Source organism: Sandaracinomonas limnophila, from assembly GCF_004005965.1.
Lineage (GTDB): Bacteria > Bacteroidota > Bacteroidia > Cytophagales > Spirosomataceae > Sandaracinomonas > Sandaracinomonas limnophila.
This window is the reverse complement of sequence record NZ_SACY01000006.1, coordinates 1-57,156: the sequence shown is the minus strand read 5'-3', so window position 1 is coordinate 57,156 and position 57,156 is coordinate 1. Positions and strand designations below refer to the sequence as shown.

The 57,156-nt window shown below is 36.6% G+C and carries 58 protein-coding genes and 1 tRNA gene (1 of these 59 only partly in view); 32 read left to right on the top strand and 27 right to left on the bottom strand.

Features of this window, described 5'->3' with window-relative positions; translation table 11 throughout:
• On the top strand, window positions 1–737 hold the 3' portion of the coding sequence (locus EOJ36_RS11500; protein WP_238944485.1) for a TerC/Alx family metal homeostasis membrane protein. It extends 310 nt beyond the left edge of the window; only the last 737 of its 1,047 coding nucleotides appear in the window; its start codon lies beyond the left edge, outside the window; the stop codon is at window positions 735–737.
• 3 nt (window positions 738–740) lie between these two features.
• On the opposite strand, the gene EOJ36_RS11495 is transcribed toward EOJ36_RS11500, so the two are convergent.
• The 3 genes from EOJ36_RS11495 to EOJ36_RS11485 all read right to left on the bottom strand — a co-directional run bounded on the left by EOJ36_RS11495 (window position 741) and on the right by EOJ36_RS11485 (window position 3,018).
• Complete coding sequence (locus EOJ36_RS11495; protein WP_127805523.1) at window positions 741–1,688, bottom strand: carboxypeptidase-like regulatory domain-containing protein; 948 nt, start codon at window positions 1,686–1,688, stop codon at window positions 741–743.
• 10 nt (window positions 1,689–1,698) lie between these two features.
• Window positions 1,699–2,001: a hypothetical protein gene (locus EOJ36_RS11490; protein ID WP_127805521.1), complete on the bottom strand. Its 303-nt coding sequence runs from the start codon at window positions 1,999–2,001 to the stop codon at window positions 1,699–1,701.
• Window positions 2,002–2,136: 135 nt separating this feature from the next.
• Entirely contained in the window at window positions 2,137–3,018 is an 882-nt protein-coding gene (locus EOJ36_RS11485) for an AraC family transcriptional regulator (RefSeq protein ID WP_127805519.1), read from the bottom strand.
• Window positions 3,019–3,138: 120 nt separating this feature from the next.
• Between EOJ36_RS11485 and EOJ36_RS11480 the strand changes: the two genes are divergently transcribed.
• Window positions 3,139–3,921, top strand: coding sequence for a phytanoyl-CoA dioxygenase family protein (locus EOJ36_RS11480; protein ID WP_127805517.1), 783 nt, complete (start codon window positions 3,139–3,141; stop codon window positions 3,919–3,921).
• A gap of 44 nt (window positions 3,922–3,965) precedes the next feature.
• Here the strand turns inward: EOJ36_RS11480 and EOJ36_RS11475 are convergent, their stop codons facing one another.
• The gene (locus EOJ36_RS11475; RefSeq protein ID WP_127805515.1) at window positions 3,966–4,799 is read right to left on the bottom strand and encodes a dienelactone hydrolase family protein; all 834 of its coding nucleotides are present in this window, start codon (window positions 4,797–4,799) and stop codon (window positions 3,966–3,968) included.
• Window positions 4,800–4,879: 80 nt separating this feature from the next.
• On the opposite strand from EOJ36_RS11475, the gene EOJ36_RS11470 reads away from it, so the two are divergent.
• Both EOJ36_RS11470 and mscL read left to right on the top strand, forming a co-directional pair.
• Window positions 4,880–8,254 (top strand): ThuA domain-containing protein, encoded by a 3,375-nt coding sequence (locus tag EOJ36_RS11470; RefSeq protein ID WP_238944484.1) that lies wholly within the window; start codon window positions 4,880–4,882, stop codon window positions 8,252–8,254.
• 38 nt (window positions 8,255–8,292) lie between these two features.
• Window positions 8,293–8,595, top strand: a complete 303-nt coding sequence (gene mscL / locus EOJ36_RS11465) for a large conductance mechanosensitive channel protein MscL (protein ID WP_127805513.1) — start codon at window positions 8,293–8,295, stop codon at window positions 8,593–8,595.
• Here mscL and EOJ36_RS11460 read toward each other — a convergent pair.
• The 4 genes from EOJ36_RS11460 to EOJ36_RS11445 form a co-directional block, all read right to left on the bottom strand.
• Window positions 8,582–8,779 carry a VF530 family protein gene (locus EOJ36_RS11460; RefSeq protein ID WP_127805511.1) on the bottom strand — a complete coding sequence of 66 codons (198 nt, stop codon included), beginning with the start codon at window positions 8,777–8,779 and terminating at the stop codon, window positions 8,582–8,584. The genes mscL and EOJ36_RS11460 overlap by 14 nt on opposite strands.
• A gap of 112 nt (window positions 8,780–8,891) precedes the next feature.
• The gene (locus tag EOJ36_RS11455; protein ID WP_127805509.1) at window positions 8,892–10,766 is read right to left on the bottom strand and encodes an ABC-F family ATP-binding cassette domain-containing protein; all 1,875 of its coding nucleotides are present in this window, start codon (window positions 10,764–10,766) and stop codon (window positions 8,892–8,894) included.
• Window positions 10,767–10,784: 18 nt separating this feature from the next.
• On the bottom strand, window positions 10,785–11,639 hold the full coding sequence (gene tatC, locus EOJ36_RS11450) for a twin-arginine translocase subunit TatC (protein ID WP_127805507.1): 855 nt from the start codon (window positions 11,637–11,639) through the stop codon (window positions 10,785–10,787).
• Window positions 11,640–11,643: 4 nt separating this feature from the next.
• Window positions 11,644–12,936 (bottom strand): serine hydroxymethyltransferase, encoded by a 1,293-nt coding sequence (locus tag EOJ36_RS11445; protein ID WP_127805505.1) that lies wholly within the window; start codon window positions 12,934–12,936, stop codon window positions 11,644–11,646.
• A 127-nt stretch (window positions 12,937–13,063) separates the two neighbouring features.
• Here EOJ36_RS11445 and EOJ36_RS11440 point away from each other — a divergent pair, with 127 nt between their 5' ends.
• From EOJ36_RS11440 to EOJ36_RS11425, 4 genes are all read left to right on the top strand, one after another.
• On the top strand, window positions 13,064–15,148 hold the full coding sequence (locus EOJ36_RS11440; protein ID WP_238944483.1) for a protein-disulfide reductase DsbD family protein: 2,085 nt from the start codon (window positions 13,064–13,066) through the stop codon (window positions 15,146–15,148).
• The gene (locus EOJ36_RS11435; RefSeq protein ID WP_127805503.1) at window positions 15,148–15,591 is read left to right on the top strand and encodes a hypothetical protein; all 444 of its coding nucleotides are present in this window, start codon (window positions 15,148–15,150) and stop codon (window positions 15,589–15,591) included. The genes EOJ36_RS11440 and EOJ36_RS11435 overlap by 1 nt, the downstream gene beginning before the upstream one ends.
• A 66-nt stretch (window positions 15,592–15,657) precedes the next feature.
• A complete protein-coding gene (locus EOJ36_RS11430; protein ID WP_127805501.1) occupies window positions 15,658–16,029 on the top strand; it encodes a type II toxin-antitoxin system RelE/ParE family toxin in 372 nt (123 codons plus the stop codon).
• Window positions 16,013–16,300, top strand: coding sequence for a helix-turn-helix domain-containing protein (locus EOJ36_RS11425; RefSeq protein WP_238944482.1), 288 nt, complete (start codon window positions 16,013–16,015; stop codon window positions 16,298–16,300). Before EOJ36_RS11430 ends, EOJ36_RS11425 begins: the two co-directional genes overlap by 17 nt.
• A gap of 59 nt (window positions 16,301–16,359) precedes the next feature.
• Here the strand turns inward: EOJ36_RS11425 and EOJ36_RS11420 are convergent, their stop codons facing one another.
• From EOJ36_RS11420 to EOJ36_RS11385, 8 genes are all read right to left on the bottom strand, one after another.
• A complete protein-coding gene (locus tag EOJ36_RS11420) occupies window positions 16,360–16,587 on the bottom strand; it encodes a hypothetical protein (protein WP_127805497.1) in 228 nt (75 codons plus the stop codon).
• A 54-nt stretch (window positions 16,588–16,641) separates the two neighbouring features.
• On the bottom strand, window positions 16,642–18,357 hold the full coding sequence (locus EOJ36_RS11415) for a M3 family oligoendopeptidase (RefSeq protein ID WP_127805495.1): 1,716 nt from the start codon (window positions 18,355–18,357) through the stop codon (window positions 16,642–16,644).
• 9 nt (window positions 18,358–18,366) lie between these two features.
• Window positions 18,367–18,858, bottom strand: a complete 492-nt coding sequence (locus EOJ36_RS11410; RefSeq protein WP_127805493.1) for a GNAT family N-acetyltransferase — start codon at window positions 18,856–18,858, stop codon at window positions 18,367–18,369.
• A 62-nt stretch (window positions 18,859–18,920) separates the two neighbouring features.
• A tRNA-His gene (locus tag EOJ36_RS11405) sits at window positions 18,921–18,994 on the bottom strand.
• Window positions 18,995–19,075: 81 nt separating this feature from the next.
• Window positions 19,076–19,687: a superoxide dismutase gene (locus tag EOJ36_RS11400; RefSeq protein ID WP_127805491.1), complete on the bottom strand. Its 612-nt coding sequence runs from the start codon at window positions 19,685–19,687 to the stop codon at window positions 19,076–19,078.
• A gap of 194 nt (window positions 19,688–19,881) precedes the next feature.
• Window positions 19,882–20,322: a nucleoside deaminase gene (locus tag EOJ36_RS11395; protein WP_127805489.1), complete on the bottom strand. Its 441-nt coding sequence runs from the start codon at window positions 20,320–20,322 to the stop codon at window positions 19,882–19,884.
• Window positions 20,319–21,407 (bottom strand): chorismate synthase, encoded by a 1,089-nt coding sequence (gene aroC / locus EOJ36_RS11390; protein ID WP_127805487.1) that lies wholly within the window; start codon window positions 21,405–21,407, stop codon window positions 20,319–20,321. The genes EOJ36_RS11395 and aroC overlap by 4 nt, the downstream gene beginning before the upstream one ends.
• Window position 21,408: 1 nt before the next feature.
• Window positions 21,409–22,833: a BatD family protein gene (locus EOJ36_RS11385; RefSeq protein WP_127805485.1), complete on the bottom strand. Its 1,425-nt coding sequence runs from the start codon at window positions 22,831–22,833 to the stop codon at window positions 21,409–21,411.
• Between the two features lie 148 nt (window positions 22,834–22,981).
• Here EOJ36_RS11385 and EOJ36_RS11380 point away from each other — a divergent pair, with 148 nt between their 5' ends.
• A complete protein-coding gene (locus tag EOJ36_RS11380) occupies window positions 22,982–23,749 on the top strand; it encodes a transporter (protein ID WP_164847903.1) in 768 nt (255 codons plus the stop codon).
• A gap of 51 nt (window positions 23,750–23,800) precedes the next feature.
• On the opposite strand, the gene EOJ36_RS11375 is transcribed toward EOJ36_RS11380, so the two are convergent.
• On the bottom strand, window positions 23,801–24,643 hold the full coding sequence (locus EOJ36_RS11375; RefSeq protein WP_127805480.1) for a hypothetical protein: 843 nt from the start codon (window positions 24,641–24,643) through the stop codon (window positions 23,801–23,803).
• Between the two features lie 202 nt (window positions 24,644–24,845).
• Here EOJ36_RS11375 and EOJ36_RS11370 point away from each other — a divergent pair, with 202 nt between their 5' ends.
• Window positions 24,846–25,673, top strand: a complete 828-nt coding sequence (locus tag EOJ36_RS11370; RefSeq protein ID WP_127805478.1) for a phytanoyl-CoA dioxygenase family protein — start codon at window positions 24,846–24,848, stop codon at window positions 25,671–25,673.
• A 63-nt stretch (window positions 25,674–25,736) separates the two neighbouring features.
• Here EOJ36_RS11370 and ruvX read toward each other — a convergent pair whose 3' ends face one another.
• Both ruvX and EOJ36_RS11360 read right to left on the bottom strand, forming a co-directional pair.
• A complete protein-coding gene (ruvX, locus tag EOJ36_RS11365; protein WP_127805476.1) occupies window positions 25,737–26,153 on the bottom strand; it encodes a Holliday junction resolvase RuvX in 417 nt (138 codons plus the stop codon).
• On the bottom strand, window positions 26,154–26,705 hold the full coding sequence (locus EOJ36_RS11360) for a YcxB family protein (RefSeq protein WP_238944481.1): 552 nt from the start codon (window positions 26,703–26,705) through the stop codon (window positions 26,154–26,156).
• 85 nt (window positions 26,706–26,790) lie between these two features.
• Here EOJ36_RS11360 and EOJ36_RS11355 point away from each other — a divergent pair, with 85 nt between their 5' ends.
• Window positions 26,791–27,294, top strand: coding sequence for a phosphoribosyltransferase family protein (locus tag EOJ36_RS11355; RefSeq protein ID WP_127805474.1), 504 nt, complete (start codon window positions 26,791–26,793; stop codon window positions 27,292–27,294).
• Between the two features lie 133 nt (window positions 27,295–27,427).
• Here the strand turns inward: EOJ36_RS11355 and EOJ36_RS11350 are convergent, their stop codons facing one another.
• Window positions 27,428–28,507 carry an AI-2E family transporter gene (locus tag EOJ36_RS11350; protein ID WP_127805472.1) on the bottom strand — a complete coding sequence of 360 codons (1,080 nt, stop codon included), beginning with the start codon at window positions 28,505–28,507 and terminating at the stop codon, window positions 27,428–27,430.
• 89 nt (window positions 28,508–28,596) lie between these two features.
• Here EOJ36_RS11350 and EOJ36_RS11345 point away from each other — a divergent pair, with 89 nt between their 5' ends.
• The 3 genes from EOJ36_RS11345 (at window position 28,597) to EOJ36_RS11335 (ending at window position 32,007) form a co-directional block, all read left to right on the top strand.
• Window positions 28,597–29,289, top strand: coding sequence for a response regulator transcription factor (locus EOJ36_RS11345; RefSeq protein WP_127805470.1), 693 nt, complete (start codon window positions 28,597–28,599; stop codon window positions 29,287–29,289).
• A 139-nt stretch (window positions 29,290–29,428) separates the two neighbouring features.
• Window positions 29,429–30,949 carry a glycoside hydrolase family 10 protein gene (locus tag EOJ36_RS11340; RefSeq protein WP_127805468.1) on the top strand — a complete coding sequence of 507 codons (1,521 nt, stop codon included), beginning with the start codon at window positions 29,429–29,431 and terminating at the stop codon, window positions 30,947–30,949.
• On the top strand, window positions 30,946–32,007 hold the full coding sequence (locus EOJ36_RS11335; protein WP_127805466.1) for a ferredoxin--NADP reductase: 1,062 nt from the start codon (window positions 30,946–30,948) through the stop codon (window positions 32,005–32,007). The genes EOJ36_RS11340 and EOJ36_RS11335 overlap by 4 nt, the downstream gene beginning before the upstream one ends.
• A gap of 224 nt (window positions 32,008–32,231) precedes the next feature.
• On the opposite strand, the gene EOJ36_RS11330 is transcribed toward EOJ36_RS11335, so the two are convergent.
• Complete coding sequence (locus EOJ36_RS11330) at window positions 32,232–33,464, bottom strand: S8 family peptidase (RefSeq protein WP_127805464.1); 1,233 nt, start codon at window positions 33,462–33,464, stop codon at window positions 32,232–32,234.
• A gap of 280 nt (window positions 33,465–33,744) precedes the next feature.
• On the opposite strand from EOJ36_RS11330, the gene EOJ36_RS11325 reads away from it, so the two are divergent.
• Window positions 33,745–34,719: a hypothetical protein gene (locus EOJ36_RS11325; RefSeq protein WP_127805462.1), complete on the top strand. Its 975-nt coding sequence runs from the start codon at window positions 33,745–33,747 to the stop codon at window positions 34,717–34,719.
• A gap of 82 nt (window positions 34,720–34,801) precedes the next feature.
• A complete protein-coding gene (locus EOJ36_RS11320) occupies window positions 34,802–36,085 on the top strand; it encodes a DUF2130 domain-containing protein (RefSeq protein ID WP_127805460.1) in 1,284 nt (427 codons plus the stop codon).
• Window positions 36,086–36,112: 27 nt separating this feature from the next.
• On the opposite strand, the gene ftsY is transcribed toward EOJ36_RS11320, so the two are convergent.
• From ftsY to EOJ36_RS11300, 4 genes are all read right to left on the bottom strand, one after another.
• Entirely contained in the window at window positions 36,113–37,087 is a 975-nt protein-coding gene (ftsY, locus tag EOJ36_RS11315) for a signal recognition particle-docking protein FtsY (RefSeq protein ID WP_127805458.1), read from the bottom strand.
• Between the two features lie 87 nt (window positions 37,088–37,174).
• A complete protein-coding gene (locus tag EOJ36_RS11310; RefSeq protein ID WP_127805456.1) occupies window positions 37,175–37,327 on the bottom strand; it encodes a DUF4295 domain-containing protein in 153 nt (50 codons plus the stop codon).
• A 21-nt stretch (window positions 37,328–37,348) separates the two neighbouring features.
• Window positions 37,349–37,531 (bottom strand): 50S ribosomal protein L33, encoded by a 183-nt coding sequence (gene rpmG / locus EOJ36_RS11305; RefSeq protein ID WP_127805454.1) that lies wholly within the window; start codon window positions 37,529–37,531, stop codon window positions 37,349–37,351.
• Window positions 37,532–37,645: 114 nt separating this feature from the next.
• Entirely contained in the window at window positions 37,646–37,993 is a 348-nt protein-coding gene (locus tag EOJ36_RS11300; protein ID WP_127805452.1) for a four helix bundle protein, read from the bottom strand.
• A gap of 145 nt (window positions 37,994–38,138) precedes the next feature.
• On the opposite strand from EOJ36_RS11300, the gene EOJ36_RS11295 reads away from it, so the two are divergent.
• The 7 genes from EOJ36_RS11295 to lon all read left to right on the top strand — a co-directional run bounded on the left by EOJ36_RS11295 (window position 38,139) and on the right by lon (window position 46,736).
• On the top strand, window positions 38,139–39,347 hold the full coding sequence (locus tag EOJ36_RS11295; protein ID WP_127805450.1) for an NADH-quinone oxidoreductase subunit D: 1,209 nt from the start codon (window positions 38,139–38,141) through the stop codon (window positions 39,345–39,347).
• A gap of 3 nt (window positions 39,348–39,350) precedes the next feature.
• On the top strand, window positions 39,351–40,328 hold the full coding sequence (locus EOJ36_RS11290) for a polyprenyl synthetase family protein (RefSeq protein WP_127805448.1): 978 nt from the start codon (window positions 39,351–39,353) through the stop codon (window positions 40,326–40,328).
• A 16-nt stretch (window positions 40,329–40,344) separates the two neighbouring features.
• Window positions 40,345–40,968 (top strand): rhomboid family intramembrane serine protease, encoded by a 624-nt coding sequence (locus EOJ36_RS11285; RefSeq protein WP_127805446.1) that lies wholly within the window; start codon window positions 40,345–40,347, stop codon window positions 40,966–40,968.
• A complete protein-coding gene (locus EOJ36_RS11280; protein WP_127805444.1) occupies window positions 40,962–42,116 on the top strand; it encodes a 1-deoxy-D-xylulose-5-phosphate reductoisomerase in 1,155 nt (384 codons plus the stop codon). Before EOJ36_RS11285 ends, EOJ36_RS11280 begins: the two co-directional genes overlap by 7 nt.
• A gap of 139 nt (window positions 42,117–42,255) precedes the next feature.
• On the top strand, window positions 42,256–43,623 hold the full coding sequence (gene rseP, locus EOJ36_RS11275) for an RIP metalloprotease RseP (RefSeq protein ID WP_127805442.1): 1,368 nt from the start codon (window positions 42,256–42,258) through the stop codon (window positions 43,621–43,623).
• An 88-nt stretch (window positions 43,624–43,711) separates the two neighbouring features.
• The gene (locus EOJ36_RS11270) at window positions 43,712–44,179 is read left to right on the top strand and encodes a DUF6702 family protein (RefSeq protein ID WP_127805440.1); all 468 of its coding nucleotides are present in this window, start codon (window positions 43,712–43,714) and stop codon (window positions 44,177–44,179) included.
• A 91-nt stretch (window positions 44,180–44,270) separates the two neighbouring features.
• Window positions 44,271–46,736 (top strand): endopeptidase La, encoded by a 2,466-nt coding sequence (gene lon / locus EOJ36_RS11265; RefSeq protein WP_127805438.1) that lies wholly within the window; start codon window positions 44,271–44,273, stop codon window positions 46,734–46,736.
• Window positions 46,737–46,784: 48 nt separating this feature from the next.
• On the opposite strand, the gene EOJ36_RS11260 is transcribed toward lon, so the two are convergent.
• Window positions 46,785–48,713: a RecQ family ATP-dependent DNA helicase gene (locus EOJ36_RS11260; RefSeq protein ID WP_127805436.1), complete on the bottom strand. Its 1,929-nt coding sequence runs from the start codon at window positions 48,711–48,713 to the stop codon at window positions 46,785–46,787.
• Window positions 48,714–48,803: 90 nt separating this feature from the next.
• On the opposite strand from EOJ36_RS11260, the gene EOJ36_RS12085 reads away from it, so the two are divergent.
• The 9 genes from EOJ36_RS12085 to EOJ36_RS11215 all read left to right on the top strand — a co-directional run bounded on the left by EOJ36_RS12085 (window position 48,804) and on the right by EOJ36_RS11215 (window position 55,806).
• Window positions 48,804–49,028, top strand: coding sequence for a response regulator transcription factor (locus EOJ36_RS12085; RefSeq protein WP_127805645.1), 225 nt, complete (start codon window positions 48,804–48,806; stop codon window positions 49,026–49,028).
• Between the two features lie 150 nt (window positions 49,029–49,178).
• The gene (locus tag EOJ36_RS11250; RefSeq protein WP_127805434.1) at window positions 49,179–49,475 is read left to right on the top strand and encodes a hypothetical protein; all 297 of its coding nucleotides are present in this window, start codon (window positions 49,179–49,181) and stop codon (window positions 49,473–49,475) included.
• A 46-nt stretch (window positions 49,476–49,521) separates the two neighbouring features.
• Window positions 49,522–50,184 carry a hypothetical protein gene (locus tag EOJ36_RS11245; protein WP_127805432.1) on the top strand — a complete coding sequence of 221 codons (663 nt, stop codon included), beginning with the start codon at window positions 49,522–49,524 and terminating at the stop codon, window positions 50,182–50,184.
• Window positions 50,185–50,529: 345 nt separating this feature from the next.
• Window positions 50,530–52,008: a DUF4301 family protein gene (locus EOJ36_RS11240; protein ID WP_127805430.1), complete on the top strand. Its 1,479-nt coding sequence runs from the start codon at window positions 50,530–50,532 to the stop codon at window positions 52,006–52,008.
• Window positions 52,009–52,231: 223 nt separating this feature from the next.
• The gene (locus EOJ36_RS11235) at window positions 52,232–52,441 is read left to right on the top strand and encodes a hypothetical protein (RefSeq protein ID WP_127805428.1); all 210 of its coding nucleotides are present in this window, start codon (window positions 52,232–52,234) and stop codon (window positions 52,439–52,441) included.
• Window positions 52,442–52,812: 371 nt separating this feature from the next.
• Entirely contained in the window at window positions 52,813–54,006 is a 1,194-nt protein-coding gene (gene uxuA, locus EOJ36_RS11230; RefSeq protein WP_127805426.1) for a mannonate dehydratase, read from the top strand.
• Window positions 54,007–54,317: 311 nt separating this feature from the next.
• On the top strand, window positions 54,318–54,722 hold the full coding sequence (gene rpsL, locus EOJ36_RS11225; RefSeq protein WP_127805424.1) for a 30S ribosomal protein S12: 405 nt from the start codon (window positions 54,318–54,320) through the stop codon (window positions 54,720–54,722).
• A 70-nt stretch (window positions 54,723–54,792) separates the two neighbouring features.
• Complete coding sequence (rpsG, locus tag EOJ36_RS11220; RefSeq protein ID WP_127805422.1) at window positions 54,793–55,260, top strand: 30S ribosomal protein S7; 468 nt, start codon at window positions 54,793–54,795, stop codon at window positions 55,258–55,260.
• A 138-nt stretch (window positions 55,261–55,398) separates the two neighbouring features.
• Window positions 55,399–55,806, top strand: coding sequence for an RrF2 family transcriptional regulator (locus tag EOJ36_RS11215; RefSeq protein WP_127805420.1), 408 nt, complete (start codon window positions 55,399–55,401; stop codon window positions 55,804–55,806).
• 1 nt (window position 55,807) lies between these two features.
• Here EOJ36_RS11215 and EOJ36_RS11210 read toward each other — a convergent pair whose 3' ends face one another.
• Window positions 55,808–56,533 carry an RluA family pseudouridine synthase gene (locus EOJ36_RS11210; protein ID WP_127805418.1) on the bottom strand — a complete coding sequence of 242 codons (726 nt, stop codon included), beginning with the start codon at window positions 56,531–56,533 and terminating at the stop codon, window positions 55,808–55,810.
• Window positions 56,534–57,156 lie beyond the last annotated feature (623 nt).

Genomic DNA, 57,156 nt, shown 5'->3' with positions numbered 1-57,156 from the left:
AGTTTATTACTGGCTATTTAGTGGAATATTCTTTATCGGCCGATAATGTATTTGTCTTCATCCTTATTTTTAATTCTTTCGGAGTTCAAAAAAGATATTATAAGAAAATTTTGGTTTGGGGAATTTTAGGGGCGGTCATTTTACGATTAATTTTTATTTTCCTGGGTGCGGCCCTTTTGCAAAAATTCGACTGGATTATTTACGTATTTGGTGCATTTTTGGTGTATACGGGTGTTAAGATTTTGTTTAGTCACGAAGAAGAAAAAGAGATTAAACCTTCGGAACATCCTATAGTAAAATTATTATCTAGGTTCTTTAATGTCTTTCACCGCAATGTAACCGGTCGATTTTTTATTCGAATGAAAAAGACAGGTAAGGTGTTTATTACGCCTTTGTTTGTAATTGTGGTGGTGATTGCCTTTACCGATATTTTATTTGCGGTAGATTCCATTCCTGCTATTTTTTCAATTTCAAAAGACCCTAACATTGTCTTTTTTTCCAACGTTTTTGCTGTAATGGGCTTACGTTCCTTATTCTTTTTCCTTTCTAGTTTGATGGGACTATTCAGATTCCTTCCAATGGGATTGGGCGTTTTATTGTCTTTTGTAGGGGTGAAAATGCTAGCACACCATTATTTAGAACAATGGGGGTTTGGCACCATGCATTCCTTAGGAGTAATTATTGGAATATTAGTAGTAAGTATTGGATTGAGTATGACCTTTCCGGAGAAGAAATAAGGTTTAATTAGTTAAACTCAAAGCAATCATAGGTTTCAAGATTTGATTTTTAAATTCAGGTTGTTTGTAGTTATTAAACAATGAATTACTTGAAAACCATTGTCCATTTTTTGAATTAATTGTCTTGTAATATCCTTTACTTTTATTTTGTTTATAGGAATAAAAGCCCATTCCGATATATTGACCTCTATATTTATTGAAATCTAAATTAAAGTTCTTTTTAGTATAGTCTATTTTAGAAATATCAATGGTTTGAAAGTCGAGCCATTCTACAGCAATAAAGCAACCAGAAGAAGGTATTTGTGGTTGATTTCCTGAAATTGAAAAGGTATTCCAGCCCGTTTTAGCTGCATGAACCACCATATTTATTTGATAAAATTCTTCGTCCACAGGCATGTCATTTTGTAATTTAAAAAATCGAATTCGAAAGGGGGTATTTGAGTCCCCCCCTCGATGTATATAAACCATGACAGCTTCAATCTTTTTGAATGCGAATTGAGTTGAATCAAAACTTAATCCTATCATAAATTGGTTATTTGGAATTCCACCAATTGATCCTTTAGCTTTTGTTTTTTCAGTTCTAAATGTCTTGGTATTTGTTGAATTTACTTGAATTTCTGGAAGTTCAATAATGTTTGGAATAAGCTTTATTGTATCAAAATTAGCAATTTTATTGATTATTACTTGTTTAGTTTGATATCCAACACAGCTAATATTTATTGTGTCATTTATTTCTTTTCTTTTTGAAGAAATTATAAATGTACCATTTTCATTTACTGTAAAAACGCTATTTTGTTTTTTGAAATATAAATTCGCATAGGAGATAGGTTTGTTTGTTTCAGCATCTAAAATATTTATTAATTGATCCTGTCCTAACAAACCATTTGGTATAGAAAATAATAATACCCCCAAAATACTTAAAAAGCTAAATCGAATTCTAATTACCTTCATTTTTCAAAACTTATGGATTGACATTTTCGGGACATGGTATAGGATCACAGCTCTGCCATTCATTAAATTTAATTCCTATATAATATTGAGCATGAGTTCTTATAGCACAACAAGATTTACCATCTGGAAGAGTGTTTGCTATGTGACCATTTGAAGCTTGCCAAGCGCAGCCAGTGCTTTCTCCCCAAAATTTCCATTCTGGAGTTTCACAACTTCTATCTAATGGTAAATCGTATCCAAGCGTTTTTAAAACTGGAATTAAAATGCAAAAACTTAACAAAGCGGTTGCCAAAATTTTAGTGGTTTTTTTCATTGTGGTTATATTTTTTGAAATCCATACTCTTTTTAGGTTTTTCTGGTAACACCTTTTTTAATATCTAATTGCAAATGTAGTTAATACATCAAATATTTAAATATTCATTTTAAAATTATCAGTATACTTATAATTCTAAATCTCCCATTCCTTCGCCATTTTACGATACTGAAGAGGCGGAACCTTCATCCATTCTTTGAATTGTTTGTTGAAATGTGAAAGGTTGCCAAATCCACTTTCAAAACAAATTTCTACCATGGTTTTGGAGGTTTTTCGAAGCATTTGGCAAGCATGTTTGATGCGGAACTCAATGACCAATTCAACAAATGTTTTGCCCGTAGTCTTTTTGAAATAGCGACAAAAAGCCGTTTCGGTCATATTTGCCAAATGGGCAACCTCATCTAAATGTACTTCTTGGGTGTAATTGGCAATGACATAGGCATACACTTTATTGATGCGCTCCAAATCGGTAATGGATAAATCAAATCCTTTGGTACTTGGGTCAATCGGGTGTAAATCTGAAGTAGCCTGACTTAAATTTTGGAGGATGTTTAAAAAGGAAATTAATCGTTGAAAGGGAGGAAGGTCTTTTAGAACCAACATTTCTCGCGCAATTTTATCTTGTGTGATTCCAATAATAGAAAAGCCTGATTTTGCTCGCTCCATCAAGTTTTTAATTCCTTGGAATTCCTGTTTATGTAGAAAATCCCCTCCTAAAAATTCTTTTGGAAATTGAATTACAATTGCTTGGCTTGCATTTTCGCTTGTTTCCTCCAAAAGATTCTCTCGATTGTTTTGCCAACAATGTGGTACGTTTTCTCCTAAAAGAACTAAATCGCCAGGTCCAAAATCAGAAATTTGATTTCCTACAAATCGCTTTCCTTCTCCAGAAACTATTAGGGTTAACTCCAATTCCGGATGGAAGTGGTAGAGCCCATCAAAGCGATTTTGAGCAATTTCTTTCAAAAAAAAGGTTTGATTCGAGTCTGTTGGAAGATGTTCTAAAGAAGCTTTCATTTTGCTTTAACTGACCAAAAATGTTAATTATTTTGTATTTAAGGGTAAAATTGCATTATTTTTTGCAAAAATAGTAGTGGAAACAAGAAAAATTTACGATCAAATTTGTTAAAAAAAACAATGATACTTTCAGAAGCTTTTCCTTTATCAAACGATAAAATCTCTTATTTTCAAGAAAATGGACATGTTTATGTTCCAGGAATCTTGACAGATACCGAATTGGAACCCTATCGTTTTGCGATAAAAAAGAGTTCCATTGATTTTCAGAAAAATCAAAAACCAATTGAAGAAAGAGATACGTATGGCAAGGCTTTTTTGCAAATGATGAATCTTTGGGAACAGGATGAGGAAGTTAAAAAATTCACCTTTGCCAAACGATTTGCAGGTATTGCGGCAAAATTATTGGGTGTTGATAAAGTACGCCTATATCATGACCAAGCCCTGTTTAAAGAGCCAGGAGGAGGACATACCCCTTGGCACCAAGACCAATATTATTGGCCATTGGATACCGATAAAACCATAACAATGTGGATGCCTCTAGTTGATATAGACGAACAAATGGGGATGCTAACTTTTGCCTCAAAAACACAGCATGAGCAACTGCCCTTGATGGAGATATCTGATGCTTCGGAAGAAATGATTTCAAATTATGTCAAGGAAAAAGGCTTTGAAATTGTCAATCAACAAACCATGAAAGCCGGTGATGCTACTTTTCACCAAGGCTGGACTTTACACAATGCTCCTGGAAACAATTCCAATAAAATGCGAGAGGTGATGACCATCATTTACTTTGCAGATGGCGCACATGTGACCGAACCCAAAAATAAACACCAAGAGGCGGATAGGGTGAGGTGGCTTAATGGACAATTGCCAGGAGAGCGAGTTATGAATTATGAGTTATGAGTTATGTGCTTTTCAATTCATAACTCATAACTCATAATTCATAATTATTTCAGCCTCGCTGAAAAATACCCAATCGCCATATTCCACGCTTCTTCTGTAGCAGCTTTATCGAAATTTGGATTGGAAGGATTCGCAAAGGCGTGTTCTGCGTCGAAGATTTTGGTTTTTACTTGCTTACCAGCTTTTTTCATGTTCTCTTCAAATTCTGCAACCACTTTTGGAGAAATGAATTGCTCGCGACCTGCGAAAAGTCCCAAAACATCCGTATTCAATAACTTCAATTGCTCCACATCTTTTACTGGCATTCCGTAATACATCACACAAGCAACTGCTTGTTTACCGGCTAAAATAGATGCTTTCAAAGATAAAGCCCCTCCAAAGCACCAACCCACGGTAGCAATTTTTGCTTTTGGACCTACGTAATCAATGGCACCTTTGATAATAGATTCTAATCTGGCAGGATTTGCCCCTGACATATATTTTCCTGCATCTTCACGAGTAGTAGCCACTTTCCCATCGTACATATCAATTGCCAAAACGTTGACATTCCCTAAGGTGCTGTAAAAATGTTCAGCCTCTCGTTTGATGTGGTCGTTTAGTCCCCACCATTCTTGGAATACAAATAAGGTGATATCAGATTTTTTTGCCGCTTCAATATAAAAGCCATTCGCTTTTTGACCATCAGGCGTAGAAAATTCAATCATTTTGCCACCTGCTTTGGAAACGTGATGGTATTCTTTTGGAATTGCGTGAGTCTTTTGAAATTTTTTATTGGAAGCCAATAATTGCATTTCATCTTTTTTGAGAAAACAACAAGATTGGGCCTTTGAACCTAATGAAACCAATAGTACAAGGCATAGAGTGAAAATTTTTGACATTTTGAGATAGTTTTATGCTGAAATTTATTGAAAATTTCTGAATTACATTAACTTTGTTAGCTAAATTTAAATCTATTCCTATGAAATCATTGTTATTCGGTAAAGTCCGAGGTTTGATGTTTTTATGTCTATCAGCCTTCATGGTATTTACCTCCTTCGCCCAGGAAAAAAATGTTCTTAAGGGTAAAAAAGTATTAATTTTTTCGGCAACAAAGTCTTTCCGTCATGCTTCCATTGGAGCTGGAACTAAAGCTTTATTGCAATTGGCAGCTGAAAAAGGGTTTCAAGCTGATACAACAGAAAATTCTGCCAATTTCAACGAGAAAAATTTAAAACAATATCGAGTAGTTATTTTCTTGAATACTACTGGTAATGTCTTGAATGATGCACAACAAAATGCATTTGAGCGTTATATTCAAGCAGGTGGTGCCTATATGGGTATTCATGCTGCAACGGATACAGAGCACGATTGGCCTTGGTATACTAAGTTGTCAGGTGGTGAATTTATGTCGCACCCAGGTCGTCCAAATGTTCAAATGGGTACCTTCCATACTACTGAAAACAAGCACGTTTCTACGGCACATATGCCTCCAAGCTTTGAGCACAGAGATGAGTTTTACGATTACAAAAACTTCAATACAGATGTAAAAGTTTTGGTAACTGTAGATGAAAAATCTTATAAAGATGGCAAAATGGGCGATTTTCACCCGATGTCTTGGTATCATGAATATGATGGTGGTCGTTCTTTTTACATGAACTGGGGACACACAGACGAGTCTTTTACAGAGCCTTTGGTTTATCAGCACATGTGGGCTGGATTGAATTGGGCAGCAGGTGGTGCTGAAATCAATTTCAACAAAAAATTACGTACAGGGGTTTTACCAGAAGATAATCGTTTTACAAAAACGGTTTTAGATCAAAACTTAAATGAACCTACAGAATTAACGGTTCTTCCTAGCGGAAAAGTGTTGTACACTGAGCGCAGAGGGAATATGAAAGTGTATGATCCAAAGAAAAATAAGGTAAAAATTGTTGCAAAATTTGATGTGTATTCAAAATCAGAATATGGTTTAATGGGTATTAACAAAGACCCTAATTATGCACAAAACAAGTTCATATATGTGTATTATTCTCCACAAGCGGGTTTGCCAGATACAGCGCAACACCTTTCTCGGTTTGTGTATGATGAGTTAAAAGATACCTTAGACTGGGCTTCTGAAAAGGTTTTATTACGTGTTCCCGTAAAACGTGATGGAAAATGTTGCCATACAGGTGGTTCAATTGCTTGGGATAAGCAAGGTAACTTGTATTTATCAACAGGTGATGATGTGAACCCACATGAGTCGAATGGCTATGGTCCAATGGATGAAAGAAAAGGTCGTGCGGGATGGGATGCTCGTGCTTCAAGTTCGAACACAAACGATTACAGAGGAAAAATTTTGAGAATTAAACCACAGGCAGATGGAACTTATACCATTCCTGAGGGTAATTTATTCCCGCCAAAATATCCAATGACAAAACCTGAAATTTATGTAATGGGTAATAGAAATCCATACAGAATTTCGGTTGACCAAAGAACTGGATTTTTGTATTGGGGAGAGGTAGGTCCAGATGCGGGAGAAAATTCTCCAAAATATGGTCCACGTGGACATGATGAAGTTAACCAAGCTCGTGAAGCAGGTTATTTCGGATGGCCATTATTTGTAGGAGACAATAAACCATACAACCAAAGAAAATTTGGAAATGATAGTACATGGGCTACATTTAACCCATTGGCACCTATTAATACTTCTCCACATAATACAGGTTTAGGCCATTTACCAAAAGCACAAAAAGCATTTATTTATTATCCGTATGCAGATTCTCCAGAGTTCGGGGCAACAATTGGCAAAGGTAGTAGAAATGCGATGGCGGGTCCGGTTTATTACAGCGGAGATTATCCAGCTGACGCAAAAGGTAAATTCCCTTCATTCTATGATGGTAAATTGTTTGCATACGATTGGGCACGTGATTTAGTTTATACAGTTTCTATGAAGCAAAATGGCGATTTCTTGCAAATGGATCGCTTCTTACCAAACATTAAGTTCAATCACCCAATGGATATGGAGTTTGATCATAATGGGGTGATGTATGGATTAGAGTATGGTCCCAACTGGTTCTCTCAAAACGAAGAAGCAACGTTATATAAAATAGAATATAACCCTGGCAACAGAATTCCAAAAGTAGTAGCAGTTTCAGATAAAAAAGCTGGTGCCGTACCATTGAAAGTTAAATTTTCTTCAGAAGGAACAGTTGATTATGATGGAGACAAATTAACCTATTTATGGAATTTCGGAAATGGAAGTACAAGTGCTGCTGCAAATCCAACTGTAACTTTTGCTAAACCAGGTAAATTTAATGTTACTTTAACTGTGAAAGATGCTAAAGGGAACTCAAAGAAAGAATCCCTAATAGTTACAGCTGGTAATGAAATTCCAAAAGTTAGTGTGGAGGTTGAAGGAAATAAATCTTTTTATTGGAATGACAAACCTGTTAAATACAGTGTAAAAGTTGAAGATAAAGAAGATGGTACCTTAGAAAACAAGAAAGTTTCTGAGGAGGACGTGTTGTTGAGTATTGATTATTTACAAGGATTTGACAAAAACATGATTGCTTTAGGACATCAAAGCAATACAAGCTTCTCTAACGGATTACGTTTGATAGATCAATCAGATTGCAAGACTTGTCATGCAAAGGATAAAAAATCAATTGGACCATCTTACAAAGATATTTCTAAGAAATACCGTGCAGGAAGTACCATTATTTCTCAATTAGCTGCAAAAATAGTTTCTGGTGGTGGAGGCGTTTGGGGAGAACAAGCAATGGCTGCTCACCCTCAAATTTCTAATTCAGATGCAAGAGAAATGGTACAATACATTCTTTCTTTAGGTGATGCGAGAAAAGCATCTAAGCCATTGAAAGGGGAATATGTTCCAAAAGATAATGGAAAGCCAGGTACATACATTTTCACCGCAAGTTATACCGACAAAGGAAATGGTAAAATTGCACCAGTATTAGGTCAGGGAACGGTTACTTTACGCAGTTCAACTATTCCTGCAGCTTCTGCAGATCAATTGATCAAGGTAATGAAAATGAAGATGGATAATGTGGGTGAATTGGTAATTGGTTCGGAAGACAAGAGTACTGCTGTTTACAAAGGTATCGATTTGACTGGCATCAAGGAAATAAAAGGAAGTGCATTTGTAATGGAAGGCGCAACTGTTGGTGGACGATTAGAAGTTCACTTAGGTTCGGCTGAAGGCCAATTAGTAGGCACAGCTGAAGTGAAAAAAGCAGGAGTGTTTAGTATGCCAGTGAATGCAACTGAAGGCTTAAAAGACCTATATTTTGTTTTTAGAAATGAAAACGCAGGAGGAAAGCCATTGTTTGCAATAACAGAATTAACATTCCAATAAACACAAAAATCCCCGGGAAACCGGGGATTTTTATTTCTATGAAAATAATAGAAGAATTTAAGAAATTTGCTATGAGCGGCAATGTAATTGACCTAGCCATTGGTGTGGTGGTTGGTAGTCAATTTTCAAAAATTGTGGATTCATTGGTGAATGACATCATCAATCCTGCCATTTTAGCACCTGTTTTAAAGGCTACACATCTAACTGAAATCAATCAATTAGTTATTCCAGGAACTGCCATTAAATATGGTAATTTTATTGGAAATTTTATCTCTTTTGTAATAGTTGCTTTTGTTCTTTTCTTGTTTGTGAAAATGATGAACAAGTTTAGAGACTCCTAAGGTATAATTCTTCTACTTTTTTTCTTGCCCAAGGTGTTTTTCTCAAAAAAGTAAGACTTGATTTCACACTGGGTTCAAATGTGAAGCAATTGATTCTAATTCGCCTTCCCAGCTCATCCCAGCCGTACTTCTCGACTAGGTATTCAACAATAAATTGTAATGTTTTTCCTTCTAATGGGTCCATGGGGCTTGGAGAAATATAAGAATATAAGAATATAAGAATATAGGAATATACGAATAAAGGAGGTCGTCTACTTTACTGACTCACTAGCTCACTGGATAACTTGCTCACTGGCTTACTCAGTCAGCTCCAACCACCTCATTTCCTTTTCCTCCAAATCGGCTTTTAGGTTTTCTAATTCTTTTGCCAATTTAGTGATTTTCTCAAAATCATCAGATAATTCAGCGATTTCTTGTTCAATCAATTGGATTTTATTTTCCAATTTTGGCATCGATTTTTCCAGCTCTTCTAATTCTTTTTGTTCCTTATAACTAAGTTTTTTGGAAGCCTTGCCAACTTGCTCACTAGCTAACTTGCTTACTAGCTCACTAGCTAACTTGCTTACTGGCTCACTAGCTAACTTGCTCACTTGCTCACTAGCATCACTATTCCTAAAATCCGTATAATTTCCATTAAAGAATCGAATCACTCCATTTCCTTCAACAATTAACAATTGGTCAATCAAATTGTCCATAAAGTAACGGTCGTGGGAAACTAACAATAAACAGCCTTGGAAATCGCTTAAGAAATCTTCTAATAATTGTAATGTTTCAAGATCAAGGTCATTGGTTGGCTCGTCTAAAATCAAGAAATTTGGATTTTTAACCAATACCTGCATCAATTGTAAACGCTTCTTTTCTCCACCTGAAAGTTTTTCAACTGGTGTGTATTGCTTTTGAGTTTCAAACAAAAATTTACTCAAAAACTGGGATGGGGTAAGGGTATTGTTTTTGCCGTAATGAATGACTTCTGCAATATCCGTAATCACATCAATTACCCGCTGTCCTGGTTTAAAATCAAAGGGCATTTGGGTATAGTATCCAATAACCAAGGTTTCCCCATGGTCAATTGTTCCGGAATCTGGTGCTAAATTTTCGGTTAATAACTGGAGAAAAGTTGTTTTTCCTGCACCATTATTTCCAACAATACCAATGCGGTCCTTTTTCTTGAATGTATAGGTAAAGTCCTCAACAATTTTCTTGTCGCCAAACGACTTATATATATGGTTAATTTCAATGATTTTATTGCCTAATCTCGACATCTGCAATTGCAAATCCAATTTGCTATCATCTGCCTTTCTTTTGGCAACTTCTTCCGTTTCATAAAATGCATCAATTCTGGATTGAGCCTTCGTACCACGAGCTTTAGGCTGTCTACGCATCCACTCCAACTCCTTTTTGTAGAGGTTTTTTGCTTTTGCAACGGTACTTGCTTCTGAAGTTTCTCTTTCTGCTTTTTTCTCTAAAAAATAAGCATAATTGCCATTGTAATTATAAATGTTTCCTTGAGCCAATTCAATCATTCGGGTGCAAACACGATCCAAAAAATATCTATCGTGAGAAACAACCAATAAGGTAACATTTGGACCGCTTAAAAAGCCCTCTAACCATTCAATCGTTTCAATATCCAAGTGGTTAGTTGGCTCATCTAGAATCATGATTTCCGGACTTTCAATCAATAATTTAGCCAAGGCTAAACGTCTTTTTTGTCCACCCGAAAGGGTTGAAATTTGTTGGTGACTATCAGGAATCCCTAATTTGGCTATGATTTGTTTGGCTCTACTTTCGTAATCCCAGGCCTGTGCAGAATCCATCAAGGCAAATGCGTTTTCTAAGGCTTTTGGGTCGCCCGACTCCATTGCTTCCTCGTATGCCTTAATTGCCTTTGAGCTGGCCAATTCTTCTGAGAATAGGTAATTAATCACCAAATCATTCTCATTGAAACTTGGATTTTGGGGTAAATAGCCTACATGAATTCCGTCTCTGATGGTGATTTTGCCATTGTCGGGACTTTGCATGCCAACTAAGGTTTCCATCAAGGTTGTTTTTCCAGTGCCGTTTTTACCAATTAAAGCAACCTTTTCTCCCTTTTGTAAGCCAAAGGAAATAGCATTAAAAATCCAGCGTTCGCCAAGATTTCTGGAGATGTTTTCGGCCGATAAATAATTCATCTAAAAGGAGAATTTGGATTAAGCGTCTTCTAATTCTTCACGCATTTTTCTTTTCAATACGCGACCCGAAACGATGATGCTGATCTCATACAAGCCCACCAATGGGATTGTTACGAGCAACTGAGAAATCATGTCTGGAGATGGTGTAATAAGAGCTGCAATGATTAAAATTACCACTAAAGCGTGTTTTCTGTATTCTCTCATGAAGGAAGGGGTTAAAATTCCAACTTGAGAAAGTACATAGGCAATCATAGGCAATTGAAAGGTTAAACCACAAGCCAAAGTCAACATGGATAGCAAAGAGATATAATCGTTGATATCAAATTGATTTTGAATCGATGGGTCTAATTTAAAGTTTGCTAAAAAGTTGATGGCCATTGGAGCTACAATGAAATAACCAAATGCAACACCAATAAAAAACAATAAGGAAACCCAAAATACGGCTCCTCGTGCTGCTTTTAATTCTTTGTTTTTAAGTCCTGGAGTAACAAATCTCCAAATTTCAAAAAAGGCATAAGGGAATGCAAATAATAGCCCAACAATGATCGACTGAGTCAAGGCCATCATAAATTGTCCTGAAACCTCTCTAGATTGTAAAATAAAATCAGCTTTTTGCATACAAAGGCTGGTCATGCCTGTTTCGGCAGCTATTTTACAAAGCACTTGATTGGTGTAGAAATCAACTTTGGTTGGTCCCATGATGACAATTCCGAAGATTTCTTCACGAAAAATCCAGGCAGCTACTGTGAAAATCACAATAGAAGCCAAAGAGCGGATGATGTGCCAGCGCAATTCTTCTAAATGGTCGAAAAATGACATTTCGGTGCCATCCTTGTCCTCTTCGTTCTCGTCCCAGTCTTGATCTAATGCCATTATTTTATGCGTACAATGGGAATTGTTTTACCCATTCGTTAATCTCATTTTTAATTGCTGCTAAAACTGACTCATTTTCATGGTTCATCAAAGCTCTATCAACCAAATCTACAATTTGGGTCATTTCGCTTTCTTTCATACCACGTGTTGTCATAGCTGCAGTACCTACACGCATACCTGAAGTGACAAATGGAGATTTGTCATCAAATGGAACCATGTTTTTGTTAATAGTAATATCTGCTTTAATCAAGGTATTTTCAGCCAATTTACCAGTTAATCCTTTTGGACGAAGGTCAATTAACATTAAATGGTTGTCGGTTCCACCAGAAATGATTTCGTATCCTTTTGACAAAAATGCTTTCGCCATTGCTTGAGCGTTTGCCTGAACTTGTTTTGCATAAGCTTCGAAAGTTGGGCTCAATGCCTCTCCGAAAGCTACTGCTTTGGCTGCGATAACGTGCTCTAATGGACCACCTTGGGTACCAGGGAATACAGCGCCATCCAAACAAGCTGACATTAATTTCAAATCACCCTTTAAAGTTTTGAAACCAAATGGGTTTTCAAAATCGTTACCCATCATGATCAATCCACCGCGTGGACCGCGTAGAGTCTTGTGAGTGGTAGTTGTAACAATGTGGCAATGCTGCATAGGGTTGTTCAATAAACCCTTTGCGATTAATGCAGATGGATGGGAAATATCTGCCAATAAAATAGCGCCAACTTGATCTGCAATATTTCTTAAGCGAGCATAGTCCCAATCTCTTGAATAGGCTGATGCACCACAAATAATTAATCTTGGTTTTTCTTTTTGGGCAGTTGCCTCTACCTTGTCCCAATCTATTAATCCAGTTTCTTTTTCAACACCATAGAAAAATGCTTGGAAGTATTTTCCCGAGAAATTCACAGGAGAACCATGTGATAAGTGACCACCGTGCGATAAGTCAAATCCTAAAATTTTATCACCTGGATTCAAGAAAGATAAGAAAACAGCTGCATTGGCCTGAGCACCTGAATGCGGTTGAACGTTCGCCCATGTAGCGCCAAACAATTGTTTTGCACGCTCAATAGCAATGGTTTCAACTTCATCTACCACTTCACATCCTCCATAATATCTTTTTCCTGGAAGTCCCTCTGCATATTTATTAGTCAATACACTGCCTTGAGCTTCCATAACTTGTGGAGAAGTAAAGTTTTCAGAGGCAATTAATTCGATGCCGAATTCTTGACGATGCGCTTCTTTATTGATTAAAGAAAAAATTTCGTTGTCGCGTTGGGTTGGAAATGTGCTTGCAGCCATGAGTAATTTGTCTTGTTCTTCGTATATAAGGGTACAAAAATACGATTTTATCTTCGAACAGAAAAACGATTTATTGATAAACTAAGTCGACCTATGTCACGCACTTATCCGCTGAAATAGTGTAAATTTGAAAAATTTATTTTTGCCGATGAAAATCAAATCGATCTTAACTAGCTTATTCCTACTTTTTGGATTTTTTCTTTTTGCAGAAAAAATTACTCCAGCGAAGTGGTCTTGGACATTAAAGCCTGTGAACCCAAAGGTTGGTGAAGTTGCCGAGCTTATTTTTAAAGTTAAAATTGACAAAGGTTGGTACTTGTATTCTTCCGATTTTGACCCAAACTTGGGTCCGGTGGTTACTACTGTAAGCTTTGACAAAAATTCTAGTTATTCTTTGGTAGGTAATTTAAAAGCAATCAATCCGCATTCGAAATTAGACCAAGAAATTTGGGGAGGAACTTATACGTATTTTACAGGGGTTGGAGAGTTTCGACAAAAAGTTAAGATTTTACAGGAAAAAGTTAAGATTTCTGGGGCTTATGATTCACAATCTTGTTCAAATGAGTCGGGACTTTGTGTGCCAATAAAGGGAGTTTTTTCAATAGTTTTCAGTTCTCAGTCGGTAGGTGGTAGTGAGCCAGTGAGCAAGGTAAGTGAGCAAAGTGAGCCAGTGAGCAAAGTGAGTGAGCAGAGTGAGCAAGTGGGCAAAGTGAGTGAGCAGAGTGAGCCAGTGAGCAAAGTAGGTGAGCCAGTGAGTGAGATTAAAAGTGACGAGAGACGACAAACGAGCGAGGAGTCATTATTTTCCTTCTTTTTCATAGCATTGGGTGCAGGATTTTTGGCATTATTGACACCATGTGTTTATCCATTGATACCGATGACGGTAAGTTTCTTTACGAAACAATCGGGCGGCAAGGGTTTGGCATTTTTATACGGAGCTTTTATTGTGTTGATTTACGTGTTTTTTGGGACAATTTTAGCCTTTTTTGCTGGCGCAAGTTTTGCCAATTTCTTAAGCACGCATTGGATTCCAAATCTTTTGTTTTTTGTGATTTTTATGCTTTTCGGAATTTCATTCCTTGGAGCTTTTGAGATTGTTTTACCTTCAAATTTTGTGAATCAGGTTGATGCCAAATCGGATAAAGGTGGATTGATAGGTGTGTTTTTTATGGCATTTACTTTGGTTTTGGTGTCCTTTTCATGTACAGGACCATTGGCAGGGTCTATTTTAATTGCAGCCTCTCAAGGGGTCTTTTTGAAGCCAATTGTGGGTATGCTAGGATTTTCATTAGCTTTCGCTATACCATTTACTTTATTTGCAATTTTCCCAGGGGTATTGAATAAAATGCCTAAATCAGGTGGATGGATGAATGAAGTTAAAGTGGTATTAGGATTTTTGGAAGTGGCGCTTGCCTTTAAATTTTTAAGCGTTGCAGACCAAGTTTATCATTGGCATTTGTTAGATCGAGAAGTTTTCTTAGCTATTTGGATTGCTGTATTTACTGCAATTACGTTATACCTTTTTGGAATTATAACGATGCCACACGATAGTGGGAACAAGAAGCTGTCGGTTACGCGCTCCTTGTTGGCAACAAGTTCTTTGGCATTTGTTTTATACATGATGCCGGGCATGTGGGGTGCGCCCTTAAAAGGATTATCAGGTTGGTTGCCTCCTATGAACACACAAGACTTTAAAATGTCGGCGGGAAGTGGAAATGCAGAAGCTGCTAAAATCAATTCAAAATACAGCGATTTTTTGAAATTGCCCTTGGGTTTACAAGGATATTTTGATTACAAAGAAGCAAAAGAAGCTGCAATTAAAGCAGGGAAACCCCTGTTTATCGATTTTACAGGTCATGGATGTGTGAACTGTAGAAAAATGGAAGAATATGTGTGGTCGGATCCGAAAGTGTTGAAAACTTTGCAAGAAGATTATGTAGTTGTTGCCCTATATTGTGATGACAAAACTGAATTACCAAGTACTGAATGGTACACTTCAAAGGTAGATGGTCAGGTGAAAAAGACCTTAGGTGATCAGAATTTAGATTTTCAAATTACCCGTTTTGATTCCAATGCACAGCCTCATTATGTGTTGTTGGATCCAAGAAAAGAAGAGGGACCCATGTTGAAGCCTGTGGCTTTTGATCCTGATGTTAACCATTTTGTAAAGTTTTTAAACGAAGGTATTCGAATTTATCGCTCGTCGAAATAATGGTTTGGGGTAAGTATTTTGCGGTAATGTTAGGAACAGCATTGAAATATATTGCAGGGCCCATTGCAGGTTTTAGTCTAGGACTTGCTTGGTATGAAACCTTATTGGCTTCTTGGGTTGGATTTATGCTGACTGTGCTTATTGTTGTCTCCCTTGGTAAATTATTAGTACAATGGATTGGAAGTTTTCGAAAATCTAAACCATTGGTTTTCTCCAAACGTGCTCGATTTGCTGTAGGTATTTGGCAGAAATTTGGTATTAAAGGGATTGCGGCATTGACTCCTCTGATCTTTACTCCCATAGGAGGAAGTTTATTATCACTTTCTTTCAAAGTGCCTCTATCAAGAATCTTATTTTTTATGGCCATTTCAGGCTTTATTTGGTCATCTATTTATACCTTAATTATTTATCAGTTAACTTTTTTAAAGGAATATTTGTTTTGAGTATCTTTAATGGATTTAAATAAATTGCAAATTGTTATCTAAATAGGTAACTTTGAAGATCCACTAATGAAAAATCAATTTAAGAGAAATGTTTTCTTTTATAGAGAATATTTTATGGAATTTTTTGAACCACTTCCTGATCATGTCAAAGAGAAAATAACCTGGACATTGAATTTGATTGTTGAATTAGAAAGAATTCCAACTAACTATTTTAAATATATAACAAGTTCTTCAGGCCTTTATGAAATAAGAATTGAATATAGTTCAAATATATATAGGGTCTTTAGCTTTTTTGATGAGGGAAATTTGTTGGTAGTTATAAATGGATTTCAAAAAAAGTCAAATAAAGTACCTTTAAGGAAAATAGAATTAGCAGAAAAATTAAAAAAGAATTATTTCGATGAAAAAGAAAATGGAAAGCATGACTTCATTCGATGAGTTTTTGGATAGGGAATATGGCAAAAAAGGAACGAATCAGCGTGAAAAATATGATCAGGGTTTTGAGGTATTTAAATTGGGGGTAATCCTTCAGGAACTTCGAAAGGAAAAGGGACTAACACAGGAACAATTAGCGTTTAAATGTGGTACTACAAAAAATTATATTTCCAGAATAGAAAATAATGCAAGTGATATAAGACTTTCAACCCTAATGAGAATTATAAACGACGGATTTGGAGGTCATTTAGATTTTAAAATTAGTTTTAATTAAATTGGTTCTAAACGCAAAAAGCCGGACAAAGCCGGCTTTTTGGTATTTTTAAATTCAACCTATTTGTTGAATAATTTCTCGCGAATTTCGTTTGCTTTTACCTCTAATTCTGGCTTAGCAGCATATTTAAGTTTTGATTGTGCAGCAGCAGAATCCGGATGAACTCCATATACATGCTCATTGCCTTCACGAACATCTTTTTGCTTGATGCGATTGTTTTTTTGATAATCACAAGCCGTTGCTAACAAGGCAATCGCTAAAACTGGAACTAAATTCTTTAATTTCATGTGCTTTTTGTACTAATTACGGTGCAAAAATAAATAAAAATTATGAGTTATGAATTATGAATTATGAATTTTTTCAACCAAAAAAGCCATCAACTCCGCAATATATTTTTTGCTAAAATTGAATTCAATTCCTGCCGTAGCATAAATTTCTTTTATTGGAACGGTGTAACCCAATGCCAAAGCATCTAAATATTGATTTAAAGCTTTTTCTGGATTCTGACAATAATTTCTCCAAACGGCCAAAGCACCTAATTGAGCAATTGCATATTCGATGTAATAGAAAGGGACCTCAAATAAGTGCAATTGTTTTTGCCATAAATTAGCCTTATTTACTTCTAAGCCCGACCAGTCTGTAACTGAATCGCTAAATTTTCCATAAATCTTCAACCATGCCGCCTCTCTTTCTTCCGCTGTGTGTTTAGGATTTTCGTAAATCCAATGTTGAAATGCATCAATCGTTGCTACCCAGGGAAGTGTTTCCAAAATGTCTTCTAAATGCTTTATTTTCGCTCGTTTTTCCTCTTCTGGATTCTCAAAATATTCATCCCAATGTTCCATGGTAATTAATTCCATACTCATAGATGCCAATTCTGCCACCTCCGAAGGCACATTTCTGAATGCATTAATGGGTAAATCTTTATCCAAAATGGAATGTACTGCATGACCTCCTTCATGTAATAAGGTTACCATGTCGCGAACTTGTCCAGCAGCATTCATGAAAATGAAAGGGAAACCACTTTCTTCTAATGGGTAATTATAGCCACCTGGATTTTTTCCTTTTCTTGAGTCCAAATCAAATCGATTCAATTTCACCATTTCTTTTAGACAATCGCCCAAAAATGGATTCATTTTTTCAAATACTCGAATCGTTTTTTCTAACAACTCTTGTCCAGTTTCAAAGGGTTTTAAAGGCTTTCGCCCGGCTGGATCTACCGCTTTGTCCCAAGGTTTCAAGGCATCTAATCCCAATGCTTCTTTTCTTTTTTTTGCTTGTTCATTTAGAATTGGGACCACAGTTTCTGCTACTGCTTCGTGAAATTCGAAACAGTCTGCTGGGCTGTAATCAAACCGACCAAGACTTGCAAAAGAATAATCCCTAAAGTTCTCAAAGTTGGCATTTTTAGCAACCAAATCCCTTTTTTCAATCAATTGTTGAAACAATTTGTTCAAATCGTCTTTTAGCGACAATCTTTTTTCAGCAATTTTATGATACACTTCTTCTCTTTCTTTGCGATTGGTGGACTCCAAATGGGCAGCCGCTTGTTGCAAAGTTTTTTCAACACCTTCAATATCTACCATCAAAGCACCAGTTAAGGCCCCATATTCTGTAGAAAGATTATTTAAATCTGTAAATATCGGGATGTTTTCTTCTCTGAATATTTCAATTGCTTTTTGCATTCCGCGCAACATGATAGAATACCCTGTTTTAGGAAGCTGATCGGCAAATCCAGAATCTATTACTTTTTTGTTCCATTCGTCATCAAAAACAGATGCATTTGGCATAATTTCGTTGACAAATTGTTGGTAACTTGCTTGCAACTCCGGATTTTGATTGTCGCAAGACATTTTAATGTATCTCCAAGCAAAGTTTTCAGATAAATAACTTTCTAATTCAGACCTTTGCAAACAAAACTGATTTAAATCTTCTAAGGTTTCAATTTTTTTATTACTCAATTCTTCGAAAAATGGCAATACACTTTCCCAAGTACTTAGGTTGAAATCTACAGGTAATAATTCGCGATGTATGGCGGTTGGGGTAATTGTTCTCATGTTACAAATTTAATAAAATAAATCCTTCAACATCCAAATTGGGCAACTCGAATGTCCTGTGTTTCCCATTGGGGTATCTATATATTCAAATCCTGACTTTTTATACAATTTTTGGGCAGCTATCATAAAGGGAAACGTTTCAATATAACATTTTTTGAATCCAAATTCCTGGGCAGCTTGCAAGCAACTTTCCATCATTTCGGCGCCTATTCCCTTGCCTCTAGTTTCAGGTAAAAAGTACATTTTTTGTAATTCACAAATTGTAGGGTCTCCATTTACTAAAGGTGCAATTCCTGCGCCCCCAACTATTCTACCTTCCTTTTCTACCACAAAATACACAGATTGTGGTTTCTGATATTGTTCAAACATAAAATCTAAATAAGGATCCTCGTAAGCGGTTCCTACTTTAGGAATATCCAACTCGTCGAAAACCGATCGAATCAATTCTGCAACTTTGAGGTTGTCGCCTTTTTCTATTTTACGAATTTGAAGGGAGTTCATAGTACAAATTAAGTCTTTAAATAAAAACAAAAAAAGAGGTCATCTTTCGATAACCTCTTCTGGGTGGATGATGGGGTTCGAACCCACGACCCTCGGAACCACAAACCGATACTCTAACCAGCTGAGCTACAACCACCATTTGTTTGGGATTGCAAAAATAAGCAAATCTGCCGTTTCTGCAAACCCTAAACAGATATTTTTATCGAAAAAATCGAATTTATGCTTGAGCAGCTAAATAACGCTTCTCTGCCGCAGCCCAGTCAATTACATTCCAAAATGAATCGATATAATCCGGACGCTTGTTTTGAAACTTCAAATAATAAGCATGTTCCCAAACATCTAATCCTATTACTGGGAAGCCTTTTACATCAGCAACATCCATCAATGGATTGTCTTGATTTGGAGTTGAACTGATTGCAATTGAACCATCTTTCTGCGCAACTAACCATGCCCATCCTGAACCAAAACGGCCAATTCCTGCTTTTTTGAACTCCTCTTTGAAGGCATCAAAACTTCCAAATTTAGCATCTATCGCTTTTGCTAATGTGCCAATTGGAGCTCCTCCACCATTTGGAGATAAGATGTTCCAAAATAAATCATGGTTGAAATGTCCACCACCATTGTTACGTACCGCTGGACTCAACTTGCTGATGTTTGCGAATAATTCTTCTAAAGATTTTCCTTCCAATTCCGTACCCGCAACCGCAGCATTTAAATTAGTTACGTATGCGTTATGGTGACGGTCGTGGTGAATTTCCATTGTTAATGCATCAAAATGCGGCTCTAGCGCATTGTTTGCATAAGGTAGGGGTGATAGGGTGAATGACATATGAGTTATGAATTGTTAATTGTTAATTGTTTATTTTTGGTCCCTGCGCGAAGTCGAAGGGTTAATTGTGGGTAAACAAATTTTATGGTTATAAAGTTCAATAAACTGACAAAATATACTCCCCTCCTTTTGGAGGAGGGGTTGGGGGAGGTAAAATCTTCTTCCTTAGGTGGCTGAGGCTCTCGAAGCCACCACTACCGCAACCTCGAAAAAAACTCTTTCAACAATTGCTCAGATTCGTTGGCTAAAATGCCCGATAAAACTTTTGTTTTGGGGTGCAAAAGCGTTCTGCCATGTTTTTCAAACCCTCTTTTGTCTTCGCTAGCCCCATATACGATGCGACCAATTTGCGACCAATATAAGGCCCCCGCGCACATTACACAAGGTTCAAGGGTAACATACAACGTGCAATCTTTTAAATATTTGGCTCCCAAAGTCTGTGCAGCAGAGGTGATAGCCAACATTTCTGCATGGGCAGTTACATCCGTTAATTTTTCTGTTTGGTTATAGGCTTTGGCAATTACTTGTCCATTGGCAACAATCACTGCACCAACAGGTATTTCATCATCCTCCAAGCCTTGTTCAGCTTGTCGGAGGGCTAATCCCATATAATACGCATCTTCATCCCAAATCATAGTGCAGATGATTTGATGATTTTATTGCGTAAATAAAAGTCTAATATTACAATGGCTGCCATAGCCTCAACAATAGGGACCGCTCGAGGAACCACACAGGGGTCGTGTCGACCTTTACCCGAAACTACCACTTTTTCGCCTTTTTCATTCAAGCTATCTTGATCTTGCATAATAGTGGCAGTTGGCTTAAATGCAACTCGGAAATAAATGGGTTCTCCATTGGAAATACCTCCTTGTATACCTCCTGAAAAATTTGTTGTTGTTTGAATTTTACCATCTTTTTCAACAAACAAATCATTGTGCTGTGAACCTTTTAAGGAAACTCCATCAAATCCACTTCCGTATTCAAAGCCTTTTACCGCATTGATACTCAACATGGCTTTGCCTAATTCGGCATGTAATTTGTCGAAAACAGGTTCGCCTAGGCCGGCTGGACAACCTTCAATAATTGCTGAAATAACTCCCCCAACCGAATCCCCTTGTTTGCGAATCTGGTCAATGTAATCAAACATTTCTTGTGCCAATTTTGGGTCAGGGCAACGTACGGCATTTTTTTCTGCTTCCGACAAATCGCTAATCTTCAAATCAGTGCTTCCAACTTTCAATGTTCCCACCTGACTTACATACGCTTGAATTTTAACTCCAATTTGGTTTAAAACCAATTTAGCTAAGGCGCCTGCTGCCACACGGGCAACGGTTTCTCTTGCTGAACTGCGACCTCCGCCTCGATAATCGCGAATTCCGTATTTTTCGAAATAGGTATAATCTGCATGAGATGGTCTAAATTGATCTGCAATATGCGAGTAATCTTTCGAACGTTGATCACCATTCCATACCAACATGGCAATAGGTGTTCCGGTACTTTTTCCTTCAAAAATACCAGATACAATTTCTACTGAATCTGCTTCTTTTCTCTGCGTAGTGATTTTAGATTGCCCAGGTTTACGTCTATCTAATTCAGCCTGAATAAAATCTAAATCAATTTCAATGCCCGCCGGACACCCATTTACAACTACGCCAACTGCAGCACCGTGCGACTCGCCGAAAGTTGAAATTTGAAAAATTTTGCCGTATATACTTCCCATATTACTTTTTTGTTCTACTTGTCAATAAATAACCAAAAATTATTACCAATATAAATAGGATAATTTGGGTTATTTTTCTCCAATTTTCCCAGGTATTCCAAGTGTTTTCAAGACTCGATAAATTTTCAATTCCTTGATAAATTTCAGAACTTTCCTCTGCAGTATTTAAATGCGCATCGGATGGCCCTCCTTTTACATCTAAAGTTAATTTGGAGTACAATGTGTCCAATTTGCCTTTGTCTGTATTGAAATAAACCCAATAAAAATATTTTTTAAGTTCAAATTTACCAGGTTGTCGAGGAATAATTTGAATTTTTTGTGAATTATTGCCAAACATTTTATCACCCGAGGGAAATATAACCTCCTCTTTGTTTAAGGTTGTAAAGCGCAAAAAGTAATCAGACTCTACTTCAGGGTCTTCTATGGCAAAGGTGTTACCATCGCCAACAAAGCTTGATTTATATTCAATTTTTTGTCCGGTACGTATAGAATTCCGATTGATTTCTTCTCTCAACTCATATCGTCCCACAGGAATTTTAGTTGGAGAAATACCCTTGGGTAAGTTTTTAGGCTTTATTTGAAAGGGGATGGAGGAGAATTCAATAGGAGTTTTTTGGACCTCATTTCCCTTCTTTTGAATTTTACTTAAACGCAGTTTCAACGAAGGGATTTTAATTATTTGGTTATCCAAGGCATAAAACGTCGCTTGATAAAATCGATATTCCTTGTACTTCTTTCCCTGAAATGTAGTTGAAATTATTTTTTCAGTTTGTAAGTCAAAATTCTCCTGCCAACAATTTGATGGCTTCAATTTCTGCAATTGCAAGGGGATTTGAATGTCATTTCGATCAAATTCTAATTCTTGCTCATTGTCCTCCGGTATAAAAAGTGAAAATTTTAAGGTAAATCCTTGTCCAACATACGGCTGATATTCATTGCTTGAAACCAATAAAAATAACTTGTTTTTCGATGGTAATATATCTTTAGTAAGTTCCGATTTTGGAAAAAAATCTTCCACCTTCGTGACCTCAATTCCCTTTACCACGGTCACCGTAAAGGGTTCTGTTTTGACAGATTGTTGAAAAAGTAGCACTTCCAATTCTGGAATCTGGAAAATACCAGGATTTACAGCCCGATAATGCTGCGAGTATATAACTTCAGATACCATCTGGTTATTTACTAAAGTGCTTGCCTTACCTCTACTAACACCAACTTTTTTGAAAAAATTGATTTCAGGAAATTTATAAGGAATACCCTCGGTGGCATTAGCCGGTTGTTCAGCAGAAACCGATATCACCAAATCTTCCTCCGTACTAATACTCTTTCCCTCAATTTGAACACTCGGTTTGTTCTGGGCATTACTTTCCATTGGATTCAAATAAAATCCAATTAAGAACAAAAACCACAAACAAATATGCCTCTTCATCTCTGCAAGTTACAAAATTATCCAATCAAATATTTTATTTATATATGTCTAAATATTTTTTTAGACAAGACTAAATTTTTATTTTTGGCTTATGAAACTTATCTACTTTAATACTTGCTCACTGGATCACTTTTTTAAACCACAGGGGTTGAAGCTACTAGTTCACCTACTTACCTGCTTACTCTGCTCACTTGCTCACTTTAATACTCTTGCTCAGCAAGAAGGAAGAATAGAAACCGATCGACCAGATCAAACAGAATGTCCATTTATTGTGAAAAAAGGCTATATCCAGGCAGAAATGGGCTTTAATAAAAGTCTAGATGGTGGGCAATTGGAATATGTTTTACCCACTACTTTGTTGAAGTATGGACTAAGTAAATCCATTGAATTGCGTTATATATCCAACTTGCAAGGGAGTTCTACGTTTCGTTTCCATTCGGAAGCCTTGGGTTTAAAATGGCGTTTAATGGATCCTGTGGGATGGAAACCACGGACTGCGGTGATAGTACATTACAATTTTCGGGATGAAAAAAGAGATGTCAGTGATCAGGATTTAAAGCCGCACTCATGGAGCCAAATCGTTTTAACTCTTCAAAATGATTTGTATAAAAATCTCGGAATTGGTTACAACTTTGGTGTGGAATTCCATGAAAATGGAACGGCCGAGGGTATTTATAGAATTGCGCCTAGTATAAATATTGGCAAAAAAGGATACGCTTATGCGGAAGTTTTTGGTAGATTACCCAATAATTCAGTCACCGAACATTGGTTCGACGGAGGCTTGGCCTATTATGCCTCAGATGATCTAAAATTGGATGTTTCAGCAGGAAATAGTTTTACAAATTCAGAGAATTGGTATGTTGCGGTAGGAGTTTCTTTTAGAGTGAAAGTTGTGGGCAAGCAAGTGGGCAAGTAAGCAAGTAAGCAAGTTTAGTTAGTTGTAGTACTCGCTCACTTGCTCACTCGCTTACTTAATATACACCCCCAGCGCCCCATATCCCTCCAAATAGGAAATTACCTGACTAGCCTTATCAACCGCTCTGCCAGTAGTTTGAATTTTCCAAAGGTTTGTGCTACCTGCTTTTGCAATTCCTTCAAAATATACTTTCTTAGAAAATTGCCATCTTAAACCCGTTTTGATGGAGGCACCTGCTCCGGCTACGTTCCAAAAATGATTGGCACCCACGGTAAATAACCTTACATCAGAGCGGGGTACTACTAATCCTGCGCCAAAACCATTTACCCAATCCAATTTCGAATTCTTCTTTTTGCTTGACCAAATGGTATGATAATTTTCAATCTCTACAGACGCATAATTGAAACCATCTGTATGTTCGAAAGTTAAGAAATCCTTAGAATTGATTGTAAATGCCTGGTTTTGGTAAGTTCCTGCATAATTCGGATTTACAGTGATGGCCGGACTTGAAACTTGGCCTGAAATACTACCAGTAATGCTAGAAAGCTGGTCGTTTACCATTACATATTTCATGTGATCCCAGCCGATAGATAATGCCCAATTGTCTTTAAAAAAGTAGCCCACATGAAAATTAAATTGTGGGATAGACAATAAGCTAGGATTCAAATAGGTTTTTATTTCACTTATTGGTGTGGGGAAATCTTTTGCAACTACATTGGCAAGGGTAAAATCATATCCTGGACCTTCAAAATGGATGTCGGAATTTGCATAAGTGGAGCGATTGTAACCCCAAGAAAAATAAAATTGTCCCTTTTTAAGACTTGAATTTGTCTTTTGAGCTTTTAAATTAAAACAACAGGGGCTTAATAAAAGGAGGAATATTAAATGCTTCATATTTTAAACTAAGAATTCTATATTTCGTTATTAGGGGGATTTTGTGGCGCAAAGATGGCGAAAAAAAATAATAAGTATTGCTGATAATAATCAGATAAATTATAAAATTGTTAAAATTTTCCGCATTTTCGCCGTAACTTGCATTTCCATATAAAAACCACGATAATTTAATTTAAATACCTTTTCACAGGCATATACCAATATGAGAAAAGCAAAGATTGATTTTGAATACAAAACCTTCCAATTTGGAGGAGAACTCACCGAGGAGCAAAAAGAATATTTTGAAAAATATGGAGTAATTCATTTTAAGCGTTTTATTGAGCCAGAAACAGCTTTGACGTTTATTGCTGAATTAGAAAAAATAGAGCAAAAGTGGTTGGCAGAAGGTGTTGATAAAATAAATGGTATTCCTTTAAAATTTGGAAAAAATGAAAAGGGTGAACCAATGATTCAAAGAATGTGCTTTACAAATAAGTATAGCGCAGTTTTGAATGAATTTTTACATGATCCACGCTTTAAATTAATACTTCAATTTTTGGCACCTTATGAGGGTCGTGTAGGAGAGGATGAAAAAGATGGATTGGTTTTCAACCATTACATCAATCAGCCCAATTCAAAATTTTCGCAAATGGGTTGGCATACCGATAGTCCAAGAGATTTATTTTTAGGACAAAAAATTCTCCCGATGTTAAATGTTGGTATACATTTAGATGATTGTCCAAGTTCAAATGGAGGATTACGTGTACTGCCTGGAACCCAAAATCAAAGTGTATTGAAATTATTGTTTGGCAAAAAACAATTCATAGATCACAAGCCAGATGCAAGAGAAGTTGCATTTGAAATTGAAAGAGGGGATCTAACCATCCACGATGGCCGCTTGTGGCATCGTGTTGAGGTCTCTCCAAACTTCGGTGAAAAATCACGCCGCAGAGTAATGTATGTGCCAGTAATTACAGGAAAATATAAGCCGAAATCTTCAAATAGTAAGACGCCGTTTTATCACAGGTTCTCTAAGGTTATAGTTAAATAGTACGTAGAACTGTAGAACTTTAGTGTATTGAACATCAGTTCTACAGTTCTATGCACTAAAGTTCTACAGAGTTCTATTTTGTAAATACTCCTGTAATATTATAGTCGCAGCAATCTGGTCCACATTCCCTTTTTGTTGTCTATTTTTTTTAGACATTCCCCCGGTAATCATGGCTTGTTGAGCAATTTTTGAGGTGAATCGCTCGTCTATTGTAGTTATTTTCCTGCTGGGGAATTTATTCTCAAAAGTTTTGATGAATTTTCGAACGAATGGTGTAGAATCCGTATCCTTGTTGTCTAGATTTTTGGGCATGCCAATGACAACTTCTTCAACTTCTTCTTTTTTAAAGTAATCTTCTAAATATTTTATTAACTCAGTAGTGGTTACCGTAGCTAGGGCAGTGGCAATGATTTTTAATGGATCGGTTACCGCCAATCCAGACCGTTTGAGTCCGTAATCTATTGCAAGAATTCTGCCCATTTATGACTGAATGTAACCTTTGTCGCGCAAGATTTTATCCATCAATTTCTTATCGTTTTCGTTGTTGAAAACTGAAAAAGGCAAATAGATAAATTGGTATTTTGCCATTTCAAAAACGTAAGCATTTTTTTCTTTGTAAGCCTTGCCAATCATATCCCACTTCATTATTCCACCTTCCTTGTCGGAAAGCTTCATTAAAATTTGACGCGAGTCTATTTCGTAACGATACTTGTCAAATAATTGCTTGTATTGAGCCAATTGTGTGATTCCAGTGAATTGAACCAACCAAAATAATACATATCCGATAGCACCAATTACAGTGAAAATGTAGATCCACCAATTTTTATAGGTACCTGTTAAGTTAAGCGTAAGATTTATGGCTATTAAAGCAACAGGTACAAACAACCACATCCATTGGTTGGCAAATAATTGTCTCATGCAAAGCGCAATGTATTTATTTTTTTCAAGACCATATTTCTTGGTTTTGATCGCCAAAGGATTTGAAGGAGCTTGTGGCATTTGTTGGCGTTGTGCACCGTACATTCTCGACATAACAAAAAAATTAAGATTCAATTGAGCCCACAAAGGTACGAATTTTGGATTATTTTGGTAATTTTAAGTTTGATAAATTAAGAAAATGAGTTCAGAGCAGGTATTAAATTCGGAAGCACTTACCCAGAAAATCAGAAGAATTGCTTTTCAGATTTATGAAAACAATTTTGAAGAGAAAGAGATTTTATTTGCTGGAATCATAGGTGAAGGCTATGCCATGGCACAAATGCTGTGTCAAAATTTGTCAGAAATATCTAAAATTAAGGCGAAAGCAGTTGAAATAAATTTAAATAAAGAGGAGCCCTACGAACGTCCTGTTAAATTCGATTGTGATTTAAATCTCTTTGAAAACAAGGTGATTGTGGTTGTGGATGATGTATTAAATACGGGAAGAACCTTTTCCTATAGTTTGGCACCCTTTTTAAGTATCCCGGTTAAAAAAATTCAGGTGGCCGTTTTGGTAGATAGAAATTATCGGAAATTTCCCATCGCAGCAGATTACAAAGGTTATGAACTAGCCACAACCCTATCCGAACATGTAGAAGTTGTTATTTCAGATGAAAAAAGAAGAGGGGTTTATTTGAAGTGAAAAGTGAAAAGTGGAAAGTGTCTAACGCTCAGCTCTGCTGAGTGTTGAATATTTGTAAAATATTTTTTTAGTAAAATGAAACTAAAAGTTTCATACATAATATTATGCACTCAGCAGAGCTGAGCGCAAGTTTTCAACTTTCCACTTTCAACTTTCCACTTTTCACTCTTTTAGGTGCTGCTCCCAGCAAAAAACCGTAGGCATTCAGTTCTGGCACAAAATCAAAAATCACTTTTAGCATCGCCGTAAGAGGAAGGGCTAAAATAAGTCCTTGTATTCCCCAAATAGTTTCTCCAAGTAATAAAGCAATCATTGCAACCATGGGATTCATGCTTACCTTCGAACCAATCACCATAGGAGTGATGAAATTGGCCTCAATGAATTGAACTGCTGCCACCCAAGCTACAACCGCCATTGCATGGGATGGACTTAAAGTGACCAAACTCAAAATAATTGGGAGTGAGGCAGCAAGCCAAATCCCAACATAAGGAATTAATAAAAAGACCCCCGTTAGTGTGCCAAAAAATGCAAAATAGGGTACGCCAATCCACCAGAAGCCAATGGTGTTTAAAATGCCAGCCATTATCATAACCATCAGTAGGCCTTGCAAATAACTTTGAACTACTCGGCCGATTTTCCTCAATAAATTTTGCATTTCTCCTTCTTCAATTTTAGGGAAAACTTGATGTAAAAAGGCTGCAAAAAATGAGCGATAGTATAAAAAGAAAAAGATAAATATGGGTAAAATGATAAGTGTAGTAATTACATGTAGCAAAGTTCCGAAGGTGGTACCTAAAATCACACCGGAATTTTTGAGCAAATTCATGGTCTGATTGGTCACTTCTAACATTTGTTTCTTGCGTGAAATATTTAAATTTTTCGACAAAAACGATTGGGCCGTCGAAATGTATTTTTCGAATTTTTGTACATAATTGGGCCAATCTGAAACAATGTCTGCAACTTGAAGGCTTAAAACAGTAAACCCTCCCACTAAAACAAAACTGCTTATTAGTAAAACAATAATAATACTTAATGACCTTGGCATACCTTTTTTTTCCATCCAAGAAGAAAGCGGCAAGATCAATAAAGACAAAACCAAGGCAGAAGCTAAAAGTACTAAAATGTCTTTCAACCAAATCATTCCTACGATGCCCACTCCAATGGAAAATAGAGTGGCAGCCAACCGGGAACTAAAGGGGTGTTTATTTGTCATAGAGTAAATATTACCTTAAATTACATTAAAATTAACAATTTGTTAATATTAGGGTCTCTATCTTTGTGTCATAATTCACGCCAATAAGCATGAGAGCAAATCCAGCAAACTTTAAAATTCTTCTTGTTGACGACGATCCAGACATTTTGGAGCTTTTAGAATACAATTTAGCAAAAGAAAATTATATTCTTGAAACAGCAGGAGATGGGGTAGAAGCCTTAGAAAAGGTAAAGGTATTTAAGCCCAACCTTATTATTATGGATGTGATGATGCCCAAAATGGATGGCATTGAAACTTCCCGGAAAATAAAGGCAATTGCTGAATTCAAAAATATAATGATTTTATTTTTGACTGCGCGCGGAGAAGAATACACCGAGGTAGCAGCTTTCGATGCTGGTGCTCATGATTACATAATCAAACCGATAAAGCCAAGAGCTTTAGTCAGTAGAATTAATGCCATTGTAAACCGTGATGGTGCTACAGAAGAACAAAATGAAACAGTTGAAATTGGTGGATTGATTATAAACCGTACTAATTATTCAGCTTCATTTCAAGGCAGACCTCTCGTATTGCCTAAAAAAGAATTCGAATTATTGATTTTCCTTGCCTCTCATCCAAACAAAGTTTTCAATCGGGATGAATTATTGGAAAAAGTTTGGGGCAATGATGTATATGTCGTTGAAAGAACCATCGATGTTCATATCCGAAAACTTCGAGAAAAAATTCCAGAAACCTTTATTAAGACCTTAAAAGGGGTTGGGTATATGTTTAGTGTAGAGTAGGCAAGTGAGATAGTGAACAAGTGAGCAAGTAAGCAAGTTAGCGAGTATCTATTAATTATATCATATTCCATAATTAACAATTAACAATTAACAATTAACAATTAACAATTAACAATTAACAATTATCTTTGTGCCACGTATGAAGGCCGTTTTAAGTAGTTTAATTGTTTTTTTAATAAGTTTTGTTGGCATTGCCGGACCCAAACGAGAACTTCGTGGGGTGTGGGTAGCAACTGTTCAAAATTTGGACTGGCCAAGTCCCGGAAATTATAATGGAATTACGCAAAAAGAAGAATTTATTTCTTTAGTAAACTCCCATCATCAAACGGGTATCAATGCCGTTTTTGTGCAAGTTCGGGTGGCTTCTGATGCACTTTATGCCAAAAGTCAAGAACCATGGGCCAATATTTTCAGAGGGCTGCAAGGACAAGCACCTATCCCTTATTTTGATCCATTGGAATTTATGATTCAAGAATCACACAATCGGGGAATTGAGTTTCATGCCTGGTTGAATTTGAATCGTGCCAATCTTTCTACCAAAACTTTATTGAGTTCTGAACATATTGCAAGAAAACATCCTGAATGGCTATTGTTGTACAATGGACAACATATTTTCAATTTTGGTTTACCCGAAGTTCGCAATTACATCAATTCGGTAGTTCGTAATTTGGTGAAAAATTACAACGTAGATGGGATCCATTTCGATGATTATTTTTATCCATATCCAAGTGCCAAATCAAAGATTTTAGACCAAGAGGCCTTTGAAAAGTACAAAATAGGGGATGAGAAAATAGAAGATTGGAGAAGGAGAAATATCGATATGTTGATACAGCAAATTGCTGAAACTATAAAAGAAGAAAAGCCAAAGGTGAAGTTTGGAATTAGTCCATTTGGAATTTATCGCCACCAAAGTCCAACATATCCCGAAGGTTCTCCAACAAAAAAAGGACTTCAATCTTATTCAGATTTATTCGCAGATACCGAAAAATGGGTGAAAGAAGGATGGGTAGATTACTTAGCACCTCAATTGTATTGGCCAACAAATCACGGAGTAGCACCTTTTGGACCATTGTTAAATTGGTGGACTGAGCACAGTTATGATCGTCCTATTTATGCAGGAATTGGGGCCTATCATCTCACTGATTCTTGGAATGTCGGTGAAATGATAAAGCAATTGGAGTTGACAAGATCGCACCCAAAATCGCAAGGCTCTATTTATTTTCGTAGTAAAATTTTGACCAATAATACCAAAAAACTTAGGGATACTTTACGCAATGATTTTTTCAGGCAAATAGCCTTAGTGCCAACAATGCCTTGGATAGATAGTATTCCACCAACAGCTCCGCATCAGGTAAGTTTGTCGAAAAAAGAGGGGGATTGGACTTTAACTTGGAAATCTGGTGAACCGCCTGTAGATCAAGATCCTGTGGCATATTATGTGGTATATCATTTCAAGAAAACAGATGTTGATCCTTTAGAGCAATCGGAACATATCATTTACAAAGGAAAAAATACTAATTTGGTGATTCCAAGTAACTTGATGCGTTCGGGATATGGTTTCGCCATTACTGCATTTGACAGATTACACAATGAGTCTATCCCGGGCACAATTCAATGGGTGGTTCCGGTGGAAGAAGAAGGTAAAAAAATAGTAAAATGAGCAATAAATATTTTCATTTGACGGTAAAAGAAGTTGTTGAAGAAACAAAAGACACCAAAACAATTCATTTTTGGCATCCGATTCACAACACGGTTCAATATAAAGCGGGACAATTTTTAACGGTGATTCCTGAAATTGATGGCCAAAAACCAAGAAGGAGTTATTCCTTTTCTTCTTCACCAGCAACTGATTCTAGTCCGGCAATTACCATTAAACGTGTGGAAAAGGGTTTAGTTTCCAATTATTTGTGTGAACATTTAAAGGTTGGCGATACGCTAGAGGTGATGGAACCTATGGGCCATTTTTGCTTGGAGCCTCAGTCGGCAGCAAAGAAAAACTATGTCTTTGTTGGGGCTGGCTCCGGAATTACCCCTTTGTTTTCAATGATTAAAACAATATTAAAATCAGAGCCACAATCGAGTATAGAATTGATTTATGGTTCTCGTTTTGAAGATCAAATTATTTTTAAATCTGCATTGAATGAATTAGAAAAAAACTATTCCGATCGATTTAAAATTTTATATATCGTTAGTAAACCCAGTGCAAGTTGGGCAGGCTTAAAAGGCAGAATTAACCAGGCTTCTATCGTTTATTATTTGAAGCAAGAATTGGGGACCGACATCCTTAATTCCCATTATTTTATTTGTGGGCCAGAAGAATTGACACAGCAAGTAAAAAGTTCATTGGCTATTTTTGAAGTGCCAGAAACGCAAATACATTCGGAATTATTTACAAGTTCACATCACGAACCAATTCAAATAGATGAGGAGGACGGACAAATGAAAGAAAGAATTATCAAAATACATTACGAGGGGAAAACGCATGAATTAACAGTTTTGCCATCTCAAACAATTTTAGAGGCTGCTTTGGAGGCAGATATTGATTTGCCTTATTCTTGTCAAGCAGGTATGTGCACTGCTTGCATGGGCAAATGCACTGTTGGTAAGGTTGGTATGGATGAAGAGGACGGACTTACCCAAGGGGAAATCGACAAAGGTTATATGCTAACCTGTGTGGCACACCCATTGACTGATGGCGTGGAAATTGAAATTGAATAAAGGTAAGAGGTAAGAGGTAAGAGGTAAGAGGTAAGAGGTAAGAGGTAAGAGGGATTAGGTAGAAAATAATAGGAAACGGTGCCTGAGGCTGAGCGAAGCGAGGAAACTCGAAGGCACGGCAACAAAGCCCGAAGGGCTTTACTTTCATAGCCCGGGGTGAAACCCCGGGATTATAAAATCGGATGTAAATCGGGGTGAAACCCCGGGATTAAAATATTATTTATTTAATAATTGGAAAAAAGCAAGCTATTGGTTGTACCTGATGGTACTCCCGAAATTTTTCCAATACTTGCATTTGCCTTTAATGCATCTTGAACCTCCGCCGGAGTTTTCCCTGTATTTGTTGCTAAATACAAAGCAGCTACACCCGTTACATGTGGAGTTGCCATTGAAGTTCCAGAAATTGTATTGATAGCGGTTGTGCTTGAATTCCAATCTGATGTTATTCCACTTCCTGGAGCAAGGATATCTACCAAGGAGCCATAATTTGAGTAGCTTGCAAAGGCATCGGTTGAAGTAGTTGCTCCCACAGTAATTGCTTCAGGTACACGAGCTGGAGAACTTGTGCTAGCATCAGCTGATGAGTTTCCGGCTGCAACACAAAAGACAATACCATCTTTAATAGCATTTTGAACAGCCAAATCCAAAGACGAAGAAATGCCTCCACCTAAAGACATATTTGCGACTGCTGGTTGACTGACGTGGTTTTTGGTCACCCAATCTACTCCAGCAATAACACCTGAAATTGTACCAGAACCTCTATTATTTAAAACTCTAACTTCAACTAAGGTAACCTTTTTGGCGATTCCATAAGTTGTGCCACCTATAGTTCCAGCCACATGGGTTCCATGACCATTGCCATCTATAAAAGTTCCATTAATTACATCTATTCCTTTAATAGCGCGACCTCCAAAATCTTTATGGTCCAATTTAATTCCTGTATCAATCACATAAGCTAAAATGCCTGAGCCATCTGCAGTATAGGTGTAAGATTTGGAAAGTGGTAATGAAACTTGATCTACTCTATCTAGTCCCCAGGATGGGAATGGATTTGCTGATTGCGTAGTATTAGCAAAAACCTCTGCATCTTGTTCAACAAACAAAACATTAGGGTTCTTTTTGATGGCTTCAGCTTGTTTTTCATTGATATTTGAAATAGTGACCCCTCTTAAAGCATGTTTAAAGGTATGTTCCACATTGCCTCCATGCTCTTTTGTAAATTTATTTGCTTCTGCGTCTACATCTATTTTGGCAGATTCTTTGAAAACAATAATATATCTGTTCGGAATGGGTTGGGCGTTTGGTGTTACAGTTAAGCCTTGCGGTGCAATTGTTTGTTGCGCATCTATTTTGGTAATTGAAATATCATTAGTAGTACTAATTTCCGCCAATTCATTGGTACAAGAATTTAGAATTAATAGGGATAAAACGGGTAAAGTAAGTAATAGTTTTTTCATTGAAATTTAGAATTTTCATAAATGTATTTTTTTCACAAATAAGCCCCAAAATTCATAAACTGATTTTTGTATTTTTTTTTGAATTTAGTCCAAATGCAAAAAGTTTACACGCACTAATTTTTGTTTTTTTGTCAATAAGAGAGATGGAAATTTTAAGAAAAAATACCGATAATTATGTGATTAAACATATATTCACCTAATATTTCACATAATTTCTTTGAAAAAAATAATAGCTAATTTGACATTATCTTAGATTTGCATAAATCATCAAATCAAAAGGATGCCGCAGAATTTTTCCTCAGTTATTAAATCGAAGTCCACCCAAGAGCGCGTGATGCAAATGCTTTTGTTTTTAATGGAACAAAAAAACTTAGTAGCTCGACCAACCATTGAACGAACTTTGAATGTAAATGCTCGGACCATTTTTAGGTATTTAAACATCATTGAAGATGAATGGAAGATACCTTTAGTGAAATCTGGAGGCCGTTACGGAGTAAAAAGAATTTCTAGTTCTAATCAAAACACTTTTACCTCCGAAGAGGTGCAGAGCCTGTATCAGGTATTGAAAGACATGCCTGAAGGAGATATGAAACAGAGTATCCGTGAGAAATTGCTTTTAATTTACCAGGAGCGCAAGCAGGCAGAAAGCTTGATGGAGCAGCGCATTATGGATAAAATTGAATGGTTGGAGCATCATGTGAACCAGACTAAGGTAAAGTTTCTCATTAAAATTAAAAATTACACATCTCTCAATGGAGATTCTGTTCGAACCCGCTTACTTGCTCCCATTTATTTTAATACGATTAATTTAGAATTGTATGCCTTTGATATGGAGGAGAATGTTCCTAATAAAGAGCTAAAGGTTTTTAAATTGGATCGAATGGAAGGTTTGGAAAAAATGAAAGAGCGCATTCCTAAAAATTTTGAGAAAGAGCATGATTTATCAAGGGATCCTTTTGGATTTTTAATCAAAGGACAAGACCTGTATTCGGTTTGTATGAACATGGATTTGATTGCCTTTAAATTGTTCGAATTACAGTTTCCATCGCTGATGTCGAAAATAGAAATTTGGAAAAAACAAGACAAGGTAAAGTACAGATTACAAATGGATGTTGTACGTCCAGACCCATTAGTAGGCTTTTGTTTAGGTCAATTGAACCACATTGAATTTGAAAATTCAGACAAGTTTTTGTCAGCCCTCAAGGCATATTATGAGCAATATATTCAGGTAAATTTGGGGAAATTGGGGATTTAGCAATAAATTATTGTCAAAAATTATTTGCTGGAATTAAGTGAAAAATCGGTATTTTTATTTTTTCTAATTTTCAGTAATCAATATGCAAGAAATTATTTGTCCTAATTGCAAAAAGGCGTTTAAAATAGATGAATCGGGTTTTGCTGATATTGTAAAACAAATTCGTGATCATCAGTTTGAAGAGGAAATTCAGAGTCGATTGCAAATTGCTGAGAGAGAAAAAGCAGCAGCTTTAGAAATAGTTGAAGCAAAACTAAGGGCACAACATCAAGAAGATCTTTTTAAAAAGGAACAAGAGCTTATACAATTTAAAGCTCAAGCCAATACACATATTACTCAAAAATTAGCTGAAAAAGATAGAGTAATTTTAGAAATGCAAGCTAAAATCCAACAGGCCGAAATGGATAAGACTTTATCTGTAAAAGAAGCATTAGAGTCCATTAAAGAAGAAAGGGATCAATTGAAGATTTTATTAGCAAATAAAGTTTCAGAGGCACAGTCGGCTCTTGTATCATTAAAAGAAAAGCATTCTTCTGATTTGAAGTTGAAAGATGAAATCATCAAATTCAAGGAAGATGAAATTCAATTGCATAAAGACATGAAGTTGAAATTGTCGACAAAAATGTTGGGAGAATCCTTGGAGCAGCATTGTAAAATTCAATTTGATATGGTGCATAATTTAGCTTTTCCGCGCGCAACCTTTGAAAAAGATAATGATGTGAAAACGGGTACCAAAGGAGATTTTATTTATCGTGAATTGGATGAAAGTGGTGTGGAGATTCTTTCCATCATGTTTGAAATGAAGAATGAGGGTGATGAAACAGCAACCAAAAAAAGGAATGAAGATTTTCTGGAAAAGCTAGATAAAGACCGTAAAGATAAAAATTGTGAATATGCGATTTTAGTTTCCTTGTTAGAGAAGGATAATGACTATTATGAATCTGGTATTGTAGATATGTCACATAAATATCCGAACATGTTCGTCATTCGCCCTCAATTTTTCATTCAAATCATTTCCATTTTGCGTAAAAGTGGTTTAGATTCATTGAAATACAAGGCAGAGTTGGCGCAGGTGCGAAATCAAAATATTGACATTACGAATTTTGAAAAGAAGATTCAGGAGTTCAAGGAAGGAGTTTCCTATAATTACACAATGGCACAAAAGAAATTTTTGGAGGCAATTGAAAATATCAACAAATCCATCAAAGATTTAGAAAGAACTCGAGATGCCCTTATAAGTTCAGAAAACAATCTTCGTTTAGCAAACGATAAGACGGATAATTTGACGATTAAAAAACTTACGCATAATAATCCAACGATGAAGGCGAAGTTTAGAGATATATCTGGGAGTGAAGAAGAGGAATAAGTGGTTAATTTAACTCTGCTCACTGCCTCACTTCTTAAACAAACTCTCCACGTAGGTTTTTTTGTTAAACAACTGAAGGTCGCTTACTTTTTCTCCAACACCGATGTATTTAACGGGTATTTTGAATTGATCGGAGATGCCAATCACCACGCCTCCTTTTGCAGTTCCATCTAATTTGGTTATGGCAAGGGCCGTTACTTCTGTGGCTTTGGTGAATTCCTGGGCTTGTATGAAGGCATTTTGTCCTGTAGAGCCGTCTAATACTAAGAGTACTTCATGTGGGGCTTCAGGGATAAATTTCTGGATTACTTTTTTGATTTTCGATAACTCAGTCATTAAGTTAACCTTGGTGTGCAAACGACCTGCGGTGTCAATAATCACTACATCTGCGTTCATATCCACAGCTTGTTTTACTGCATCAAAAGCAACTGAAGCCGGATCGGTGTTCATGCCATGATCAATTACCGGAATGCCAACGCGCTCTCCCCAAAGTTTCAATTGATCAACAGCAGCTGCTCTAAACGTATCTGCCGCGCCAAGTACTACTTTCAATCCGTTTTGGTGAAATTGTGAGGCCAGTTTACCAATGGTTGTTGTTTTACCTACGCCATTGACCCCAACAACCATAATGACGTACGGTTTTTGTTTGGGTTCGGCAAAGGCATGTTCCACATCAGAAGAGGAATTTTCTTCCAAAAGGGCAGCAATTTCTTCCCGTAAAACTTGATCGAGCTCTTCTGTATTTACGTATTTGTCGCGCTCAACACGCTCTTCAATACGTTGAATGATTTTCAAGGTGGTAGGTACTCCTACGTCTGAGGTCAGTAGGATTTCTTCTAATTCGTCTAAAACGTCCTCGTCAACTTTGGATTTTCCAACTACTGCTCGACCAATTTTGGACAAAAAACCTTCCTTGGTTTTTTCCAAACCTTTGTCGAGTGCTTCCTTCTCCTCCTGAATTTCAGGCTCAGCTTTTTTCTTGAAAAAATCGAATAAACCCATTGTTTGGAAGTTTTATTGAGGTACAAAGATAAAAAAAGTCTCTTCGAAAAGAGACTTTTTTGTTTGCAAATTGTAAAGCAGATTGAATTAGTTCTTCAATGCAGCGTTTACGTCATCTTGCAAAATGATTTCTTCTTTGAAGGTATAAGCACCAGTGTTTGGGTTTTTAACCGCCTTGATGATTTTAGCGTACTTAACGCCACCTTCTTTCTTTAACGTTGCAACTACTTTCTTTGCCATGGTATCTTATCTCTAAAAAGATTATTTAATTTCTTTGTGTAAAGTAACTTTCTTTAATACAGGGTTGTATTTTTTCAACTCTAAACGAGCTGTAGTGTTCTTACGGTTTTTAGTCGTGATGTAACGAGACATGCCCGGTAAGCCTGATTCTTTGTGCTCAGTACATTCTAAAATAACCTGAATGCGATTTCCTTTCTTTGCCATAATCGTATTAAATTTTACGTTCCACTCGAAACGGATTGCAAAGATAGGAGATTATTTTGAAAATAAAAACAATAGAATAAAAATAGTTGAAAGTTGAAAGTGGAGAGTTGAAAGTTAATTTTCTTTAGTTCTTTTTAAAATGGTTACCAAGATTGATAAAATCTGTTTTGCTTCATTTTTTAAATACGTTACTTCATCACCTTTTTCCAAATTTGATTTAATGATTAACTCAATCCAGTAAATTGTTTCATTAATTTCTTTTAAAGCTATATTGACCTTATGTTTAAAGTCTGCCCTTGATTCCGCTTGTTCCGCTTCCATTAAATTTGCGCCAACACTTGTACCGGCTTTGAACAGCTGTTTTGAAATAACAAATTCTTTTTTGTCTGATAATTTTTGACAAAATTTTACAATTTTAATTGCAAATAACAAGGTTCTTTCTTTTATAGGGTTAGGTTTCATAGTAGTGTGTTTTTCCAAAGGTATTTCTATTATATCGGATTTAGAATTTTAAAACTTATATTTTTATTCAAATAACTTATAAAGTTCCACTTTCCACTTTCCACTTTCAACTTTCAACTTTCAACTTCTTTAGTATCTTTGTATAATGTCTCAACACATCCCTTCTATTTCCAACTTCTCCCTCTCCGATCCTAACAAGTATTCGGTGGAAAATTTGCGTTCAGAGGAAATGATCATTTCTCTAGGACCGCAGCATCCTTCCACACATGGAGTGCTAAGATTGGAAGTGGTTTCTGATGGTGAGGTTGTGGTGGATGTTGTTCCGCATTTGGGATTTTTGCATCGTTGTTTTGAAAAACATGCTGAAAGTTTGCCCTTCAATCAAATCATTCCGTACGTAGATCGATTAGATTATTTAGCGTCTATGAACTGTGAACATGCCTACGTGATGGGCGTGGAGAAAATGCTGAATTTGGAAGGAAAACTACCCAAACGCATTGAATATATTCGAGTTTTAGTAGCAGAATTAAATAGAATTGCCTCTCATTTTGTGGCTATCGGTACCTATGGGATGGATATTGGTGCATATACCCCATTTTTGTGGTTGATGCGCGACAGAGAGCATATACAACGTTTATTGGAATGGCTATCCGGTGCTCGTATGCTTTATAATTACATTTGGGTAGGCGGTTTATTTTACGACTTACCCGAAGGTTTTGAGCAAAAGGTTGCTGAACTTGTGCCTTTGATTAAAACCACCATCAAGGAGGTTAAAACTTTGGTAGAGGAGAATGCTATTTTTATCAAGCGTACTGCTAATATTGGTGTTTTGGATAGAGATTTGGCCATTAGTTATGGCTGTACAGGTCCCGTTTTAAGGGGTTCTGGTTTGGCATTTGATTTACGAAAAGTGGATGCCTACTCGGTTTACCCAGAATTGGAATTTATTGTACCAACGGGTAAAGGTTTAGTTGGGACCGTGGGTGATTGCTGGGATAGAAACCATGTGCGTGTTTTGGAATGCGAGGAATCTTTAGGAATTATTGAACAATGTATCGATAAATTATTGGGTGAACACAAGCGAACACCAGAGTTTAAACCACAAGAAATGGTCCCTAAAAAAATTAGGCCAGCGGCTATGGATATGTATGTTCGAGCAGAAAATCCAAAGGGGGAGTTGGGCTTTTTTATCAGAACGGATGGCCGTTCGGATATCCCGCAACGTTTAAAGGTTCGAGCATGTTCGTTTCATCATTTATCGGTCTTGCCAACACTTTCCCGCGGAGCTTATTTAGCAGATTTGGTAGCAATTGTGGGTTCTTTGGATTTAGTTATGGGAGAAGTTGATCGTTGATATATGCAAAAGGAATTTTTAGCAGCTTTAGATAAGGAAGTTGAATTGTTGGAATTAAATAGCCAACCCAACGAGTTGTATGAACCGATTCGTTATTTGATGGCTCTGGGAGGGAAACGTATGCGTCCTGTTTTTACGCTTTTAGCTTATTCCCTTTTTAAATCGGATTGGCAAAAAGCCGTTCAGCCAAGTTTGTCTATAGAGGTTTTCCATAATTTTACCCTAATGCATGATGATATCATGGACAAGGCACCGCTGCGTCGTGGTAAACAAACTGTGCATGAAAAATGGAACGACAATGTAGCAATCTTATCAGGTGATGTGATGTTGGTGAAAGCCTATGATTACCTAAATAAAGTTCAAGATTTAAGCATTTCTGAATTTCAATACCTTTTGAAGCGTTTCAATAAGACAGCTGCAGAGGTTTGTGAGGGGCAACAATTCGATATGAATTTTGAGAGTAGAGATGATGTTTCTTTGAACGAATACATTGAAATGATTCGCTTAAAAACTTCTGTGTTAGTGGGATTTTCAATGGAAATGGGGGCATTGTTGGCCGGACAATCACAAGAAATTGCATCAGAATTATACCAAATTGGGGAATTAGTTGGCTTAGGATTTCAGTTGAAAGATGATATTTTGGATGTGTATGGCGATCCATCTAAATTTGGCAAACAGCCGGGTGGAGATATTTTAGCCAATAAAAAAACGTATTTATTGATTTCAGCGATTCAAGCTGCAGAAGGAGATTTAGCAGATCAATTGGATTATTGGTTGTCAGAAAATAATCAAGAAACTGATAAAAAAGTGGAGGCAGTTACAGCTATTTACAATGTCTTAAACATCAAAGAAAAGGCTGAAAATGAAGCCAAAGCTTATTTTGACAATGCATTGGCCAAAATAAATTCTTTAAATATTGCTCCAGAGGGCAAAAAACTTTTGAATGAATTTTTATCATCTTTGATGGTTCGCGAAGTTTAGTGTAGCTTTGTAGTTTATGTTGAATTCTGTTAGTTTTATTCTTATTGTTATTACCACGGGCATTTCTTTGCTTGCTTGGCAAAAGCCTAATTTGCTGGAATTGCTTACCTTGAACCCTTACAGAATTGTTCACAAAAAACAATATTGGCGATTTTTGACTTCCGGATTCATTCATGCCGATTTTACACATTTGTTTTTCAATGTATTTTCTTTTTTCTTTTTTGGGGTACAAATCGAACAAATATTTGGTATTTTATTTCCAGGCTTAGGTAACATATTACTTATTATTTTTTACCTTTTAGCTATTGTAATTTCAGATTTGCCAACATTTTTTAAGCAAAAAAATAATCCTTACTTTAACTCCTTAGGTGCTTCAGGGGCTGTTTCTGCAGTAATTTTTGCTGGAATTTTGTTCTTCCCAGTAGAGAAAATTTACTTGTTTGGTTTTGTGGGAATTCCCGGAGTTATTTATGCAGGATTGTTCACTTGGTATTCCATTGCGATGGACAAAAGAGGAGGTGGTAATGTAAATCATTCGGCTCACCTATACGGTGGATTATTTGGTTGGTTGTTCATAACTATATTGTATCCACAAGTTTGGCTTACTTTTTTCCAACAAATTAAAGCGGCATTATGGTAGAGGGAAGAAAGCAAATTGCCATTTTAGGATCTACAGGATCTATTGGAACACAGGCTTTGGAGGTTATAGAAACAAATTCACATTTGTTTGAAGTCCAGGTTCTAACTGCACAAAACAATGTCGATTTGTTAATTGAACAGGCTTTGAAGTTCAAACCAAAGGCAGTAGTTATTGGAAAAGAATCTGCCTTTAATGAAGTAAAAGAAGCTTTATCTAACCAAAAAATTGAAGTTTTAGCAGGAGCAAAAGCCTTGGAAGAGGTTGTGCAATACCCTGAAATTGATATTGTTTTAACCGCTTTAGTTGGTTATGCCGGACTTTTGCCAACTGTAAAGGCCATAGAAGCTGGTAAGGACATTGCCTTGGCAAATAAAGAAACATTGGTAGTTGCAGGGGCATTGATCATGCCATTGGCAGAAAAACACCAGGTGAAAATTTTGCCAGTTGATTCAGAGCATTCGGCTATTTTTCAATGTTTAGTGGGAGAGAGTTATGAGGAAATTGAAAAAATAATTTTAACTGCCTCAGGGGGACCATTTAGAGGATACACTTTGGATCAATTACAAAAAGTAACTAAAGCACAGGCCTTAAAACATCCCAATTGGTCGATGGGCGCTAAAATTACCATTGATTCTGCCAGTTTGATGAACAAAGGTTTGGAGGTGATAGAGGCAAAATGGTTGTTTGGATTAGAGGCAGATCAGGTGGAGGTAATTGTTCATCCGCAATCTATTGTACATTCTTTGGTTCAATTTAGAGATGGATCCATGAAGGCTCAAATGGGTTTACCAGATATGAAATTACCCATTCAATATGCCTTGGCCTATCCGAATCGTATTGATTCAGATTTTCCGCGCTTTACCTTTGTAAATTACCCCAATTTAACCTTTGAACAAGCAGATGCAAACACCTTTAGAAATTTAGGTTTAGCTTATGAGGCTTTGAAAAAAGGGGGTAATATGGCTTGCATGCTAAATGCAGCCAACGAAATGGCCGTAGATGCCTTTTTAAAAGAAAAAATATCCTTTCTTCAAATTGCAGAAATCAATGAATTTTGCATGCAACATGGAACTTTTATTGAAAATCCGAGTTTAGAGGAATATGTGGAAAGTGATAGGGAGGTGAGGGAGAAGATTTGTAAATTATGAATTATGAATTATGAATTATGATTTATGAATTATAGGAAATACTATTATTTAAATTTTAAAATGTTTGTTTGAATTTTGGCTAATGATTTTTGAATCTCCAATTCATAATTCATAATTCATAATTCATAATTTGAAAAAAATGGATGCACTAATAATGACTTTGCAATTGATTTTGGGTTTATCAATCCTTGTTTCATTGCACGAATTTGGACACTTTATCACGGCCAAATGGTTTAAAATGCGAGTAGAAAAGTTCTACTTGTTTTTCGACTTTTTATTCCCAATTCCCTCACTTTTGAACTTTGCTTTGTTCAAGAAAAAAGTAGGTGATACCGAATATGGACTGGGTTGGTTTCCATTGGGTGGATATGTGTCTATTGCGGGTATGATTGATGAGACTCAAGATGCTGACAAATTGGCTAAAACACCAGAGCCTTGGGAATTTAGAGCCAAACCAGCTTGGCAGCGTTTGATTGTCATGTTGGGTGGTGTAATTGTAAATATCATTACGGGGGTTGTTATTTTTATAGCCTTAACTTATTCAAATGGAGAGAATTTTATTTCAAAGAATGAGTTGAATAAAAATGGAATTGTAGCCTTGGAAATCGGCCAACAAGTTGGACTAAAAACCGGAGATAAAATCTTAAAAGTTAATGGAAAGGATTATACCTCATTTGCTGATTTACGTTCACCAGATGTTCTTTTAGGAGAAAATTCAAGTTATACCGTTTTAAGAAATGGCAAAGAGCTTGAAGTGAAAATTCCGAGTAATATCATAGAAAAATTGAGTGATAAAAAGGCGGCCTTTATTGAGCCAATTTCTGCTTTTAAAATTGCAGAGGTTGTCGCTCCTGAACCTGGCGATCCACAGGCAGAATTGCTTCCCGCTTATCCTGCCGGATTACGCGTGGGTGATTTTGTAACGGGCGTGAACCAACAACCCATCCATTTTTACCACGAATTACGTGATGCCTTGAAAAAGGAGTCGGGTAACCCAATTAAAATGGCCATAAGTAGAAATGGAAAGGTAGATACCTTGCAAATGACCGTTAATAAAGAAGGTAAAATAGGTATTTTTCCAGAATTATTAATTAAAATTGATCACAAAGATTATTCATTTGGTGAATCAGTTGGTATAGGAACAGGTCGTGCATTTTCAGTAATTACCGACAATATCCGTGGCTTTAAGAAAATTGCTACAGGAGATGTTTCAGCTTCAAAGGCATTGAGTGGTCCCATTGGAATTGCTCAAATGTTTGGCGGTACTTGGGATTGGACACGTTTTTGGATGTTAACGGGACTATTGTCAATGGCCTTGGCTTTCATGAATATTTTGCCAATTCCTGCCTTAGACGGAGGTCATGCAATATTCTTAATTTATGAAATGATTACGGGTAAGCCAGCCTCTGAAAAAGTGTTGGAACGTGCACAGCAAATCGGTATGATGATTTTGTTGGCATTAATGGCTTATACCTTTGGGAATGATATTTTTAAAGCAATATTTTAGTTTTTTACCGCCCCTGGCGCTTTGCGCCACCCCCTCCTTTTGAAGGAGGGGGACGGGGGGAGGTAGAACATAATTCATAATTCATAATTTGAAATTACTCGTCCTATTTTACTATTTCTTCCTCCACCCCTTCCATACCTCTGTTACGGAAATGACGTACAATGGAAAGGAAAAGTCGTGGGAAATAGCCATTAAGTTGTTTCAAGATGATTTGGAAACTGCCTTGTCAGTATATAGTAAAAGGAACTTTAAGGTATCGGCGGACAAAGAGGTAGAGAAGGTTTTGGAAAGTTATGTGAGAAAACATTTTGGATTTTCGGTTAATAAGTCACTTCAAACCCCTTATCGATTTTTGGGATTTGAGCCACAAAATGATGCGATTTGGGTGTATTTGGAGGTGCCAACGACTCAAGATTTGTCAGGAGTTTTCCTGGAAAATTCCTTATTAGTAGAATCTTTTGATGACCAAACAAATTTGATACAGGTGGCAAAAGGTGAGCAGAAAAAGTCTTTTTTGTTCCAAAAGGGAAAAACGATTCAACAAATTTCTTGGTAAAAAGACTGACAACTTGTCTTATGGCACGAAATTTGCCATTATATTGTGGCTTCAAGAATAATTTTGGGGGAGATTTATAAAATTTGTGTGTATGAGCAATTCAAATGAGCTTTTTAAGCATTTGAGAATGTCGGAACTTCCCGACTTTGAAAATATTGAGTTAATTCCGATTGGATCGGATGGAATTGAGAACAATGACAAAATGGGAGTTTTGTCAGAGGAATTGCCAATTCTTCCTATTCGTAACATGGTTTTGTTTCCAGGTATGGTAATTCCAATTACAGTATCTCGACAAAAATCAGTTCGTTTGGTAAAAAAAGCCTATAAGGGAGATCGTATCATTGGTGTTTTAGCACAGGCAAATAATTCGAAAGAAGAACCACAGCCAGATGATTTATACAAAATCGGTACCGTTGCACACATTGTTAAAATGTTTGTTTTGCCCGGTGGAAATACTACCATTATTGTACAAGGTAGAAAACGTTTTGAGGTAAAAGAGTTTATCAAATTGGAGCCCAATTTATTGGCTTCTGTATCTTATTTGGAGGATAATTTTCCGAAAAAATTAAATAAAGAAAATAAGGCATTGGTTTCCTCATTGAAGGAATCTGCGATGAAAATTTTGAATTTGAATCCAGAAATTCCTCGTGAAGCCCAAATAGCTTTGGATAACATTGAATCTCCAGCATTTTTAGTTCACTTCTTGTCCTCCAATATCAATGCAGAATTGAAGGAAAAGCAAGGTTTGTTAGAAACCTTAGATGGTATCGAACAGGCAACTAAATTGTTGGAATTCATGATGAAGGAAATTCAACATTTGGAATTGAAGCGTGAAATTCAATCTAAAGCAAGTTCCGATATCGACCAGCAACAACGCGATTATTACATTCGTCAACAAATAAAAGTTTTGCAAGAGGAGTTGGGTGTGGAGAGTCCTGAGCAAGAATTGGACGGTTTGCGAGCTAAAGGTGCGAAGAAAAAGTGGTCGAAAGAGGTTAATGATTTCTTCAACAAAGAGGTTTCAAAATTGCAGCGTACTAATTCAATGTCGGCAGAATATCCGATGTTAATGAATTATGCTGAATTATTGGTGGATTTGCCATGGGGTGAATATACCAAAGATAATTTTGACCTAGCGAAAGCCAAAAGAATTTTGGATGCAGACCACGCAGGTTTGGCCAAAGTGAAAGAAAGAATCATTGAATATTTGGCGGTTTTGAAGATGAAAGGGGACATGAAAGCTCCTATTTTATGCTTATACGGCCCTCCTGGCGTAGGAAAAACTTCTTTAGGAAAATCCATTGCTAAAGCATTAGGTAGAAAATATGTTCGTATGGCCTTAGGTGGTGTGAGGGATGAGGCAGAGATCCGTGGACACCGTAAAACCTACATTGGAGCCATGCCTGGCAAGGTGATTTCAAATATTAAAAAAGCAGGTTCATCGAACCCTGTATTTATCTTAGATGAAATAGATAAAGTGGGTGCAGACCATCGTGGAGATCCGTCATCGGCATTGTTAGAAGTTTTGGATCCGGAACAAAACAACAGCTTTGTGGATAATTATTTGGAGGTTGAATATGATTTGTCGAAAGTTATGTTCATTGCCACTGCAAATAGTTTGGATACCATCCACCCAGCCCTTCGCGACCGTATGGAAATCATTGAGGTTTCTGGTTACACTGTGGAGGAGAAAATCCAAATTTCGAAAAAGCATTTGTTGCCTAAGCAAAAAGAAGAGCATGGATTGGGAAAAGATAGTTTTACTATTTCAGATGCTGCTTTGCAAAAGTTGATAGAAGGGTATACTCGCGAGTCGGGTGTACGTAAATTGGAGCAAGAAATTGGTCGATTGGTACGAAAAATCACCAAATCTATTGCTATGAATGAAGAGTATCCAACAAAAGTACAAGCTGCAGATATTGAGAAATTATTGGGACAAGCCTTTATTGAAAAAGATGCTTACGAAAGCAATGAATTTGCTGGAGTAGTAACGGGTTTAGCTTGGACACCAGTGGGGGGCGATATTCTTTTCATAGAAAGTTTATTGAGTAAAGGGAAGGGGAATTTAACGCTTTCCGGGCAATTAGGGGATGTGATGAAAGAGTCTGCGATGGCTGCTTTGACCTATTTAAAAGCCCATGCAGATGATTACGGAATTGACTATCGAATTTTTGATCAATATAATTTACATATACACGTGCCAGCGGGTGCCGTGCCCAAAGATGGTCCATCGGCAGGTATTACGATGCTGACTGCCATTGCTTCTGCCTTGACCCAAAGAAAAGTGAAGTCTAAATTGGCAATGACAGGTGAAATTACATTGCGTGGAAAGGTATTGCCAGTTGGAGGTATCAAAGAAAAGATTTTAGCAGCTAAACGTGCTGGAATCAAGGAAATTGTGATGTGTAGCAAAAACAGAAAAGATGTCGAGGAGATTGAAAAAAGCTATATTTCAGACATCAGTTTCCATTATGTCGACGCAGCTGAAGAGGTTTTGAAAATTGCTTTGATGAAGGATAAGGTGAAGAATCCGATTAAACTTGAAATTAAGGAGTAGGGGCTTTGAGAGCCTCAGCCACCATCGAGAGCCTCAGTCACATTGAATTTACGGAGCCTGAGGCTCTCGAAGCCACAGCTCCCCATCCTTAACCTCCACTACTCCCAAATCTGCATAATATTCAATGTTTCGAATTGCTTCTTTGGGTGAAAGAGGTCGCAAACAATCTACTAAGGTTTGAATTGTCAAGGGCCCTTGGGATAAAAATTTAATGATTAATTCCTTCGTTTCGGGTTGACCTTCTGGAAAAGCTTTCCCAGTGTTTTCTCTTTTTTGAGTTATGCAAACATCGCAAATACCACAAGATTTGTTTAGCGTTTCTCCAAAATAGGCCACAATTTGTTGTGTTCTGCAGCGAATGGTTTGTCGCACATAATGTTCCACCGCCTCAATTTTTTGTAAATGCCTTTTCTTTCGGGTATTATATTCTTCCCATTTGATGGGTAAATCATTTGCCGCAGCTCTAGGTAAAAGGAAAGTTAGTTTAGGGTGGATACTTTTTTTCTCATAGGTAAGTACCTCAAATTTTTCCAACATAGCCAAACTTCTTTCAATTTCTTGAAGTGGAATTTTGAGTAAACTTGCCAAATTTGCCTCATCGATACTGATAAATTCTGTATAAATTTCTCCTCCAAAAATGCGAAGAAGCGATTTTAGCAGTAATTCGTATTTTTCATTTCGGATTTGGAAATCATACATTTCTGTGGCCGACAAGTTGAATTTTATTTTGGATGGGATGTTGGTGTTTTCGTTGAATAGAATTAAACCTTCACCCTCCATACATTTTAAAGCATAATAGGTTTCAGTATTTGGCAATTGAAAACGCTTGCACATTTCTTGCCAATTGAACTCATAGACCGACATCTCACCAGCTCCTTGCGCCACCTGTAAATAATTTCCAATGGCCTGATAGGTTTTCTGCAAAATATCTTTGCTTGGAAATTGCTTTTCAAATTGTTCTTGAAGGTCTAAAATATCCTTTTCTTCAACCAATAAACAGGCAAAAGCTTTTTTCTCATCACGTCCTGCTCTACCAGCTTCCTGGTAGTAAGCTTCTAAAGAATCTGGTAAATCTAAATGCACTACCAAACGTACATCTGGCTTGTCGACACCCATTCCAAAAGCATTGGTTGCCACAATTACTCTGATATTGTTTTGAATCCAATGTTTTTGTCGCTCAGATCTTTGCTTAGGATCAATTCCTGCATGATAAAAGTCTGCAGAAATCTTATTTCGAACCAAAAAATTAGCTATTTCTTGTGTTTTTTTTCGGTTTCGAACATAGACAATTGCAGATCCCTGAATTTTATCCAACATTTTCAATAGCCTTGCTTCCTTGTTTTCTTCCCATAAAATAGAATAGGAGAGGTTTGACCGACTAAAGCTTTTTTGGAAAAACTTGGCATTTTTTAGGGCAAGTTTATAAACAATATCTTTCTGAACTTCTTTGTTTGCGGAGGCCGTAAGTGCTATGCAAGGAACCTCTGGTATTAGCTCTCTAAATTGGACAATTTCTAAATAAGGGGGACGGAAATCGTAACCCCATTGAGAAATACAATGTGCTTCATCGATTGCCAAAAGAGCTATTTTCATTTGTTTGGCACGGGCAATGAACAGGTCAGTTTTGAGTCGCTCGGGAGAAATGTATAAGAATTTAATATCCCCGTAAATGCAATTATCCAGCAGATAATCCATTTGTCGCGGGTGCATACCACTATAGATTGCCTCAGCTTTAATACCCCTTCGTTTCAATTGATCTACTTGGTCTTGCATCAATGCAATTAAAGGGGAAACCACAATACAAATACCCTCTATTGCCATTGCGGGCACCTGAAAACAAATGGATTTTCCTCCACCCGTTGGCAAAAGGGCTAAGGTATCATTTCCGCTCAAAACAGCTTCCACAATATCTTCCTGTAAAGGTCTGAAATCATCATACCCCCAGTATTGCTTCAATATGTTTTTCGCTTGGCTCATTTGGATTTCAAAGCTATTCAAAAAATAATTTAGATGGTGTTAAAAAACTGATTTTAATTCTATATTTGTAAAAACCACTAAAAAAAGCCACTGAAGAAATCCTCTCAATTTTCAGATTTTGACTTTACTAGTCGCGAAATTGAAATCCTACGATTAGCCAAAAATGCCTATTCCTGCAAAGAAATTGCAGATTTATTATTTATTTCTGAGTTAACTGTTCGTAAACACAGACAAAATATTCTTTTGAAAATAGGCTGCACTGGCAAAAAGGAATTCAGAAAATTTCTTCGGGAAATTATTTTACCCCCCCCCTAATCAATAAAATATTTATAAAAAATATAAAAATACTACAAAATGTAGTAGAAGATTGTCGAAACCGAAAAATACCTTTACATCAAGTTTGCAAGCCCTGGTATATCCCGAAAAACCACTAAGAAGTAGGAGGAGTTTATATATTTTAATACAATGAAAAAGTTAATAAATAGGTATTCAAAAAAAACTAAATTATTTATTTTTACGATTATTCTTCTTATCCCAATATTTATTTATGCATACGAACCGAATGTTGGTTGTGATCCAGATTGGTTGTTTTTTGGTTGGAGTCGTTCATATTGTGCATTAGATGGAGGATCACAGGGAGTTGGTCATTCCCATACTCCAGATAATAAGGCTTGTGTTTATTATTATGAGGAATATAGGTATTTTTTAGGGATCAAGATTGATTACAGAATTGTGCAGGTAACTCAACCTTGTCCGGACTAATTTAATTTGAGTTTAAATTATTTTCAAATTGATATTAATATGAATAATGAATAAAAATTTATTTCAACTAATCGCAAGCGTTTTAACAGTTTTTCTCGTTTTAATTTTTGAAAATGTGTATGGTGTTTTTAATTCAATCCCCATATGTCCAAAATCAGATACTTCAAAATCAATTTTATTGAATGAGGTAAAAATAATTGCCAATAAATTATCATTGATAGAAACTGAAAAACCTAAAAGAAAAAAACATTATTCGTTTTTATCAAAGGCTCCGTGTCAAATTGGTATGTTATTTGATGATGATTTGATTATAGGGAAAAGAATTAAAAATGTTTCGATTTATTTTGATGAGAAAAAAAAACAAAATTATGTTTTTCAATTGTTATTGTTTTCCAAAGGAAAAGACAATCTTCCTTTAACAAAGTTACATAATAAAGAATTACCATTATTGGTAAATCATTTAGGTTGGAATGAATTTCCTGTTTTATTAGATAATTTGGTTATTCCAGAAGGTGGTATTTTTGTTATAGTGAATTTTTTTGCAAAATCTAAATTTTATTCAGAAGAAACTGATAGAATTGCAATGGGAAAATATTCAGGAATAAAACAATTTTGTTTCAGGTCAACAAGTTTAAACGACTGGTTTGTTTTGAAATCTTTTCAAGAAGGGAAAATTGGTCCTATGATGAGGTTGCAGGTAGAAAATTAAAATGTAATTTATTAATTGAACTGCAAATGAAGGGAGCTACTCTTTTAGGCCATTGGCTTTTAAAAAATCTTCAGGTATTGATCCTTATTTTGAATGCAACTATTTGTTTTATTCTTCCCTCAGGCCACGTTTTTGAAACACCCAAATTATATGTACATCTTGCTACTCTTGTTGTGTTAATGTATTTGTACATATTTAATAAAGCTAAGTTTAATTTTTATTGGAAACCAATGTTGATTTTTGGGATTTTACTTGGGATTTTATATTTAATGTTAAATAAATAGAATGCTTGAATTTTCAATACATTAAAATTTAGTATATTTAAATAATTGAAAATTTTTAAATATGCTGAATTCCTCCGATTTAACTCAATTAGAAAAACGTGGTATTCAACCGGCTGAGGTTGAACAACAAATCAACTATTTTAAAAATGGGTTTCCTTGGATGACCCTATTTAAAGCAGCTACTCCAGGAGAAGGGGTGATTCAGTTGACAGCAGATCAGGTTAGAGAGATGGCTCAGAAGTTTGATGATGCTAAATCGGGATTATCTATCTTGAAAATGGTGCCTGCCTCGGGCGCAGCGACGCGCATGTTTAAGTCGCTTTTTGAGCATTTGCAAGAAGGGGAAGCAAACAAGGAATCGAAAGTGTTTTTTGAAAAATTGCAGCAATTTGCCTTTTTCCCAGCTTTGGAAAATTTATTGAGTTCAAACCCAAGCGAAAAAGAGGTGCTAAGTAAGTTGTTATTGTCGGAAGGATTAGGCTATGGTGCATTGCCAAAAGGATTGCTCGATTTTCATATGTATCCGGAGGAGGTTCGGACGCCCTTACAAGAGCATTTATTGGAAGCCATCGAATATGCTTCGGATGGGAAATCTGCTAAATTGCATTTTACGGTATCGCCAGAACACCGTTCTCGTTTTGAGGAATTGGTTTCACAGCTTGTTCCAAAACTAGAAAAGAAATTTGGCATTCGTTTTCAAATTACCTTTTCGGAACAAAAATTATCAACAGACACTGTAGCCGTAGATATGGATAATGAATTTTTTAGGGAGGCAGATGGCAGCATGCTGTTTCGTCCTGCCGGACACGGTGCGCTTTTAGAAAATCTCAATGATTTACATGCCGATATTATTTTTATCAAGAATGTGGACAATGTGGTTCCAGATGCCTTGCGAGGACCCACCATTGAATACAAAAAGGCCATTGGAGGCTTGTTGTTGAGCATTTTGGAGGGTATAAAAGCCTTGGATGAACAACTGCAAGGAGATGTTTCGGATGATTTATTGATACAAGCAGAGCAAGAATTGGTGGCTTATTTGGGGTTTGTGCCTAGTCCGGCCTATCAATTATTGCCACCGGAACAAAAAGTGGTGTTTTTAAGAGAAGTGTTGAATCGACCAACGCGCGTGTGTGGGGTGGTAAAAAATACGGGAGAACCTGGTGGCGGACCATTTTGGTGTCAGGATGAAGAAGGAAATAGCACTTTGCAATTGGTAGAGTCAGCCCAGGTGAATCCAGAAGACAATGGACAAATGAGTTTGTTTAAAGGAAGTACACACTTTAATCCGGTGGATTTGGTCTGTGCAACCAAAGATTTGCAAGGAAGAAAGTTCGATTTGCGAAATTTTCGTGACATGAATACGGGATTTATTACAGAGAAAACGAAAGATGGGAAGAAATTGAAGGCCTTGGAACTGCCAGGATTGTGGAATGGAGCCATGGCTTTTTGGAACACAATCTTTGTTGAGGTGCCATTAGAGACGTTTAATCCGGTAAAGACGGTGAATGATTTATTAAGGCCAGCACATCAGAATGCATAATTTTGAACAATGCTAAAAAAGCCTTAATTTTGCCGCTTCTTTAAAGCGATTTAGAGAAAGTATATAAATGCTTGATTACAGAAAGCTTGTTGGGACTCCTAGCAAGCTTTTTTTTAAGAATTTAGGAATCTAAGAATTTAGGAATCTAAGAATTTAGGAATTGAAGAATGTTTTTTAAATTAACAATTAACCATTAACAATTAACCATTTAACCTTTACCACTATGGCATATTTAACTTCAAATGAAAGTTTATTTATTCTTTTCGGAATCTCCTTGTTTTTAGTTCATCCCATTTTGATGCTCATAGCATTGATTAAAACATTGAGAAATCAAAGTTTTTCTGGTACGGAAAAATTAGTGCGAGTGCTTGTGATATTTTTATTTCCAATTATAGGTTCGGTTTCCATATTTATTGTGGATAGGAGAGGCTGAGAATTTAAGCATATAAGAATTGGAGAATATAAGAATATTAGGAATTTAGGAAGCATCCCGGAGGGATGCCACATCTATAGCCATGTGGAGAATTTCATATACATTGCACCCCACCGGGGGTGCCACTGAGGGTGCGTGAATAGGCGACCCCAGCGGGGTCGCAGGCAAATCTATCGGTTTTGTGGCTATAGATGTGCAATCCCGCTGGGATTGTTTTTTAAAATTCAAAATTCGCAGTTTCCCATATTCTCCAATTCCAATATTCCTATATTCTTCAATTCCCATATTCTCCAATTCCTATATTCTTCAATTCTTATTTTCAGTAAATCCTTCCTTTTTTCGCCTTTTATAAGTATATTAATTTTAAGGATATGGCATTAGAGCAAACATGGAGGTGGTTCGGTCCGAACGACCCAGTGAAATTAAGTGATGTGCGACAAGCAGGGGCTACAGGTATTGTTAATGCCTTGCATCAAGTACCCAATGGAGTGGTATGGGAGGTGGAGGATTTGTTGGAGCGCAAAGCAATCATTGAAAAGGGCGGTTTGACTTGGTCGGTGATTGAGAGTATTCCGATTCATGAGGATATCAAAACCAGAACCGGTAATTATAAACAATACATTGAAAATTATAAACAATCGCTAAGAAATGTAGGTAAAGTAGGTTTAGATTTGGTTTGTTATAATTTCATGCCAGTGCTCGACTGGACTCGCACCGATTTAGATTTTCGTTTTCCAGATGGATCAACGGGTCTAAATTTTAATGCGACTGAATTTGCAGCCTTTGAATTGTTTATTTTAAAAAGGCCAGGAGCTGAGGCAACTTATACGAGTGAACAAATTGATCGTGCGAAAAAATGGATGGATCAATCGAATCCAGCTCAACGCGAAAAATTAGTTCGTAATGTGATTGCAGGATTACCAGGTTCTGAGGAGTCGTTTACCTTGGAATCTTTCCAAAAAGCATTGGATACGTATCATTCGGTGGGTGATGCAGAATTGCGTGGACATTTATATGATTTCATTTGTGAAATAACTCCGGTTGCTGAGGAGGCTGGCATTAATTTGTCGATTCATCCAGATGATCCACCTTTCCCAATTTTAGGATTGCCACGCGTTGTGAGTACGGAATCCGATGCAAAACAATTGTTAGCAGCGTATGATTCGCCAAATAACGGATTGTGTTTTTGTACTGGAAGTTACGGAGTACGAGCGGATAATGATTTAGTAGGGATGGTAGAACGTATGGGTGATCGAATCAATTTTATTCATTTGCGTGCAACTAAGCGGAATGAATTAGGCGATTTCCATGAAGCAGACCATTTAGACGGTGATGTTGATATGTTTGGAGTGATGAAAGCCTTGGTGCAAGAGCAGCAAAAACGTGAAAAGGAAGGCAGAAAAGATTTACGCATGCCTTTCAGGCCAGATCACGGACATCGTATGTTGGATGATTTGCAAGAGGGAAAAAAAACGAATCCAGGGTATACGGCTATAGGTCGATTAAGAGGCTTGGCGGAATTGAGAGGTTTGGAGATTGGAATTCGAGGAATGTTGAAACTATAAAAATGAGGGCTAGGGCCCTCATTTTGTTTTAAAAAACATCAGTTTCTTGTTAGGAATTGATTCTTTGTTTTTTTAAGGGGAAATGCGTCCCCTTACCCCCTGCAATTTACTAGTTAAAAAGTTCAGTTGTTTGATAAAATTAATAATAGTGGTTGCCCACGGTAGCTAATTAGATATTAGTAAAGTATTTGTTAATTCAAAAAATCTTTATAACTTTGCACCCCCGTTCGTATGCGATAGAAGTTTTAGGACTGATTATTTGTGTTGATAGGGTTAAAATAATTTAAACATTTAAACGGTAACATTACAAAATGCCAACTATTCAGCAATTGGTGCGTAAAGGACGTGAGCAGATGACTTGGAAATCAAAGTCGCCAGCTTTAGATTCTTGCCCGCAAAGACGTGGAGTATGTACTCGTGTATACACGACAACTCCTAAAAAACCAAATTCAGCGATGCGTAAAGTAGCTCGTGTTCGTTTAACGAACCAAAAAGAGGTGAACGCATACATTCCAGGTGAAGGACACAATTTACAAGAGCACTCGATCGTATTGATCCGTGGTGGTCGTGTAAAAGACTTACCAGGTGTTCGTTATCACATTATTCGTGGGGCATTAGATACTGCGGGTGTGAGCGGACGTTTACAGTCTCGTTCTAAGTATGGTGCTAAGCGTCCTAAGCCAGGACAAGCTGCTCCAACTGGAAAGAAAAAATAATTAATTAACAACGATCCAGTATGCCTTGTTAGGGCAGAAGAAATTGGGTCAACATTAAAAAACTAACAAAATGAGAAAGGCGAAACCAAAAAAACGCTACGTTTTACCAGATCCTAAATTTAAGGATGTATTAGTAACAAAGTTTGTAAACAATTTGATGTACGACGGGAAGAAGTCGATTGCCTATACCATCTTTTATGATGCATTAGACAAGGTTGAGGAGCGTACGAAAGAAAATGGTTTAGAAACTTGGAAAAAAGCATTGAACAATGTAATGCCAACCGTGGAGGTGAAAAGCCGTCGTGTGGGAGGTGCCAACTTCCAAGTTCCTACAGAAGTGCGAGCTGAACGCAAAGTGTCTTTAGGAATGAAATGGTTAATCTTGTACGCTCGAAAGCGTGGAGATAAAACTATGATGGATCGTCTAGCTAATGAAATCATAGCTGCTGCCAAGGGTGAAGGAGCTGCGGTTAAGAAGAAAGATGATACGCACAGAATGGCGGAAGCGAACAAAGCGTTCTCACACTTCCGTTTTTAATAAACGAATTACGAAAGAAGGCCGCTCAACGAGTGGCCTTTTTTTATGTCCAAAATCATAGCCTATCAAGTCTATGGATTTGACAAATCATTAAATTATCATTAGCTTTGATTACATTTCAGAAACGATTCGCACAACATGATTTCAAAAAAGGCAAAGTATGCGTTAAAAGCATTAAAGGTTTTAGCGCAGAATTTTGAAAAAGGACCGGTATTAATATCTTTTATTGCCGACTCAGAAAATATCCCCAAGAAATTTTTAGAGGCTATTTTATTGGAATTGAGAAATCATGGAATTTTGCAATCGCAGAAAGGCAAAGGAGGAGGCTATTATTTACGCATCCCACCAGATCAAGTAACTTTTGCCAAAATCATTCGAATTGTAGACGGACCTATTGCTCCTGCCTTATGCGTCTCATTGCATTTTTATGGAAAATGTGACGATTGTGCAGATGAAGAAACCTGTCAATTGCGTTCGGTGTTGGCAAAATGGCGTGATGCCAATTTATCTGTTTTAGAAAAAACGACTTTAGCAGAATTGGTTTAGCCTATTCATATAGGTATTCCATTGCAGAATCTTTGATTTCTTCCAATCCCAGTTCCAAAAACTCTTCCCAAAAGGTATTTGTAGGCACAGCGGCTCTACAAAGAATAGGAGTTTTTTTGATTGGATGGATAAAATATAGGCGACGAGCATGTAGATTGATACTTCCGTCTGGATTCGGTTTGTCGTAACCATATTTAATATCCCCTCGAATAGGACATCCAATGGTTGATAGTTGAACTCGGATTTGATGCGGTCGGCCAGTAATTGGTTCTACTTCAATTAGGTGGTGTAGGTTGATTTTTCCTAGGTGCTTGTAATAAAGCTCTGCCTTTTGGGCTTTCCCAAATGGTTCATCATAAGCTGTAGTTATATTTTTCTCCTCATTTTTTAGTAACCAATGCGTTAATTTCCCTTTCAGTGGATTGGGTTTTCTGCGCGTTACTGCCCAATATGTTTTCTGAATTTCTCTTCTACGGAAAAGTTCCATCATGCGCTCAAGCGCTTTTGAAGTACGTGCAAAAACTACTAATCCAGAAACAGGGCGATCCAAGCGATGGACTGGATGAAGGAAAACCTCTCCCGGTTTATCATATTTTTCTTTGATGTAATTTTTCAGTACATCGGTCAATGTTTTATCACCTGTTTTATCACCTTGCACTAATATTCCTGCTCGTTTATTAACGATTAGGAGGTGGTTGTCTTCGTAAATAACTTGGAAATCTTTCATGGGATAAACATTCTACTTATTGCAAAGGTACGCAATTGAAAGAGGAAAGCCTAAATTTAACCCCTTTACTCGGAAGTCAATTTAGGCTTTATCTCAAAGGTGAGTACTTTTGTACTATTAGTGGTTAGGTTTAAATAATTAAAGTGGTTAAGTATTGAGAACAAATTTATAGGGTTGAAATGAAAGAAAAGTTGTGATTTTGCAACTTTTTCAATTTTTGAAAAAAAAAATAGGAATTAAGGAATAGAAGAATTTAGGAATATAGGAATCGGTGAATATAGGAATTGAGGAATCGGAGAATCGGAGAAAATATTTATTTTGGCTTTCTTATATTCTTATATTCTTATATTCCTCAACTCCCCAATTCCTCAATTCTTATATTCCTCAACTCCCCAATTCCTCAATTCCTCAATTCTCATATTCTCCTATTCTCCTATTCTCGAATTCTTAGTTGTTTAATTTTCAAGTAATTAGAAAAAAGGGTTAAAAAAACTTAAATTTTTTTTAGGGGGTAATTTGGAATAAGAAAAAAAAAGGGTAATCTTTGCACTCCGATTCAGCGACATAGGGAGCATGGAATCGGGAAAAAGGCTAGATAGACGAATTTAGCGGCACTTATCTAA

Bases quoted from the DNA above. Each gene is read 5' to 3' on its own strand.
- EOJ36_RS11495 (WP_127805523.1), bottom strand. From the start codon at position 1,688: ATGAAGGTAATTAGAATTCGATTTAGCTTTTTAAGTATTTTGGGGGTA.
- EOJ36_RS11490 (WP_127805521.1), bottom strand. From the start codon at position 2,001: ATGAAAAAAACCACTAAAATTTTGGCAACCGCTTTGTTAAGTTTTTGC.
- EOJ36_RS11485 (WP_127805519.1), bottom strand. From the start codon at position 3,018: ATGAAAGCTTCTTTAGAACATCTTCCAACAGACTCGAATCAAACCTTT.
- EOJ36_RS11480 (WP_127805517.1), top strand. From the start codon at position 3,139: ATGATACTTTCAGAAGCTTTTCCTTTATCAAACGATAAAATCTCTTAT.
- EOJ36_RS11475 (WP_127805515.1), bottom strand. From the start codon at position 4,799: ATGTCAAAAATTTTCACTCTATGCCTTGTACTATTGGTTTCATTAGGT.
- EOJ36_RS11470 (WP_238944484.1), top strand. From the start codon at position 4,880: ATGAAATCATTGTTATTCGGTAAAGTCCGAGGTTTGATGTTTTTATGT.
- mscL (WP_127805513.1), top strand. From the start codon at position 8,293: ATGAAAATAATAGAAGAATTTAAGAAATTTGCTATGAGCGGCAATGTA.
- EOJ36_RS11460 (WP_127805511.1), bottom strand. From the start codon at position 8,779: ATGGACCCATTAGAAGGAAAAACATTACAATTTATTGTTGAATACCTA.
- EOJ36_RS11455 (WP_127805509.1), bottom strand. From the start codon at position 10,766: ATGAATTATTTATCGGCCGAAAACATCTCCAGAAATCTTGGCGAACGC.
- tatC (WP_127805507.1), bottom strand. From the start codon at position 11,639: ATGGCATTAGATCAAGACTGGGACGAGAACGAAGAGGACAAGGATGGC.
- EOJ36_RS11445 (WP_127805505.1), bottom strand. From the start codon at position 12,936: ATGGCTGCAAGCACATTTCCAACCCAACGCGACAACGAAATTTTTTCT.
- EOJ36_RS11435 (WP_127805503.1), top strand. From the start codon at position 15,148: ATGGTTTGGGGTAAGTATTTTGCGGTAATGTTAGGAACAGCATTGAAA.
- EOJ36_RS11430 (WP_127805501.1), top strand. From the start codon at position 15,658: ATGAAAAATCAATTTAAGAGAAATGTTTTCTTTTATAGAGAATATTTT.
- EOJ36_RS11425 (WP_238944482.1), top strand. From the start codon at position 16,013: ATGACTTCATTCGATGAGTTTTTGGATAGGGAATATGGCAAAAAAGGA.
- EOJ36_RS11420 (WP_127805497.1), bottom strand. From the start codon at position 16,587: ATGAAATTAAAGAATTTAGTTCCAGTTTTAGCGATTGCCTTGTTAGCA.
- EOJ36_RS11415 (WP_127805495.1), bottom strand. From the start codon at position 18,357: ATGAGAACAATTACCCCAACCGCCATACATCGCGAATTATTACCTGTA.
- EOJ36_RS11410 (WP_127805493.1), bottom strand. From the start codon at position 18,858: ATGAACTCCCTTCAAATTCGTAAAATAGAAAAAGGCGACAACCTCAAA.
- EOJ36_RS11400 (WP_127805491.1), bottom strand. From the start codon at position 19,687: ATGTCATTCACCCTATCACCCCTACCTTATGCAAACAATGCGCTAGAG.
- EOJ36_RS11395 (WP_127805489.1), bottom strand. From the start codon at position 20,322: ATGATTTGGGATGAAGATGCGTATTATATGGGATTAGCCCTCCGACAA.
- aroC (WP_127805487.1), bottom strand. From the start codon at position 21,407: ATGGGAAGTATATACGGCAAAATTTTTCAAATTTCAACTTTCGGCGAG.
- EOJ36_RS11385 (WP_127805485.1), bottom strand. From the start codon at position 22,833: ATGAAGAGGCATATTTGTTTGTGGTTTTTGTTCTTAATTGGATTTTAT.
- EOJ36_RS11375 (WP_127805480.1), bottom strand. From the start codon at position 24,643: ATGAAGCATTTAATATTCCTCCTTTTATTAAGCCCCTGTTGTTTTAAT.
- EOJ36_RS11370 (WP_127805478.1), top strand. From the start codon at position 24,846: ATGAGAAAAGCAAAGATTGATTTTGAATACAAAACCTTCCAATTTGGA.
- ruvX (WP_127805476.1), bottom strand. From the start codon at position 26,153: ATGGGCAGAATTCTTGCAATAGATTACGGACTCAAACGGTCTGGATTG.
- EOJ36_RS11360 (WP_238944481.1), bottom strand. From the start codon at position 26,705: ATGTCGAGAATGTACGGTGCACAACGCCAACAAATGCCACAAGCTCCT.
- EOJ36_RS11355 (WP_127805474.1), top strand. From the start codon at position 26,791: ATGAGTTCAGAGCAGGTATTAAATTCGGAAGCACTTACCCAGAAAATC.
- EOJ36_RS11350 (WP_127805472.1), bottom strand. From the start codon at position 28,507: ATGACAAATAAACACCCCTTTAGTTCCCGGTTGGCTGCCACTCTATTT.
- EOJ36_RS11345 (WP_127805470.1), top strand. From the start codon at position 28,597: ATGAGAGCAAATCCAGCAAACTTTAAAATTCTTCTTGTTGACGACGAT.
- EOJ36_RS11340 (WP_127805468.1), top strand. From the start codon at position 29,429: ATGAAGGCCGTTTTAAGTAGTTTAATTGTTTTTTTAATAAGTTTTGTT.
- EOJ36_RS11335 (WP_127805466.1), top strand. From the start codon at position 30,946: ATGAGCAATAAATATTTTCATTTGACGGTAAAAGAAGTTGTTGAAGAA.
- EOJ36_RS11330 (WP_127805464.1), bottom strand. From the start codon at position 33,464: ATGAAAAAACTATTACTTACTTTACCCGTTTTATCCCTATTAATTCTA.
- EOJ36_RS11325 (WP_127805462.1), top strand. From the start codon at position 33,745: ATGCCGCAGAATTTTTCCTCAGTTATTAAATCGAAGTCCACCCAAGAG.
- EOJ36_RS11320 (WP_127805460.1), top strand. From the start codon at position 34,802: ATGCAAGAAATTATTTGTCCTAATTGCAAAAAGGCGTTTAAAATAGAT.
- ftsY (WP_127805458.1), bottom strand. From the start codon at position 37,087: ATGGGTTTATTCGATTTTTTCAAGAAAAAAGCTGAGCCTGAAATTCAG.
- EOJ36_RS11310 (WP_127805456.1), bottom strand. From the start codon at position 37,327: ATGGCAAAGAAAGTAGTTGCAACGTTAAAGAAAGAAGGTGGCGTTAAG.
- rpmG (WP_127805454.1), bottom strand. From the start codon at position 37,531: ATGGCAAAGAAAGGAAATCGCATTCAGGTTATTTTAGAATGTACTGAG.
- EOJ36_RS11300 (WP_127805452.1), bottom strand. From the start codon at position 37,993: ATGAAACCTAACCCTATAAAAGAAAGAACCTTGTTATTTGCAATTAAA.
- EOJ36_RS11295 (WP_127805450.1), top strand. From the start codon at position 38,139: ATGTCTCAACACATCCCTTCTATTTCCAACTTCTCCCTCTCCGATCCT.
- EOJ36_RS11290 (WP_127805448.1), top strand. From the start codon at position 39,351: ATGCAAAAGGAATTTTTAGCAGCTTTAGATAAGGAAGTTGAATTGTTG.
- EOJ36_RS11285 (WP_127805446.1), top strand. From the start codon at position 40,345: ATGTTGAATTCTGTTAGTTTTATTCTTATTGTTATTACCACGGGCATT.
- EOJ36_RS11280 (WP_127805444.1), top strand. From the start codon at position 40,962: ATGGTAGAGGGAAGAAAGCAAATTGCCATTTTAGGATCTACAGGATCT.
- rseP (WP_127805442.1), top strand. From the start codon at position 42,256: ATGGATGCACTAATAATGACTTTGCAATTGATTTTGGGTTTATCAATC.
- lon (WP_127805438.1), top strand. From the start codon at position 44,271: ATGAGCAATTCAAATGAGCTTTTTAAGCATTTGAGAATGTCGGAACTT.
- EOJ36_RS11260 (WP_127805436.1), bottom strand. From the start codon at position 48,713: ATGAGCCAAGCGAAAAACATATTGAAGCAATACTGGGGGTATGATGAT.
- EOJ36_RS11250 (WP_127805434.1), top strand. From the start codon at position 49,179: ATGAAAAAGTTAATAAATAGGTATTCAAAAAAAACTAAATTATTTATT.
- EOJ36_RS11245 (WP_127805432.1), top strand. From the start codon at position 49,522: ATGAATAAAAATTTATTTCAACTAATCGCAAGCGTTTTAACAGTTTTT.
- EOJ36_RS11240 (WP_127805430.1), top strand. From the start codon at position 50,530: ATGCTGAATTCCTCCGATTTAACTCAATTAGAAAAACGTGGTATTCAA.
- EOJ36_RS11235 (WP_127805428.1), top strand. From the start codon at position 52,232: ATGGCATATTTAACTTCAAATGAAAGTTTATTTATTCTTTTCGGAATC.
- uxuA (WP_127805426.1), top strand. From the start codon at position 52,813: ATGGCATTAGAGCAAACATGGAGGTGGTTCGGTCCGAACGACCCAGTG.
- rpsL (WP_127805424.1), top strand. From the start codon at position 54,318: ATGCCAACTATTCAGCAATTGGTGCGTAAAGGACGTGAGCAGATGACT.
- rpsG (WP_127805422.1), top strand. From the start codon at position 54,793: ATGAGAAAGGCGAAACCAAAAAAACGCTACGTTTTACCAGATCCTAAA.
- EOJ36_RS11215 (WP_127805420.1), top strand. From the start codon at position 55,399: ATGATTTCAAAAAAGGCAAAGTATGCGTTAAAAGCATTAAAGGTTTTA.
- EOJ36_RS11210 (WP_127805418.1), bottom strand. From the start codon at position 56,533: ATGAAAGATTTCCAAGTTATTTACGAAGACAACCACCTCCTAATCGTT.